52 protein-coding genes and 2 pseudogenes (2 of these 54 running past the window's edge) are annotated in these 55,577 nt (G+C 65.2%); 23 read left to right on the top strand and 31 right to left on the bottom strand.

The annotated features are described in order from the left end of the window. Positions 1-540 carry the 5' portion of a GNAT family N-acetyltransferase gene (locus tag AC10QF_RS05865; RefSeq protein WP_494541919.1) on the bottom strand. It extends 585 nt beyond the left edge of the window, so only the first 540 of its 1,125 coding nucleotides appear in the window; the start codon lies at positions 538-540; the stop codon falls past the left edge of the window. A gap of 192 nt (positions 541-732) precedes the next feature. Between AC10QF_RS05865 and AC10QF_RS05860 the strand changes: the two genes are divergently transcribed. Then, positions 733-2,211, top strand: coding sequence for an N-acetylmuramoyl-L-alanine amidase family protein (locus tag AC10QF_RS05860; RefSeq protein ID WP_111178552.1), 1,479 nt, complete (start codon positions 733-735; stop codon positions 2,209-2,211). Between the two features lie 93 nt (positions 2,212-2,304). On the opposite strand, the gene trxB is transcribed toward AC10QF_RS05860, so the two are convergent. Further along, positions 2,305-3,276, bottom strand: coding sequence for a thioredoxin-disulfide reductase (gene trxB / locus AC10QF_RS05855; RefSeq protein WP_111178554.1), 972 nt, complete (start codon positions 3,274-3,276; stop codon positions 2,305-2,307). A 233-nt stretch (positions 3,277-3,509) separates the two neighbouring features. On the opposite strand from trxB, the gene AC10QF_RS05850 reads away from it, so the two are divergent. From AC10QF_RS05850 to AC10QF_RS05835, 4 genes are all read left to right on the top strand, one after another. Then, complete coding sequence (locus tag AC10QF_RS05850; RefSeq protein ID WP_005416487.1) at positions 3,510-5,870, top strand: DNA translocase FtsK; 2,361 nt, start codon at positions 3,510-3,512, stop codon at positions 5,868-5,870. A gap of 39 nt (positions 5,871-5,909) precedes the next feature. Then, a complete protein-coding gene (locus AC10QF_RS05845) occupies positions 5,910-7,853 on the top strand; it encodes a DUF3857 domain-containing protein (RefSeq protein WP_111127701.1) in 1,944 nt (647 codons plus the stop codon). A gap of 111 nt (positions 7,854-7,964) precedes the next feature. Then, on the top strand, positions 7,965-8,603 hold the full coding sequence (lolA, locus tag AC10QF_RS05840) for an outer membrane lipoprotein periplasmic chaperone LolA (protein WP_005413289.1): 639 nt from the start codon (positions 7,965-7,967) through the stop codon (positions 8,601-8,603). 241 nt (positions 8,604-8,844) lie between these two features. After that, positions 8,845-10,122 carry a replication-associated recombination protein A gene (locus AC10QF_RS05835; protein WP_227836677.1) on the top strand — a complete coding sequence of 426 codons (1,278 nt, stop codon included), beginning with the start codon at positions 8,845-8,847 and terminating at the stop codon, positions 10,120-10,122. A gap of 135 nt (positions 10,123-10,257) precedes the next feature. On the opposite strand, the gene AC10QF_RS05830 is transcribed toward AC10QF_RS05835, so the two are convergent. Beyond that, positions 10,258-10,632, bottom strand: coding sequence for a hypothetical protein (locus tag AC10QF_RS05830; protein ID WP_049412844.1), 375 nt, complete (start codon positions 10,630-10,632; stop codon positions 10,258-10,260). 321 nt (positions 10,633-10,953) lie between these two features. Here AC10QF_RS05830 and AC10QF_RS05825 point away from each other — a divergent pair, with 321 nt between their 5' ends. The 9 genes from AC10QF_RS05825 (at position 10,954) to AC10QF_RS05785 (ending at position 20,987) form a co-directional block, all read left to right on the top strand. Beyond that, complete coding sequence (locus AC10QF_RS05825; protein WP_111096953.1) at positions 10,954-11,982, top strand: alpha/beta hydrolase; 1,029 nt, start codon at positions 10,954-10,956, stop codon at positions 11,980-11,982. Between the two features lie 122 nt (positions 11,983-12,104). Then, a complete protein-coding gene (locus AC10QF_RS05820; protein ID WP_447905910.1) occupies positions 12,105-13,481 on the top strand; it encodes a YncE family protein in 1,377 nt (458 codons plus the stop codon). A gap of 51 nt (positions 13,482-13,532) precedes the next feature. Then, positions 13,533-14,579, top strand: a complete 1,047-nt coding sequence (locus AC10QF_RS05815) for a heme/hemin ABC transporter substrate-binding protein (protein ID WP_494541918.1) — start codon at positions 13,533-13,535, stop codon at positions 14,577-14,579. Beyond that, positions 14,576-15,619, top strand: a complete 1,044-nt coding sequence (locus tag AC10QF_RS05810) for a FecCD family ABC transporter permease (protein WP_099485399.1) — start codon at positions 14,576-14,578, stop codon at positions 15,617-15,619. The genes AC10QF_RS05815 and AC10QF_RS05810 overlap by 4 nt, the downstream gene beginning before the upstream one ends. Beyond that, positions 15,616-16,377, top strand: coding sequence for a heme ABC transporter ATP-binding protein (locus tag AC10QF_RS05805; protein ID WP_164283646.1), 762 nt, complete (start codon positions 15,616-15,618; stop codon positions 16,375-16,377). The genes AC10QF_RS05810 and AC10QF_RS05805 overlap by 4 nt, the downstream gene beginning before the upstream one ends. Positions 16,378-16,441: 64 nt before the next feature. Next, complete coding sequence (locus tag AC10QF_RS05800; RefSeq protein ID WP_049412825.1) at positions 16,442-17,191, top strand: hypothetical protein; 750 nt, start codon at positions 16,442-16,444, stop codon at positions 17,189-17,191. Positions 17,192-17,608: 417 nt separating this feature from the next. Continuing rightward, positions 17,609-19,645, top strand: a complete 2,037-nt coding sequence (fusA, locus tag AC10QF_RS05795; protein ID WP_099495648.1) for an elongation factor G — start codon at positions 17,609-17,611, stop codon at positions 19,643-19,645. Between the two features lie 203 nt (positions 19,646-19,848). Continuing rightward, a complete protein-coding gene (locus AC10QF_RS05790; RefSeq protein ID WP_005409616.1) occupies positions 19,849-20,121 on the top strand; it encodes a hypothetical protein in 273 nt (90 codons plus the stop codon). A gap of 110 nt (positions 20,122-20,231) precedes the next feature. Then, positions 20,232-20,987 carry a SapC family protein gene (locus AC10QF_RS05785; RefSeq protein WP_099495647.1) on the top strand — a complete coding sequence of 252 codons (756 nt, stop codon included), beginning with the start codon at positions 20,232-20,234 and terminating at the stop codon, positions 20,985-20,987. On the opposite strand, the gene AC10QF_RS05780 is transcribed toward AC10QF_RS05785, so the two are convergent. The 11 genes from AC10QF_RS05780 to AC10QF_RS05730 form a co-directional block, all read right to left on the bottom strand. Continuing rightward, positions 20,944-23,148, bottom strand: coding sequence for an ATP-binding protein (locus AC10QF_RS05780; RefSeq protein ID WP_240458983.1), 2,205 nt, complete (start codon positions 23,146-23,148; stop codon positions 20,944-20,946). The genes AC10QF_RS05785 and AC10QF_RS05780 overlap by 44 nt on opposite strands. Positions 23,149-23,309: 161 nt before the next feature. Then, on the bottom strand, positions 23,310-23,960 hold the full coding sequence (locus AC10QF_RS05775; protein WP_240458981.1) for a response regulator transcription factor: 651 nt from the start codon (positions 23,958-23,960) through the stop codon (positions 23,310-23,312). A gap of 289 nt (positions 23,961-24,249) precedes the next feature. After that, positions 24,250-24,783, bottom strand: coding sequence for a lipocalin family protein (locus AC10QF_RS05770; protein WP_049439632.1), 534 nt, complete (start codon positions 24,781-24,783; stop codon positions 24,250-24,252). Between the two features lie 8 nt (positions 24,784-24,791). Continuing rightward, complete coding sequence (locus AC10QF_RS05765; protein ID WP_111096948.1) at positions 24,792-25,865, bottom strand: SAM-dependent methyltransferase; 1,074 nt, start codon at positions 25,863-25,865, stop codon at positions 24,792-24,794. Further along, a complete protein-coding gene (locus AC10QF_RS05760) occupies positions 25,862-26,647 on the bottom strand; it encodes a DUF1295 domain-containing protein (protein WP_049439628.1) in 786 nt (261 codons plus the stop codon). Before AC10QF_RS05760 ends, AC10QF_RS05765 begins: the two co-directional genes overlap by 4 nt. Then, positions 26,644-27,189 (bottom strand): DUF2878 domain-containing protein, encoded by a 546-nt coding sequence (locus tag AC10QF_RS05755; RefSeq protein WP_049435456.1) that lies wholly within the window; start codon positions 27,187-27,189, stop codon positions 26,644-26,646. The genes AC10QF_RS05760 and AC10QF_RS05755 overlap by 4 nt, the downstream gene beginning before the upstream one ends. A 1-nt stretch (position 27,190) precedes the next feature. Then, positions 27,191-28,450, bottom strand: coding sequence for an SAM-dependent methyltransferase (locus AC10QF_RS05750; RefSeq protein WP_049439626.1), 1,260 nt, complete (start codon positions 28,448-28,450; stop codon positions 27,191-27,193). Next, positions 28,447-29,214 carry a DUF1365 domain-containing protein gene (locus tag AC10QF_RS05745; RefSeq protein WP_111096947.1) on the bottom strand — a complete coding sequence of 256 codons (768 nt, stop codon included), beginning with the start codon at positions 29,212-29,214 and terminating at the stop codon, positions 28,447-28,449. The genes AC10QF_RS05750 and AC10QF_RS05745 overlap by 4 nt, the downstream gene beginning before the upstream one ends. Further along, a complete protein-coding gene (locus tag AC10QF_RS05740) occupies positions 29,211-30,488 on the bottom strand; it encodes an NAD(P)/FAD-dependent oxidoreductase (protein WP_111096946.1) in 1,278 nt (425 codons plus the stop codon). The genes AC10QF_RS05745 and AC10QF_RS05740 overlap by 4 nt, the downstream gene beginning before the upstream one ends. Position 30,489: 1 nt before the next feature. After that, positions 30,490-31,440, bottom strand: a complete 951-nt coding sequence (locus AC10QF_RS05735; protein ID WP_049414754.1) for an acyl-CoA desaturase — start codon at positions 31,438-31,440, stop codon at positions 30,490-30,492. An 81-nt stretch (positions 31,441-31,521) separates the two neighbouring features. Further along, complete coding sequence (locus tag AC10QF_RS05730) at positions 31,522-32,289, bottom strand: hypothetical protein (protein WP_049414803.1); 768 nt, start codon at positions 32,287-32,289, stop codon at positions 31,522-31,524. Between the two features lie 131 nt (positions 32,290-32,420). Between AC10QF_RS05730 and AC10QF_RS05725 the strand changes: the two genes are divergently transcribed. Genes AC10QF_RS05725 through AC10QF_RS05715 form a run of 3 tightly spaced genes read left to right on the top strand, consistent with a single transcriptional unit; the run spans position 32,421 to position 34,421 of the window. Next, a complete protein-coding gene (locus AC10QF_RS05725) occupies positions 32,421-33,044 on the top strand; it encodes a sigma-70 family RNA polymerase sigma factor (RefSeq protein WP_111096945.1) in 624 nt (207 codons plus the stop codon). Continuing rightward, positions 33,041-33,715: a ChrR family anti-sigma-E factor gene (locus tag AC10QF_RS05720; protein WP_049414758.1), complete on the top strand. Its 675-nt coding sequence runs from the start codon at positions 33,041-33,043 to the stop codon at positions 33,713-33,715. The genes AC10QF_RS05725 and AC10QF_RS05720 overlap by 4 nt, the downstream gene beginning before the upstream one ends. Before the next feature lie 13 nt (positions 33,716-33,728). Further along, positions 33,729-34,421: a Rossmann-fold NAD(P)-binding domain-containing protein gene (locus AC10QF_RS05715; RefSeq protein ID WP_111096974.1), complete on the top strand. Its 693-nt coding sequence runs from the start codon at positions 33,729-33,731 to the stop codon at positions 34,419-34,421. A 2-nt stretch (positions 34,422-34,423) separates the two neighbouring features. Here the strand turns inward: AC10QF_RS05715 and AC10QF_RS05710 are convergent, their stop codons facing one another. The 4 genes from AC10QF_RS05710 to AC10QF_RS05695 all read right to left on the bottom strand — a co-directional run bounded on the left by AC10QF_RS05710 (position 34,424) and on the right by AC10QF_RS05695 (position 40,218). Continuing rightward, positions 34,424-36,823, bottom strand: a complete 2,400-nt coding sequence (locus tag AC10QF_RS05710; RefSeq protein ID WP_049439614.1) for a hybrid sensor histidine kinase/response regulator — start codon at positions 36,821-36,823, stop codon at positions 34,424-34,426. Continuing rightward, complete coding sequence (locus AC10QF_RS05705) at positions 36,816-37,283, bottom strand: response regulator (protein ID WP_049414761.1); 468 nt, start codon at positions 37,281-37,283, stop codon at positions 36,816-36,818. The genes AC10QF_RS05710 and AC10QF_RS05705 overlap by 8 nt, the downstream gene beginning before the upstream one ends. Then, positions 37,280-39,517, bottom strand: coding sequence for an ATP-binding protein (locus tag AC10QF_RS05700; protein ID WP_111096944.1), 2,238 nt, complete (start codon positions 39,515-39,517; stop codon positions 37,280-37,282). The genes AC10QF_RS05705 and AC10QF_RS05700 overlap by 4 nt, the downstream gene beginning before the upstream one ends. A 113-nt stretch (positions 39,518-39,630) precedes the next feature. Next, positions 39,631-40,218, bottom strand: a complete 588-nt coding sequence (locus AC10QF_RS05695; protein ID WP_164283942.1) for a biliverdin-producing heme oxygenase — start codon at positions 40,216-40,218, stop codon at positions 39,631-39,633. Positions 40,219-40,381: 163 nt separating this feature from the next. On the opposite strand from AC10QF_RS05695, the gene AC10QF_RS05690 reads away from it, so the two are divergent. Next, entirely contained in the window at positions 40,382-40,639 is a 258-nt protein-coding gene (locus AC10QF_RS05690) for a hypothetical protein (RefSeq protein WP_194430490.1), read from the top strand. A gap of 16 nt (positions 40,640-40,655) precedes the next feature. Here AC10QF_RS05690 and AC10QF_RS05685 read toward each other — a convergent pair whose 3' ends face one another. Continuing rightward, entirely contained in the window at positions 40,656-41,141 is a 486-nt protein-coding gene (locus tag AC10QF_RS05685; RefSeq protein ID WP_164283940.1) for a TspO/MBR family protein, read from the bottom strand. A 73-nt stretch (positions 41,142-41,214) separates the two neighbouring features. Next, positions 41,215-43,410, bottom strand: a complete 2,196-nt coding sequence (locus AC10QF_RS05680; RefSeq protein ID WP_164283938.1) for a translocation/assembly module TamB domain-containing protein — start codon at positions 43,408-43,410, stop codon at positions 41,215-41,217. Between the two features lie 133 nt (positions 43,411-43,543). On the opposite strand from AC10QF_RS05680, the gene AC10QF_RS05675 reads away from it, so the two are divergent. After that, complete coding sequence (locus AC10QF_RS05675) at positions 43,544-44,023, top strand: GNAT family N-acetyltransferase (protein ID WP_164283936.1); 480 nt, start codon at positions 43,544-43,546, stop codon at positions 44,021-44,023. A gap of 407 nt (positions 44,024-44,430) precedes the next feature. Here AC10QF_RS05675 and AC10QF_RS05670 read toward each other — a convergent pair whose 3' ends face one another. Then, entirely contained in the window at positions 44,431-44,670 is a 240-nt protein-coding gene (locus AC10QF_RS05670; protein ID WP_494541917.1) for a hypothetical protein, read from the bottom strand. 133 nt (positions 44,671-44,803) lie between these two features. On the opposite strand from AC10QF_RS05670, the pseudogene AC10QF_RS05665 reads away from it, so the two are divergent. After that, positions 44,804-45,250: pseudogene (locus AC10QF_RS05665) on the top strand (tyrosine-type recombinase/integrase); the annotation flags it as partial. A 113-nt stretch (positions 45,251-45,363) separates the two neighbouring features. Here AC10QF_RS05665 and AC10QF_RS05660 read toward each other — a convergent pair. The 7 genes from AC10QF_RS05660 to AC10QF_RS05630 form a co-directional block, all read right to left on the bottom strand. Beyond that, complete coding sequence (locus AC10QF_RS05660) at positions 45,364-45,927, bottom strand: Pycsar system effector family protein (RefSeq protein ID WP_494541916.1); 564 nt, start codon at positions 45,925-45,927, stop codon at positions 45,364-45,366. Continuing rightward, positions 45,915-46,673 carry an adenylate/guanylate cyclase domain-containing protein gene (locus AC10QF_RS05655; protein ID WP_494541915.1) on the bottom strand — a complete coding sequence of 253 codons (759 nt, stop codon included), beginning with the start codon at positions 46,671-46,673 and terminating at the stop codon, positions 45,915-45,917. The genes AC10QF_RS05660 and AC10QF_RS05655 overlap by 13 nt, the downstream gene beginning before the upstream one ends. Then, positions 46,673-47,617: a hypothetical protein gene (locus AC10QF_RS05650; RefSeq protein WP_494541914.1), complete on the bottom strand. Its 945-nt coding sequence runs from the start codon at positions 47,615-47,617 to the stop codon at positions 46,673-46,675. The genes AC10QF_RS05655 and AC10QF_RS05650 overlap by 1 nt, the downstream gene beginning before the upstream one ends. 563 nt (positions 47,618-48,180) lie before the next feature. Then, a complete protein-coding gene (locus AC10QF_RS05645; protein WP_494541913.1) occupies positions 48,181-48,669 on the bottom strand; it encodes a hypothetical protein in 489 nt (162 codons plus the stop codon). Between the two features lie 71 nt (positions 48,670-48,740). Continuing rightward, on the bottom strand, positions 48,741-49,007 hold the full coding sequence (locus tag AC10QF_RS05640; protein ID WP_494541912.1) for a hypothetical protein: 267 nt from the start codon (positions 49,005-49,007) through the stop codon (positions 48,741-48,743). 69 nt (positions 49,008-49,076) lie between these two features. After that, the gene (locus AC10QF_RS05635; protein ID WP_494541911.1) at positions 49,077-49,301 is read right to left on the bottom strand and encodes a hypothetical protein; all 225 of its coding nucleotides are present in this window, start codon (positions 49,299-49,301) and stop codon (positions 49,077-49,079) included. A gap of 337 nt (positions 49,302-49,638) precedes the next feature. After that, on the bottom strand, positions 49,639-50,349 hold the full coding sequence (locus tag AC10QF_RS05630; protein ID WP_494541910.1) for a hypothetical protein: 711 nt from the start codon (positions 50,347-50,349) through the stop codon (positions 49,639-49,641). Between the two features lie 147 nt (positions 50,350-50,496). Between AC10QF_RS05630 and AC10QF_RS05625 the strand changes: the two are divergent. The 3 genes and pseudogenes from AC10QF_RS05625 to AC10QF_RS05615 form a co-directional block, all read left to right on the top strand. Then, positions 50,497-50,697 (top strand): annotated as a pseudogene (locus AC10QF_RS05625) (hypothetical protein); the annotation flags it as partial. 511 nt (positions 50,698-51,208) lie between these two features. Then, positions 51,209-51,565, top strand: coding sequence for a hypothetical protein (locus AC10QF_RS05620; RefSeq protein ID WP_053496619.1), 357 nt, complete (start codon positions 51,209-51,211; stop codon positions 51,563-51,565). Continuing rightward, the gene (locus AC10QF_RS05615; RefSeq protein ID WP_494541909.1) at positions 51,566-52,036 is read left to right on the top strand and encodes a hypothetical protein; all 471 of its coding nucleotides are present in this window, start codon (positions 51,566-51,568) and stop codon (positions 52,034-52,036) included. Between the two features lie 104 nt (positions 52,037-52,140). Here AC10QF_RS05615 and AC10QF_RS05610 read toward each other — a convergent pair whose 3' ends face one another. The 3 genes in view from AC10QF_RS05610 to paoC are tightly spaced (at most 9 nt apart) and all read right to left on the bottom strand, a layout consistent with a single transcriptional unit that may run on beyond the window. After that, the gene (locus AC10QF_RS05610) at positions 52,141-52,767 is read right to left on the bottom strand and encodes a nucleotidyltransferase family protein (RefSeq protein WP_494541908.1); all 627 of its coding nucleotides are present in this window, start codon (positions 52,765-52,767) and stop codon (positions 52,141-52,143) included. Further along, entirely contained in the window at positions 52,743-53,804 is a 1,062-nt protein-coding gene (locus tag AC10QF_RS05605; RefSeq protein ID WP_494541907.1) for an XdhC family protein, read from the bottom strand. The genes AC10QF_RS05610 and AC10QF_RS05605 overlap by 25 nt, the downstream gene beginning before the upstream one ends. Before the next feature lie 9 nt (positions 53,805-53,813). Next, positions 53,814-55,577: the 3' portion of an aldehyde oxidoreductase molybdenum-binding subunit PaoC gene (gene paoC / locus AC10QF_RS05600; protein ID WP_494541906.1), read on the bottom strand. The gene runs 441 nt beyond the window's last position; 1,764 of the gene's 2,205 nt are visible here — the last part of the coding sequence; its start codon lies off the right edge, out of view — the gene reads right to left on this strand; it ends in the stop codon at positions 53,814-53,816.

Genomic DNA, 55,577 nt, shown 5'->3' with positions numbered 1-55,577 from the left:
GAGGAACTGCTCGAACGTTGCCCAGTCACCCGGGTTCTGCCACTGGAACTGCACGTCCTCGCGCAGCAGCCAGTCCTCGCCGAACAGCGCTTCGTCCGCTGCGGTGTGGAAGTTGATATGGGCCGATGACACGGCCAGTGCCGGCAATGCATCGCGCAACGCCGACAGCAGCATAGTGCGCTCTGAATCGTGACGGGCCAGCAGGCGCGGCCCGGTGACCGGCGAGTACGGCACCGCGCCCAGCCACTTCGGGTAGTAGTCGCGGCCATGCCGGGCGTAGGCGTTCGCCCAGGCATGGTCAAACACGAATTCGCCGTGGGGGTTGGTCTTCAGGTAGCCCGGAATTGCGCCGATCAGGCGCTCGCCCTCCCACAGCGTGAAGTGCCGGGGCTGCCAGCCCCAGTCCTCGCGCAGGCAACCGTGCTCTTCCAGGCCTGAGAGGAAGGCGTGGCTGACGAAGGGGTTCTGGCCGTCGTGCAGGGCATCCCAGTCGGTGGCGGGAATGGACTGCAGGGAGTCGAGGAAGCGGGCGGAGGGCATGGTTGGCAAGGATAGGCCAGGTGGATCGCGAACGGTGCTGGCGGGGCTGGGTTGGTTTGTTCCGATTGGGGATGAGGGAAGTTTGAAATCTCCATCCGTGTGCGCTGGGTGCGGAATCGCGGGCGCATGGGTCGGCAGGGTGGCGGGGCGCTGCATGACTGGCGCGCATCCAACCACTTGGAGAAATGAACAATGAAGGGATTGAAGCTTGCAACTGCCGTGGTCGCGTGCGGCCTGATCTTTGCGTTTCCTGTTTTGGCTTTTGGAGATCAGCCAGCAGAAGTGCTTGAGGATCCGGGTGCCTACGCGGAGGTGGTTGCGCTGTTGGAGCGTGAAGTTGGGAGCCAGTTGACGCGTCATTTGCAGGAGAGGGGTGAGCTGCGACACGTCAGCGTCAGCATCCGTCTCAATGCGAAGGCAAGATCAATGGTGATCAGCTTTGGGCCTGGATATCTTCCTGGCCCCGATCGGGGTTATGACGAGCTCTTCCTGATTCCGATGGCGTCCTCGTTGAGGTTCTATGCCGAAAAGTCAGGACTGATTGTGAACGACATTGATTTCCTATTCGACGGAAAAACTCTTGAGGAGTACTACCCGGAGGATCTCGCCGTTCCGCCGCAGGCGCGGGCGAGATCGACGCATACCTCAGCTTTGGTATCAGCAAGCCATGGCTACATCAGCTTGCATCCCAGTAGAGAATGGAAGTTTCAGCGGCCGGCGCCTCTGGGCATTCAGGAAGACACGCTGAGTCCACTGTTTGGCGACGAACTGCAAGGATTGATCGAACAACGTAGCGGCTTGACGGTGCACCGGGCACGGAGCCGCTCCACGGAACTCCATCCGGAGTCCGGGAAGCCATGGGAGCACATGTCATCCCGCTACCACCTGAAGGCTCTTTTCCCCGAACGCACCGACATGTGGAATGAGTTTCCGAACAGCCCAGAGTCTGCTCGCGAAAAGGAAGAGGACATACGGGCTCGCCCCAACTACGCAAACCATCTGGGTGTGGATGTGATGCTGAGCCTGCACACCAATGGCAGCGATTCAGCCAGTCTGCGTGGAACCGAGGTCTACTATCATCAGGACAAACCGCAGGACAAGGCGCTAGCGGATAGCATCCTCTGTGGGATGCGTGAAATCATCCGAGCGCAACCGGGCTATCGGGATTTCCCGATTCGCGAGAGTTCGACCTCGGCCAGGCACGGCGAGAACCGCATTGGGAAGATGCCCTCGGTGATCATCGAAACCGCCTACCACTCCAATCCTGACGATGTGGCTGCCTTGCAGGACCCCGTCTTCCGCTCGGCGTCCATGAAAGGGGTGGAGAAGGGCTATCGCCTGTGGGCACAGGGCAAGGCTTGTGAGCCTTTGATGCTCCACCCCATTCCCGATGTCGAGGTTCCGCTGCAGGCGATGCACGAGCTGACAGTGGGTTTTGCGGGCAATCCCCAGTACCCCCTGGAACTTGAAGTGGTCGTGGCAGATTGTGACCGGCCCGGATACTGCACGCCGTGGAAGGGCCGCTTTGAGGATCCGGATGCGCCGGTGAAGTTCGGAGTGAGCTGCTCCTCTACGGAACCCGGCTCAGTCCGCTGGAATGTCCTGATGCGCGATGCGGACGATGTCGTCGCGGCGCCGGTGGCGTTCACCCAGTCCTGTGTCCGGGCCTGAGTGGTGCCTGGAGCGGGTAGTGGGGTTGCGAAAACGGGCGCTTGCGCGCCCGTTTTCCTCAGTCGAGCATGGCTCGACTCTACAAACCGCCGGTCAGCTGGCCTTCCCCTGCGCGTCCAGGTAGCGCTCGGCGTCCAGCGCGGCCATGCAGCCGAAGCCGGCCGAGGTGATCGCCTGGCGGTAGTGCTGGTCGGCTACGTCGCCGGCGGCGAACACGCCTTCCACCGAGGTCTGGGTGGCGTTGCCGCCCAGGCCCGAGCGGATTTCCAGGTAGCCGTTGTTCATCGCCAGCTGGCCGTCGAACAGGGTCGTGTTCGGATGGTGGCCGATGGCCACGAAGAAGCCGTGGGCGTTGATGTCGCGGGTGCTGCCGTCCAAGGTGGACTTTACGCGCACGCCAGTCACGCCGGCATCGTTGCCCAGCACTTCCTCCACCTGGTGGTGCCAGACGGTCTCGATCTTGCCTTCGGCGACCTTCCTGAACAGCTTGTCCTGCATGATCTTCTCCGCCTTCAGGGTGTCGCGGCGGTGGACCAGGTAGACCTTGCGGGCGATGTTGGACAGGTACAGCGCCTCTTCGACGGCGGTGTTGCCGCCGCCGACCACGACCACGTCCTGGTCGCGGTAGAAGAAGCCGTCACAGGTGGCGCAGGCGGAGACGCCGCGGCCCTTGAAGGTCTCTTCGGTCGGGATGCCCAGGTACTTGGCGGTGGCGCCAGTGGCGATGATCAGCGCGTCGCAGGTGTACTCGTGGCTGTCGCCGATCAGCTTGAAAGGGCGCTGCGACAGGTCGGCGGTGTGGATATGGTCGAAGATGACCTCGGTCTCGAAGCGCTCGGCGTGCGCCTGCATGCGCGCCATCAGGTCCGGGCCCATCAGGCCGTGGGCGTCACCCGGCCAGTTGTCCACCTCGGTGGTGGTCATCAGCTGGCCACCCTGCTGCAGGCCGGTGATGACGACCGGCTTCAGGTTGGCACGGGCGGCGTAGACGGCGGCGGTCCAACCGGCCGGGCCGGAACCGAGGATGACGAGGCGCTGGTGGCGGGAGGGCAGGCTGGTGCTCATGTAAACTCGCGAAAAGGTAGATGGGGCAAGGCGCTGGCGATGTTTGCGCAGCATCCATGGCTGCTCATAGAGTGGCGGCTGGGGCAGGGCGATTCAAGCCGATGAACAGAACGCCGTCATCCAGCGGTGGTTCCGGGCCCCGGATTGCCTTGCCCGACGTCGCATAACTGAAAACTGACGCCGTCTCATTTATTATCAATCACTAACAGCGCATTCCAAAGGTATGGTCTAAGGTGGCGAAGCAGGTCCCTGAACGCTCCAAGTCGGACGACAGCAAGGCGTCACGTCGCACGGCCGCGGCGGCGACGACCGACAATCCACGCCGCCAGCGCCTCTGGCGCGATCTGGGCCTGATCGCCATCGCGCCGGCCCTGCTGTACCTGGCGGCCAGTCTGTTCACCTATTCAGCCACGGATCCGGGCTGGTCGCATACCGGCAGCGTGGTCGCGCCGGTGCATAACCTCGGCGGCCGCGCCGGGGCCTGGATTGCCGACGTGCTGCTGCAGCTGTTCGGCTACATCGCTTTCCTGTTGCCGGTGGTGCTCGGCGCACTGGCGTGGATCGCCATGTTCGGCCTCAAGCGCGAGAGCAAGGGCGAGAACGATCTGGACCCGGCGCTGCGCCTGGTCGGTCTGGTCGGTTTCCTGATCGCCGGCACCGGCTTCCTGCACGTGCGCCTGTTCAGTGGCGATGTCGCCAGTGCCGGCGGCATTCTCGGCAAGCTGGTGGGCAATTCGCTCACGGTGGGCTTCGGTGCGCTGGGGGCGAACCTGTTCGTGCTGGTATTGCTGCTGGCCTCGATCACCCTGGCCACCGGGCTGTCCTGGTTCACGGTGATGGAGAAGATCGGCCGTGGCGTAATGTCGCTGGCACCGCTGCTGGAGCGCAAGAAGGAAGAAGTCAGCGAGTGGAAGCAGACCAGGGTGATGCGCGAGGAGCGCCAGGAAGTGCGCAAGGCCGACGCCGAGGTGCGCGCCAAGCGCGAGCCGGTAAAGATCGAACCGCGCCCTGAGCCGGTGATCGAGAAGAGTGATCGCGCCAAGCGCGATACCCAGATTCCGATGTTCCGTGGCGTCAACGGCGATGGTTCCGACCTGCCGCCGCTGGCGCTGCTGGATGATCCCAAGCCGCAGCCGAAGGGCTACGACGAAGAAACGCTGGAAACGCTGTCGCGGCAGATCGAGTTCAAGCTGAAGGACTTCCGCATCGATGCGCAGGTGGTCGGCGCCAACCCAGGCCCGGTCATCACCCGCTTCGAGATCGAGCCGGCACCGGGCATCAAGGTCAGCCAGATCAGTTCGCTGGACAAGGATATCGCGCGCGGCCTGTCGGTGAAGTCGGTGCGCGTGGTCGACGTCATCCCGGGCAAGTCGGTGATCGGCCTGGAAATTCCCAACGTCACCCGCGAGATGATCTTCCTGTCCGAGCTGCTGCGCTCGAAGGAATATGACAAATCGGCCAGCGTGCTGACCCTGGCGCTGGGCAAGGACATCGCCGGCCGCCCGACCGTGGCCGACCTGGCGCGCATGCCGCACCTGCTGGTGGCCGGTACGACCGGTTCGGGCAAGTCGGTGGCGGTCAACGCGATGGTGTTGAGCCTGTTGTTCAAGGCGTCGCCGAAAGACCTGCGGATGCTGATGATCGACCCGAAGATGCTCGAGCTGAGCGTCTACCAAGGCATTCCGCACCTGCTGGCGCCGGTGGTTACCGACATGAAGGAGGCCGCCAACGGCCTGCGCTGGTGCGTGGCCGAGATGGAGCGCCGCTACAAGCTGATGAGCGCGGTGGGTGTGCGCAACCTGGCTGGCTTCAACAAGAAGGTGAAGGAAGCCCAGGACGCCGGCCAGCCGCTGATGGATCCGCTGTTCAAGCCGAACCCGGAGCTGGGCGAGGCGCCGCGTCCGCTGGAAACGCTGCCGTTCATCGTCATCTTCATCGACGAATTCGCCGACATGATGATGATCGTCGGCAAGAAGGTGGAAGAGCTGATCGCGCGCCTGGCACAGAAGGCGCGTGCGGCTGGCATCCACCTGATCCTGGCCACGCAGCGCCCGTCGGTGGATGTGATCACCGGCCTGATCAAGGCCAACATCCCGACCCGCATCGCCTTCCAGGTCAGCTCCAAGATCGACTCGCGCACCATTCTCGACCAGTCTGGCGCGGAGACCCTGCTGGGCCACGGCGACATGCTGTACCTGCCGCCGGGCACCGCGCTGCCCGAGCGCGTGCATGGTGCGTTCGTGTCCGACGACGAAGTACATCGCGTGGTCGAGCACCTCAAGGCGATGGGCCCGGCCGACTATGTCGACGGCGTGCTGGACGAAGTGCAGACGATGGGCGACGGCGTGGTCGTCGGCGCCACTGGCCTGCCCGAGACCAGTGCGGCCGGCGACGAGTCCGACCCGCTGTATGACGAAGCGCTGCGGGTGGTCACCGAGACCCGCCGTGCCTCGATTTCCGGCGTGCAGCGCCGGCTGAAGATCGGCTACAACCGTGCAGCGCGACTGATCGAGGCCATGGAAGCGGCCGGCGTGGTCAGCCCGCCCGAGCACAACGGCGACCGCACGGTGCTGGCACCGCCGCCGCCGAAGTAAGACCCGACGTATCCCCCACGACGTCCAAGGAACCGACGCATGCTTCACCCCGTACCAAGCGCGCTGGCGCTGGCGCTGGCTGCCCTGATGGCTGCCGGCCCGGCACTGGCAGAAACCGCCACCTCCGCGCCCGCCACGGCGCCGCCTTCCACCAGCGGCGATACCGAAGCCAGCAATAATTTCAGCATTGTCCGTTACCGCGCCGACTACCAGGTCCGGCCGGATGCGGGCAATGTGCAGACCGAAACCTACGAGGTCCTGCTCAAGACCAAGGCCTCGGTCGAGCAGTTCAGCCAGGTGCGGCTGAGCTACAGCGAGAAGATGGAAACGCTGGAGGTGCTTGGCGCCTACACCATCACCGCCGACGGCCAGCGCCGCGACGTGCCGGCCGACCGCATCTACACCCAGGAAAGCTACTCCAGCGCCTCGGCGGCGATGTATGCCGACCGCAAGGTGCGGGTGATCGTGTTCCCGAACCTGGCCCCGGGCACGCGCCTGTACTACCAGGTGCGTCGCACCCAGGCTACGCCGTACTTCCCGGGCTATTTCGGCCTGTGGGAGACCTTCAACGTCTTCACCGAGTACGAGGACGCCGAGGTCACCCTGAGTGCGCCGGCCAACCTGCCGATGTTCGTGGACAGCCGCGGCGTGCAGGGCAGTGACCGGCCGACAGTGAAGAATGGCCAGGCGCAATGGCGCTGGCGCTACCAGCGCCGCGAGGCGATGCCGGCGCAGAACTGGTCGGCGGCGGGCTGGGAGTTCGGCCCGAACATCATGGCCAGCACGTATCGTGACTGGTCGCAGATGGGGCGCGCCTACCAGCTCAAGGCGGGCCCGGCGGCCCAGGTGACCCCGGCGCTGCAGGCGCTCGCTGATGAGATCACCGCCGGCATCAGCGACCGCCGCGAACAGGCTGATGCGCTGTATCGCTGGGTCGCGCAGAACATCCGCTATGTGGCGGTGTACCTGGGCAACGGCGGCCTGGAGCCGAACAGCGCGCAGAGCATCCTCGACAATCACTATGGTGACTGCAAGGACCACGTGACGATCCTCGAGGCTCTGCTGGCGGCCAAGGGTATCGCCAGCTCGCCGGTGCTGATCGGTGCGGGGGGCGGCCCGACGCTGCCGAAGATTCCGGTGCTGGGCCGCTTCAACCACGCCATCACCTATATCCCCGAGTTTGATCTTTACCTGGATTCGACCACCGCGTGGGCACGCTTTGGGCAGCTGCCGGAAGGTGACCTGGGTGCGCCGGTGATGCGTACCCGGGACGCTACGCTGGCGCGTACCCCGGCCAATACGCCGGAGCGCAATGCGACGTCGATGGAAGTGCGTTTTACGTTTGATGCCAACGGCAACCTGCGCGGCGAAACGATTCCGAAGCTGGGGGAGAACGCCGAGATCGGCATGCGCGCGCAGTTCTCACAGCTCAACGCGCAGAACCGTGCGCGCGCTGAGGAGCAGATCATGGCCGCCTCAGGTTTCGATGGGCGAGGGCAGCTGCAGATCCAGGGCGTACCGGTCGACCTGACCCGGCCGTTCGGCTACCGCATGGCCTTCCAGGCCGAGGACTACGCCGACTTCAGCGTGGCCGGCGGCATGGCCGTGCCGGACCCGCCGGGTGGCGAGTCGGTGCGTGGCTTGTACGCCACCGCCTCGGCGCCGGCCAACGAGACGCCGTTCTACTGCAATGCCAGCCTGCGCGAGGAAACCTATCGCCTGCAGTTCCCGGCCAATGCGCCGATCATCGCCATTCCGGCCAGCCAGCGCTTTACCAATGCCGCTGGCGAATACCGGGTGGACTGGAGCCGCGAGGGCCAGGAGGTGATCGTGCACCACCGCTTGCAGCAGAACGCGGTGCGTGGCCCCGAGGCGCTGTGCCAGCCGCAGGACTATCCGGCGTTCCGCGCGCTGTACCGCGAAGTGCGTCGCGGCTTCCGCGGCCAGGTGCTGTACGGCAAGCTGCCGGCATCTGGCGGCTGAATCGCCGATGGACGTTCAGGGCGGCATAATGTCGCCCTGATCGCCCATTCATCTTCCCCCGGGCACACTGGCAACCACCTTTCCTGGCGCCCGCGCCCACAGGATTTCCGCATGAACTTCCGCTTCCGCCGTTTCCTTGCCACGACTACCCTGGCCGTCGCCTGTGCCGCTGCCGGCAGTGCCTGGGCCGGTGCCCGCGATGACCTGAAGACTTTCACCAGTGGCCTGAAGGGCCTGGATGGCCAGTTCAGCCAGCAGGTGTTCGACAGCCGCGGCAAGGTGAAGGAATCGACCAGTGGCCGCGTGGCGCTGTCGGCGCCGCGCCTGTTCCGCTGGGAATACGTGCGCCCGCACGAACAGCTGATCGTGGCCGACGGTAAAAAAGTCTGGATGTACGAGCCGGACCTGGAGCAGGCCACCGTGCGCGAGCAGGGCAAGGAAGAGCAGAACAGCCCGCTGACCGCGCTGATCAACCCGGCGCTGCTGGAACAGCAGTACGACGTCAGCGAAGAGGCTGCGCAGCGTGATGGCCTGCAATGGCTGTCGCTGTCGCCGAAGCGCGAGACCGAAGCCAGCTTCCAGTACGCCGCGCTGGGCTTCAATGCCCAGGGCCTGGCCAAGATGGAGATCACCGACGCGGTCGGACAGCGCACCGTGATCAGCTTCAGTGGCTGGAAGCGCAATCCAGGCTTTGCTGCCGGCACCTTCAGCTTCACCCCGCCGAAGGGCACGGACGTCATCGGTAATTGACCGAGGATGCCGGGCATGACCCGGCGCTACCTGCTCCGGTGGGTCTCAACCGGCACCGCCTTGGTGGGTGTCAACCTTGGTTGACGCAATTTTGATCTGCCGGCCAGCGGCCGGCACTACCGGAATCGTCGTCACCCTGTCGCGGTACAATGAGCGGGTGGCAAGACATCGTTCAACTTCCTTCCCCGGCCCCGATCTGCTGAGCGTTGATCGGGAACATCTGCGCCCGCTGGCCGAGCGCATGCGCCCGCGCACCCTCGACGAAATGGTCGGGCAGAAGCGCCTGCTGGCGCCGGACAGCGCGCTGCGTCGCGCGGTCGAATCCGGGCGCGTGCATTCGATGATCCTGTGGGGCCCGCCGGGCTGCGGCAAGACCACGCTGTCACTGCTGCTGGCCGAGTACTCCGATGCCGAGTTCCGTGCCATCTCCGCCGTCCTGTCCGGCTTGCCGGAGGTGCGCCAGGTGCTGGCCGAGGCTGCGCAACGGTTCGCCGAGGGCCGGCGCACCGTGCTGTTCGTGGACGAGGTGCATCGCTTCAACAAGGCGCAGCAGGATGCCTTCCTGCCGCACATCGAGCGCGGCACGATCCTGTTCGTCGGTGCCACCACCGAGAATCCGTCGTTCGAGCTGAACTCGGCGCTGCTGTCGCGTTGCCGCGTGCATGTGCTGGAAGCGGTATCGCCAACCGATATCGTCGAAGCGCTGGAACGCGCACTGGGCGACCGCGAACGCGGCCTGGGCGAAGAAGGCATCGAGGTCGCTCCCGAACTGCTGCTGGAAATCGCCACCGCTGCCGATGGTGACGTGCGCCGTGCGCTGACCCTGTTGGAAATCGCCGCAGAACTGGCGGGCGGGGAGGGTGGTCGCATCACGCCGCAGACCCTGACCCAGGTGCTGGCCGACCGTACCCGCCGCTTCGACAAGGGGGGCGAGCAGTTCTACGACCAGATTTCGGCGCTGCACAAGTCCGTGCGCAGCTCCAACCCCGATGCTGCGCTGTACTGGCTGACCCGCATGCTGGACGGCGGTTGCGATCCGTCCTATCTCGCGCGCCGGCTGACCCGCATGGCCATCGAGGACATCGGCCTGGCCGATCCGCGCGCACAAAGCATGGCGCTGGAAGCCTGGGACATCTACGAGCGGCTGGGCAGCCCGGAAGGCGAGCTCGCCTTCGCCCAGCTGGTGCTGTACCTGGCCAGCACCGCCAAGTCGAACGCTGGCTACGCCGCGTTCAACCAGGCCAAGGCCGACGTGCGCCAGAGCGGTACCGAAGAAGTGCCGCTGCACCTGCGCAATGCGCCGACCAAGCTGATGAAGGAGCTAGGCTATGGCGCCGAATACCAGTACGACCATGATGCTGAAGGTGGCATCGCGCTGGACCAGACCGGTTTCCCTGATGCGATGGGCGAACGGGTGTACTACAACCCGGTGCCGCGTGGCCTGGAGATCAAGCTGAAGGAAAAGCTTGATCGCCTGCGTGCCGAGCGTGAAGCGGCGAGGGCCGCGAAGGGCCGTTGAGCTGGCTTATGTAGCATCGAGCGATGCTCGACTCCGCTCTGGACCGACCCAGCAGCACCTGCGGAAGCGACAGCCGAGCATGGCTCGACTTCTACAGGGCGGGACAACGAAGCCGGCGTTTCGCCGGCTTCTTTCTTACTTGATGCTGCAGTCGCCGAAGGACAGGTAATCCGTTCCCGAGCTGAACTGCAGCGTGCAGCTGGCGGTGAAGGTTGCGCCTTCTTCCAGTGCGCCCAGCTTGGCCGCCTGCTGTTCGTCGCCGCTGGTCAGCCGGGCCAGGACATTGCCCTGATCGTCGCCTGCCTCGATCAGCGGCTCGCCCGCCAGGTTGCTGGAGACGCCCAGGGCCACGGCGGTGAATGTCACCGTCTGATTGAGTTCTTCCATGCCCAGTGACGAATTGCCGGCCTCTTCAAAGGCCTGGTAGAGCGTTGGCAGGTCCTGTGCGGCATGGGCGGCCAGGGGTGCAATCAGGCCGAGGGAAAGGGCGATCAGGGCGGTGCGCTTCAAGGTGTTCTCGCAGTCACGGGATTCATTCCCGTGGATGGTGGTCAGTAGATCCATGCCATGCATGGATGGGTTTGGTAAAGGACAGGGCGCGGCCGGCGGCTCGATTGCCCATCCATCCGCAGCCCTGCGAGGGAAGGGCGCTCCTGCGCCCCGCTGACCGGCAAAATAGTGGATTCGGTGTTTCCGGCGCAACCGGGAAAATGAACGCATCGCGCGCGTGATACACAGCGTGACGTTTGATCGATGTGATAATCATTCGCGTTTAAGGTAGACTGCGGTCCCCTGAGAACCGGCGGCCATCGGCCGCTCCTGCCGCCACTGATGAAGCATTTCGTCCTGCCTTCGCGCCGTGGTCCATTGGCCCGCGGCCTGGCTGCCTTGATGATGGGTCTGCTCCTGGCCACTCCGTACGCCAATGCGCAGCAGCGCAATCCGCTGCAGAAGATCGGCCACACCGTGCTGGACGAGCCGGCGGCCAGCTATCGCTTTGAACGTTTCGTGGTGGACAGCCCGGACCAGCAGCGCCGTTGGCGGGTGAACCTGGCGATTCCAGCCAGGGCCGGCAAGACCCCATCCCCGGTGCTGTACGCGCTGGATGGCAACGCCGTGGCCATGGTGCTGGACCAGCCGCTGCTGGCCGAGCTGGCCGCGCGCAAGGCGCCGCCGGTACTGGTGCTGATCGGCTACGACAACGACCTGCGCATCGATTCCAAGGCGCGTACCCGCGACTACACCGCGTGGATCGACCGTGCCGACGACGAGAGCGGCACGACCCAGGCAGTCGGCGGCGGCGCTGCGGCTTTCCTTGACGTGATCGAGCGCCGCATCAAGCCGGAAGTCGAGCGTCGCGCACGCATCGATACGCGGCAGCAGGCGCTGTGGGGCCATTCGCTGGGCGGGTTGTTCGTGCTCAATGCGCTGTACACGCGACCTGCCGCGTTCCAGTCCTATCTGGCCGCCAGCCCGTCGCTGTGGTGGAGCCAGGGCGCGGCGCTGGGTGATCCGGAGCAGCAGTTCGTGCAGAACGTGCACGGCCAGCCGGCAAAGCTCTGGCTGATGCTGGGCGGCGCCGAGCGCGTCGGTGATCGCGGCAAGCGCGATATGAGCAACCCGCGCGTGGTTGCGCATCTGCGCCGGATCAGTGGCGCCACCCCGGATGCGGCGATGCAGTTGTCCGAGCGGCTGGGCAAGGTGCCGGGCCTGAGCGTGCAGTACCGCGAGTTCGATGGCCTCGGCCACGGCCCGATGCTGCCGGCATCGTTCCACGCTGCGCTGCATGAACTGTATGGCGTGTCCGACCGCAGCGCCGGCGATGGTGCGCCCAGTGGCGGGGACAACACCGGCGAATGAATGCCTTCGCACGCGATGCCGTGCGACCCCACTACCCAGGCGAGGCTGCCGGCGTGCAGCGGCCCAGGCAACCGATGACTCCCGCGCCACGTGGCGCGGCCTACGTGTGCAAGGAGCCTGCCATGTCGTTCCGTCCGTCTTTCCGCCTTACCTCTCTCGCCGCCGGCCTGCTGCTGGCGGTGACCGCCACCGCCCAGCCGGTGTTCGATCAGCCGGTCAACGCCACCTTCAAGGGTGAGGTTGTCTCGCGCGGTGAGAACGTGGTTCCCGGCAGCACTGCCGACGTGGTTGGTCGTGGCTTTGTGCCGGGCCAGAAGGTCAGCCTGCTGCGTGGCGACAGCGTGCTCAACACGCAGCCGCTGGTGGTCGATGCCGACGGCAACTTCAGGACCCAGCTGAGCATTCCGGCCGATGCGGTGCCGGGCACCCACCCGGTGGTGGTGCGCGCCAGCCAGCCGGCTGCAGCCACGGTGCTGAAGCTGCGCGTGTCGCCGCAGCTGCCGCTGTCCGGCCAGGCGCAGTTCGCCACCCAGTCCAACAAGCTGGTGCCGGGCCTGTACCAGTCCGCCTACAGTGCTGCCAGCAATGCAGTATTCGTGACCTCGGCGGTGGGTCGCCCGCCGGTGACCCAGTCGCAGCTGCTGAAGCTGGACCCGACGTCGCTGAAGGTGACCAGGGCGATCACCCCGGCGCAGGTGCCGGGCAGCACCAACGGCGCGGTGTACGCGGTCTACGGCGTCGGCGTGGATGACACCAACGGTAATGTCTGGGTCACCAATACCCGGCAGAACTCGATCGCGGTCTACCGCCAGAAGGACCTCTCGCTGGTCCACCAGTTCCCCGTCGACACCGTGCCACATGCGCGCGACGTGGTGGTCGACGGCGCCCGTGGCAAGGTGTTCGCGTCGGCCACTGGCGAGGACCACCTGTCGGTGTTTGACGCCCGGACCTTCGAGGAACTGCCGCCGGTGACGCTGGAGTCCGGCGTGGATGACGGCAAGTTCACCCCTATGAGCCTGGTGCTGGACGAAAAGGCTGGCAAGCTGTTCACCGTCAGCATCGGCACCCCGGAAGCGGCGGTGATCGATGTGGCCAGCGGCAAGGTCGAGAAGGTCATCGACCTGGGCAACGCGATCAGCGCCTCGGGCGTGGCCTTCGACGCGGCGCGCAACCGCCTGTACGTGGCCTCGCAGGGCACCGACAACCTGCTGATCGTCGATGTGGCCGCCGGCAAGGTGCTGCACGACGTGCCGGTCGGCGCCGGTGCGCTGAACGTCGCCTTCGATGATGCCTCCGGCCTGGCCTACGTCAGCAACCGTGGCGCTGGCACGGTCACCGTGGTGAATGGTGACGGCAAGGTGGTCGCCAATCTTGATGGCGGCACGCTGCCGAACCACGTCCGCGCCGATGGCAAGGGCAACGTGTTCGCGGTGAACAAGTCGCGCGGCGCCGAGGATCCGAAGGGTGACCGCATCACCCGCATCACCCCGAAGCAGTAAGTCACACGGTGGGGCGGCGTGCGCGTCGCCCTGCCAGCAAGGAGAACGAGCATGAACATCGCGTCCCGTCTGCGCCTGTGTGCGCTTCCGTTGGCTGTTTCGCTGGCGCTGTCTGCCTGCAGTGGCTCGTCAACGCCGTCGGATGGCCACAAGGCCGCCGAGCCGCCCGCCGCAACGGCCGCTGCGGAAACGGCGTTGCCGGAAGGGTGGCAGCGCGTGGCAGGTGCCGAAATGCCGACCGTGCACGGCCAGAAGGCGGTGCTCCCGGCCAAGGTGCATTCCGACGATGGCGCTGACATTGAAGTGTCCGACACCAGCCGGATCATTGCCGGTGGTGACGACGTCATCGCGGTGATCGAGGCGCTGGGACTGGGCAAGCAGGTATTCGCTGCGCCAACCAACACCACCACCCAGGCCGGCCTGGCTGCCCCGCACCAGTTCCTGTTCAACCGGACCACGGGCGTGGAGGGTGTGCTGAGCCTGCAGGGCTCGCTGTTCCTCGGCAACAGCCTGCGTCGCCACACCGAGCTGGCAAAGAAGCTGCGCGAAGTCGGTGAGCCGGCGGTGGTCATTGATGACCTGCAGCCGGCACCTGACAAGGTGCGCAAGGTCGCTGCTTCACTAGGGCTGGCCGAAGCAGGGCAGGTACTTGCCACGCAGGTGCAGCGTCAGCTCGACGAGGCTGCAGCGATTGGCAAGGGCCTGGGCCATGCACCACGAGTGATCCACGTCTCGGCCACCGGTGCCGGTGGCTCTCCGACCGTCGCCGGTGCCGACAGTGCGTCGGCGCAGCTGATCGCACTGGCGGGCGGCATCAACATCGGCACCGAGGCGGGGGTGAAGAACTACTCGCAGCTGAGCAATGAAGGCGTGGTCGCCGCGGCACCGGAAGTGATCCTGGTGACTGAGCACGACCTGCAGCTGTTCGGCGGCGCCGAAGGCCTGTGGAAGGCGTACCCGACGCTGAAGCAGACCCCGGCCGGGCAGGCCAATCGGGTCTGGGTGATGCCGGATGTGCAGCTGAAGTACACCAGCGTGGGCTCCGGTGCGGGTGCACTGGCCCTTGCCGAGGCTTTCGCCGCGATGCCGAAGGCATGAGTCCAGCGGATCGGCGCCGCCGTCGTGGGCGGACGATGTTGATGGTGGCGTTGCTGGCCCTGCTGGGGGCCGTGCTGGCGTCGTTCGCCGTAGGTCCGTTGCGGTTGCCGCCGCTGGAGGTGATGCAGGCGCTGGCGGTGAAGCTGGGCCTGCTTGATCCGCAGGCGGTCAGCAACCGCGATCTGGCGGTGGTCTGGCAGCTGCGCATTCCGCGTGCCCTGTTGGGCGCGATGGTCGGTGCGTCGCTGGCGATGGCCGGTGCCAGTCTGCAGGGCCTGTTCGGCAATCCGCTGGCCGACCCCGGCATCGTCGGTGTCAGCCAGGGTGCTGCGCTGGGTGCAGTGGCTGCCATTGTTCTCGGCGCTGCAGGTGCCGCCGGTTGGCTGGTGCCGGTTGCCGCCTTCGTCGGTGGTGCCCTGGCCATCGGCCTGACCTATGCGCTGGCGCGGCCGGGCAAGGGCAGTGGCAATGCGACGCTGCTGCTGGTCGGCATCGCGATGGCCGCGTTCTGCTCGGCGCTGATTGGTTTCCTCACTTACATTGCCAGCGAAAGCGAGCTGCAGTCGCTGGTGTTCTGGCAGATGGGCTCGCTGGCCCGTGCCAACTGGGCCGACGTGGCCGCCGTGGCACCGCTGTTTGCCATCGGTGTGCTGGCACTGCAACGGTTGGCAACGCCGCTGGACATGCTGGCGCTGGGCGAGCGCCAGGCCCAGCATCTGGGACTGGATGTGACCCGCACGCGCCGTCGACTGGTGGCGTTCAGCGCGCTGCTGGTCGGGGCGGCGGTGGCGTTTGCGGGCTCGATCAGCTTCGTCGGCCTGGTGGTGCCGCACGTGGCGCGCCTGCTGGTGGGCCCCGGCCATCGCTGGTTGCTGCCGTTGTCCGGCCTGCTGGGTGCACTGCTGATCGTGGTGGCGGATACCGCCGCACGCACGCTGGATCCGCCGGCGGAGATTCCGCTGGGCCTGTTCTCGGCCGCGCTGGGTGCGCCGTTCTTCCTCTGGCTGGTGCTGCAGCAGCGCCGCAAGGCGGTGCCATGAGTGTGCTGTTGAAGCTGCACGATGTGGTGGTGCGCCGCCAGCAACGCGAGATCCTGTACGGCATTTCGCTGGCGTTCGAACCGGGTACGGTGACCGCACTGGTGGGCCCGAACGGTGCGGGCAAGTCCACGCTGTTGGCGGTCGCGGCCGGCGACCTGCGCGCCGATGCGGGCGAGGTGAGCCTGTTGGGCAGGCCGCTGGCCAGCTACAAGGCGGGGCCGCTGGCGCGCGAGCGCGCGGTGATGCCGCAGGAGCACGGCGTGCGTTTTGCCTTCAGCGTCGAAGAGGTGGTGGCGATGGGGCGATTGCCGCATCCGCCGGACCCGGTCACGGACGATGCCCGGGTGGAGGCGGCCATCGATGCCGCTGAACTGCAGGCGTTGCGCCTGCGCGAGGTGCAGCAGCTGTCTGGTGGTGAGGCCGCCCGGACCACGTTCGCGCGCGTGCTGGCGCAGGACACGCCGCTTCTGTTGCTTGATGAACCGACCGCGGCGCTGGATCTGCGCCATCAGGAGCGCACGCTGCGCAGTGTGCGTGCGTGTGCCGAAGCCGGTGCGTGCGTGATCGTGGTCCTGCACGACCTCAATCTGGCCGCGGGCTATGCCGACCGCATCGTGCTGCTGGAGCAGGGCAGGGTGGCGGCCGATGGCACGCCGCTGCAGGTGCTCACCGAAGACAACCTGCGGCGGGTCTACCAGCAGGATGTGGTGGTGCTGGAGCATCCGCGGCGCGGGGTTCCGCTGGTGGTGGTGACCTGAGCGAAGGTCCGCCAGGTTGCTCCGGGTATCATGGCGGCTTCGTTTTCTTCAATGGACTGATGCCATGTTCCGCACCGTTACCCGCAGCGTGCTGCTTGCCGCGATGATTGCTTCGGTGTGCGCTGCCAATGCAGCCTCGACCTCCCAGGTTTCGCTGACCAACGCGGCCGAGAATGCCTCGCTGATCGAAACCCGGCATTCCAGTGGCGAGGGGGCCGCTGTGGCCTCGATGAAAACGCAGTACTTCGCCAACGAGGAAATGTCCGTGAGTTGGGATGACCAGCAGGTGCTGGTGCTTTGCAAGGAGGCCGCATACCTGCAGATTCCTGCCGCCAAGCTCAAGGCCGGAGCGCTGGCCACCGAGCAGCGGCAGATGATCGTCTATCAGGCACTGATGTCCGGCTTGGGGGCTGTCGCGGGTGTTGTCGGGCCGGCAGGCGAGGTGGTGACCGTGGCGGATGACGGCAGCGAGACCCGCAGGGTTGGCGAGAACAGCTGGGCATACGGTATCGAGCGCTACGACGTGATCAGTCAGCGGCTGCCGGATGGTGCACTTCGGGTCCGAACCCGCAAGACGGAAACCGTGAACACCACGCCGCCGGCGGGTCCGGACGACACATTCAGCACCGAGGAGGATCAGGCGGCGCGCCTGGCTGAGTTGGCGCCGGTGGGGAGCTGGATCGAGGTTGTGATTCATGGCGGCCCCCGACAGGCACAGGTGGATCCGGCGATGTCGTTGCAGGGGTGGATGTCGATGGGGGATGACCAGGCCGCAACGGTGGCCGAGGCGCGCAGGCTGCACGGCTGCAAGTAGAGGCTGAGAGGGGTCAGATCGCTTTGCCCAGGGGCAAAGGGATCTGACCCCGATCATTGTCGGCTTCATCGTTCCATTTATGTTTGCAATATTCACTTGCGCGCCAGATTGGCAGGTCTAGAATGCGCCCCATGAACCGGATGCCGCTCCTGAAGTTTTTCACCCTGACCCGCGCAAGCGCGGAACGGGCGTGTCTGCCTGGAGCCCCACGGAGCCGCTGAAGCGGCTATCGCTGGATGATCCACAGAGCGCCCTTCGGGGCGCTCTTTTCGTTTCTGCAGTTCCATTTCCCCTGACCCGACGTACCGCAAGGAGAACGTGCCATGCACCAGATCGCCGAGACCGAACGCTAGCCGCGCACCCTGTCGCCAACCGGGGTGCGCGGCCCCCGAAGTTGGCTTTGCAGGAACCTTTCTCATGAACACCCAAGTCCTTTCCCGCCGTCGCAACCTTGGCATCATTGCCCACATCGACGCCGGCAAGACCACGCTGACCGAACGACTGCTGTGGAAAAGCGGCGAAATCCATCGCGTCGGCGAAGTGCACGATGGCAATGCGACGACCGACTTCTCGGCGATCGAGCGCGAACGTGGCATCACCATTGGCGCGGCTGCCGTGCAGGCGCAGTGGGCGCCGCGCGACCTGCCGCCGCATCGGCTGACCCTGATCGACACCCCCGGCCACATCGACTTCGCGATCGAAGTCGAGCGTTCACTGCGCGTGCTTGACGGTGCTGTGGCCGTGTTCTCGGCCGTGGATGGCGTGCAGCCGCAGTCCGAAACCGTGTGGCGCCAGGCGCGTCGCCACCGCGTGCCGTTGATCGCTTTCGTCAACAAGATGGACCGCGTCGGCGCTTCATTCGAGCGCGTGCTGGAGCAGCTGCAGGACAAGCTGCGCGCGCGGCCGTGGGCGCTGGGCGTGCCGTTGGGCAGCGAAAGCGGCTTCCACGGCTGGGTCGATCTGGTCGATGAGCGCGTGCTGCAGTGGCAGGAGGGCGCCGCAACCACGGTGATCCCTTGGGACGAAGCGGCACGGGCCCAGTGGCAAGCCCAGCGCGATGCGCTGGTCGAGGCCGTGGCCGATCACGATGAGCAACTGGCCGATGCCTGGCTGGAAGGTCGCGTGATCGATGCCGGGCAGCTGCGCGCGGCGATCCGCCGGGCGACGCTGGCGGGTGCGGGCGTGCCCGTGCTGGCCGGTGCTGCGTTCAAGGACAAGGGCATCGAAACGCTGCTCGACGCGGTGGTCGATTACCTGCCGTCGCCGCTGGATCGCCCGGCTGTCAGTGCCGAAAGCGATGAGGGCGAGGTGGTGCTGCCGCCGGATCCGGACGGTCCGCTGGCCGGTCTGCTGTTCAAGATCACCCACCAGCAGCACGGCGCGCTGAGCTTCGTGCGGCTGTATTCGGGCACCTTGAAGGTGGGTGATGCGGTGGCCAGTTCGCAGCATCCGCAGGGTCGGCGTGTCAGTCGTCTGGTGCGGGTGCAGGCCGACCAGACCCATGACATCGAGCAGGCCGTGGCCGGTGACATCGTCGCGGTACTGGGCTGGAAGGATGCGGTCAGTGGTGAAACGCTGAGCGGTCGTGAGCAGCCGCTGCGCCTGGAGAACATCCAGGCACAGGCACCGGTGCTGGCGTGGCGGTTGGAACCGGCGCGTGCGGCCGACCTGATCCGGATGGCACAGGGTTTGGCCAGCCTGGCCCAGGAGGATCCGTCGTTCCGCGTCGAGACCGATCGCGACACGGCGGAGACCCTGGTCTGGGGCATGGGCGAGCTGCACCTGGAGGTGATGGTCGAGCGCCTGCGCAGCGAATGGAAGGTCGACGTGGCCGTAGGTGCGCCGCGCGTGGCCTACCAGGAGACGCCGATGCGCGCGATGACGGGCGTCGTCGGGCGGCTGGTCAAGCAGACCGGAGGCCAGGGCCAGTTCGCGCACGTGGTGCTGGATGTGGCGCCGCGCGACGACGACCTTGTCGTGTTCAACGACCGCATCGTCGGTGGCGTGGTGCCGCGCAGCTTCATCGCGGCGGTGGAAAAGGGCGTGCGTGCTGCACTGTCGGAAGGTCCGCAGGGTCATCCGGTGGTCGGCATCGAGGTCAGTCTTGTCGATGGCCAGACCCATGCCAAGGACTCTTCGGAGATGGCGTTCCATCGCGCAGGCGCCGAGGCGATCAAGGCGGCGCTGGCCGAGGGTGGCACGCAGCTGCTGGAGCCGGTGATGGCGGTGACGGTGCATTCGCCTTCGGCGTCGGTGGGTGATGTGGTCGGCGACCTCAACCGGCGCCATGGCCGCATCGCCCGCATCGAGGACCAGGACGGTCGTGCCGAGGTCAGTGGCTTCGCGCCACTGGCGCAGCTGGTGGGTTACACCACCTCGCTGCGTTCGCTCAGCCAGGGGCGGGCCAGCAGTGAGGCGCACCTGCACGGCTATGAGCCAGTACGCGCGGCATAGGCAATGTGAGGGGAGCCCGTTCGCGGGCTCCCTTTTTTCGCATTGCCGTGGGTCCCGTATCCACGCCATGCGTGGATGACACCGCGTTCGTGCGCGAACGTTTGCATTGCGCCGCAACAAATCTGTAGAAAAAGCTGGATTAAAGTGATGCCTCACGATAAATTGCGCACCCCCCGTTGCTCGCCGCCGCCCGCACCCCTCTCATGCGTGATGACAAAGACCCCGGAACCCTGGAGCTGACCCTGCCGCGCAAGCGCGGTCGTCCGCCCAAGTTCGGGTACGCGATGAGCGATGCGCAGCGGGCGGCGCGCTATCGTGCGCGCAGGGCGGGGCAGGCCAACCATGCCGACGTGCGTTCCTGCAGCGACATGGTGCTGCTGGACAAGATCCGTGCGGCGGTCAGTGCCCGCGATACCGAGCTGGCCGGTTTCCTGGTCCACGTACTCTGGCAGCGCTACCCCCTGCAGCTGAAATAGTTCGCCGGTGGGGTGGCCGTTGTCATCGAGCTTGTTGATAATGCGGGATTCAGGTTGTTCCCGCTGGCGTGCCCGGGATGGCAGGCGCGCATGATCGAACGGTTCCCAACATGACCACCACCAGCGACACCACCACCGAAGCGGCGCCGAGCGGCGCCCCCCTGTTCTATACCCGCCCGGTGCCGCTGCAGGCCGATGTGCATGCCGATCTGCGCATCCTGCCGGGCAGGCTGGAGTTCGCCGCCGGCAACAATGCCATTCCGCTGGTGCTGGGCGAGTTCTCGCTGGCCCTGCACCACTTCCCGATCCTGTTTGCCGGCCCGAGCGCGGTTCCGATGGCTGCCGTGGGCGTGTCCGACCAGAACCTGTTCATCAAGGATGGCCTGTGGGAAGACGAGGCCTACATTCCCGCCTACCTGCGCCGCCACCCCTTCATCTTCATCGACACCGGCGCGGAGAATGATTTCCTGCTGGGCATCGACGAAGAGAGCCCGCGCGTGGTCAAGGGGGGCGAGGAAGGCCAGCCGCTGTTCGTTGACGGCAAGGCCACCGAGATGGTGCAGCAGGCCCTGGAATTCTGCGGCCAGTACACCCGCGAACACGAACAGACCCAGGCCTTCTCCAAGGCCCTGGTCGACAACGGCCTGCTGGTCGAGCGCAATGCCACCGTGCGCACCCCGGATGGCCGGGAGTTCAACCTCAACGGCTTCCTGGTCGTGGACGTCGAGAAGTTCGTCGCGCTGCCGGAAGCAACCGTGGTCGAGTGGCACCGCAGTGGCTGGCTGGCACTGATCCACCAGCACCTGATGTCGCTGGGTCGCTTCAATGACCTGACCCGTCGCCAGGTCGAGCGTCTGGCCGCGTGATCAAGGGGTTGGGCAGGGTTCCCGCAGCGCGGGCGCCCTGTCCGGCCTGCAGTACACCCAGCAGGCGACGTGCGTCGGCCCAGTCCGGCGTGGCGTCCTGCGCCAGATCGACCAGCTCGGCCGCGATGGCGGCGTGCTCGCGTTGACCCAGCATCTGTAGCGCGCCCTGCAATCGGTGCGCGTGATGACCGAGCGCCGATGCGTCTGCGTGATCGACGATCCGCTCGATCCTGCTGAGTTCATCGCAGATGTCGGCGCTGTAGGCCGCGTCCATTTCAGTCGCCTGCTCAAGCGCGTCCGGGCTCTGCGGCGCCGGAATGCCCAGCGCGGCGAGCAGTTCGGCGGCGCGCAGCGGCTTGGCCAGCACCGCGTCGAAACCCGAGCGGCGGCAACGCGCGTGGTGACGTCGCCCGGTGCGGGCAGACAAGGCGATCAGGCGGGCCGGATGCCCGCCACGGGCGCGCAGTTCGCGTGCCAGTGCGTAGCCATCGATGCCACGCAGCCCAATGTCGATCAGCACGGCAGGGCGGGGGTGGCGTATCTGTTCGGCCAGCGCGCTGGCCGCGTCTTCCAGGGCACATACCTCGGCGCCCCAGCGCCGCAACTGTTCGGCAATGACGTGGCGACTGAGTGCGTGGTCCTCCACCAGCAGCAGTTGCAGCCCGGCCAGCGGCGTGCCCTCCACGGGCATGTCCCGGACACTCTCGGCAGAGTCAGCTGCGCACACCGGCAGGCGCAGGATGAAGCGGCTGCCGCGACCGAGGACGCTGTGCACGGTCAGATCGCCCCCCATCGCACGTGCCAGCTCGCGTGCGATGGAAAGCCCGAGGCCACTACCGCCACGCTGATGCCCACCGCTGCCTTGACGGAAAGGCTGGAACAGTTCGGCTACCTGTGCTGGCGCGATCCCGATCCCGCTGTCGATCACCTCCAGCAGCAGCTCTTGCGGCCGCGCTGCTGGAAGCAGCCGCAGGCGCAGCTCGATGCCGCCGATATCACTGAACTTCACCGCATTGGCCAGCAGATTGCTGGCAATCTGGCGCAGCGCATCAATGTCCACCAGAATGATCGGAGAAGGTTCGGTCGGGGCGTCAAGATGCAGCTGCAGGCCTTTCTGTTGCGCCTGTGGCCGAATGGCCTCCAGTGCCTGCCGGCAAAGCCGGGTCGCATCACAGGCTTGTGCATGCGGCCTGAAAGCGCCGCTGGCGAGGCGCGAAAAGTCCAGTGCACGATTCAACAGGCCGCGCAGGGATTGGCTGGCGCTGCTGGCAGCGGCGAGCAGATCGCGCTCGCCTTTCGGCAGTGTCGATTGTCCAAGCAGCTCGATCGAGGCCAGTACGGCCTGTGCCGAATTGCGCATCTCGTGACTGATCATCCCGATGGCCTGCGCGCTGCGACGGTCGCCCCGTACCCGCAGGTGACGGGTCAGGGGCCACAGCAGCAGGGCGACCAGCAGAGGGGCCAGTAGCAGCCAGCCGCGCGGGGGCGAGGCCTGCATCCAGTCCAGTGCGTTTCCCGCCGCCGCCGGCAGGGTCTGGCCTGCCCACAGGTGGAGCAGGCTTGCATGCTCCTCCAGCGTGATCTCCCGCAACGCCTGTCCGATGCGTTCAAGCAGCTGCTGGTCTTCCCGGCGGACGAGCAGGTAGAGGTCGGTGGAGAAGTCGCTGTCGAATGGCTGCAGGCGCAGGCTGCCGTTGAAATGGCGTCGAACCAGCGGGCGCAGCGTGGATTCCAGGCCAATCGCCACGTCGGCCACGCCGGATTGGACTGCCGCCAATGCGGCGTACCGATCAGGCAGCTGCTGCAGCCTGATCTGAGGATGATGCGCGCGCAGCCAGCCGGCGTAGGGCCCGCCTTCAACGACGGCCACGACCCGGCCGTCGAGCTCGCGTATCTCCCGTGGCAGCCATTCGCCGGCGCGCCCTGCCAGCAGGGTGGCGCCACCCCGGAATCGGCTGGACGCTGCAAGGTCGGGGCAGGGCAGCTTCTGGTGTCTCGCGCCGCCAAACACCATGACCAGGTCGGCCTCGTGATGGCACACAGCGAGGATTGATGCGACGGTCGTCGGGTAGGGCTGTTCCAGGAAGCTGAGTTGGGCGTGACGCGCCACCAGGTTGGCGTAGCCATGGGCGAGCGTCGGCGGTGATGACGGATCGGCCATCGCCGCGGGCACGGGGCGTAGGGACGGGGCGGTGGAGACCCGTACGCTGCTGCCCGGCGGCCAGCGTGGTGACCGGATATCTTCCGCCGACGCGGCGGGAAGGAGAAGCAGTACCAGCAACCCCAGGAGCAGCAGGCACGGGCGCAATGGCGCGTGGCGCCTCACGGCGACTCCAGCCGTTCACGCAGCGCATAGATCTCCACATCGCTGCGCAATCCCAGCTTGCGCAGCACCGCGCCCTTCTGTGTGCTGACGGTCTTGATGCTGCGGTGCCGGCGCAGCGCGATCTCCGATACGGTCAGGCCTTCCAGCAGCAGCTCCAGCACCTCCCGCTCGTTGCGGCTGAGCTCGCCACGATCACCGGCCAGCCTGACGTCCGGCGGAACCCGGATCAGGCCCTGGAAGACGCGCACGATGGCGTCGGACAATGCCGCAAGGGGTTCGGCCTTATTGACGAATCCACTGAGTCCGGCATCGATCAGGCTGTTGAGATTCGTGGTGGGAGAGAGTGTCGCGAAGGCCAGCATTGGCGTGCGAGGGAATTCGCGGCAGAGCAGCGTAACCAGCTCAATACCGCCCAGGTCGCCACGGGCGAGCGTGAGATCGATGATGGCCACATCCACGGGCATGCGGTGCAGGCTGTCGATCAGCGCACCGCTGCAACCATGGCTGGCGACGATGTCGAACCGGAGATCGCCTGACAGGTGCAGGGCGGTGCCGCGACGGACGACTTCATGATCGTCCAGGAGCGCCAGGCGAAGCCGGCGCGGTGCAGGAAATCCATTCATGCGCGGGAGGTGATCAGCGCCCATGGGCGTGGCCGCCATTCTGGCGCCGCTGTCGCGTCGAACATCGAATTTGTTGCGTTTTTACGACTATTCCTAAAGATCGATGGATGATCTCCATCGATAAGAGCTGATCCATGGGCTGGACGTATTGTCGGGTTGAAAGCCGCCGGGACGCAGTGTCCTGGCGCGCTCTCGCTGGGTACAGGTGGCCTGGGTTGCAGGGCTGCCGGCACCCTTCGAGAGGGGAGTAATGTAACGCGTCACGCCGAAGTGCCCGGTCACCCGCGAGCCGAGCAGCGGGCGGTTGCGCGATCTATCGCACCGACTGCGGTACGCGCCTCAGCTTTGCGGTGTCGTAGCCCATGGCCGCGATGCGCTGCACGGCGCCCTGGTAGTCGCTGTCGGATACGTGCGGGGTACGCGCCATGTACCAGACATAGTCGCGCTTGCTGCGTGCGACGATGGTCTGGCCATAGTCGTCGTCCAGCCAGGCAATCACATACTCGGCCTGGATCGGCCAGATGAACTGCATGCCCCAGATCGCGCCATTGCCGTTCTTCTCGACCCGTCCAACCGGGTGCATCGACTTCTGCGGGGCGTCGAAACTGCCCTTGCGATAGGTGAAGGTCGTCTGGATGCGCCCGTCCGGCCGCAGTGCATAGCTCTCCACCGCGTCGAAGGCCTCGCGCTCCGGCCACGAGGGGATGTGGGCGATCACATACCAGTCGCCCATGAAGCGCGGCACGTCCACCGAGGGCGGGCGGGGCAGGGGGCGGGTATCGCTGGAGCTGCAGCCGGAACCGAACAGGCTCAAGGCCAGCAGGGGAAGCAGGGAGCGCATGCGCATGTCACACCTCAACGGGGACGGAACAGGTAGTGGGCAACCAGCCATTGCTGGCCGTCGTCGTAGCCGAACAGCTCGGCACAGGCCATCCAGAACATCCGCCAGCGCTGCCACCAGATCTTCGCCGCCGCCTGACCGTAGGTTGCGACCAATACCGGCATCACCGCCTCGCGGGCCGCATCCTGGTTGGCCAGCCAATGGTCGGCGGTGCGCTGGTAGTGGGTGCCGTCCAGCAGCCAGCGCTGATCGAGTCGCAGGTCGCGCTGGAAATGCAGCAGGGTGTCAGCTGCCGGCATCAGCCCGCCGGTGAAGAAGTGGCGCCCCATCCAGTTGTCGCCGCCCTCGGTCTCGAACGGGTACATCAACGTGCGATGGGCGAAGATGTGCACGAACAGCGCACCGTCGGGCTTCAGCCACTGGCCGATGCGCGCCAGCAGGCGCTCGTAGTTGCGCACATGCTCGAGCATTTCCACCGAGACACAGCGATCGAAGCGTGCCGTGGGCAGCTCAAGCTGGTTGACGTCGCGGGTCAGCACCTCGACGTTGTGCAGGCCCCTGGCCTGGCATTGCGCCATGATGTGCTGGCGCTGGCTGTGCGAGTTGGACACCGCAGTGATGTTGGCCTGCCGATAGCGTTCGGCCATCCACAGCGTCAGCGAACCCCAGCCACAGCCCAGTTCAAGAATCTGCTGGCCGTCGGCAAGTCCGGCGCGCTGGCCATACAGTTCCAGCATCGCCTCCTCGGCCTGGTCCAGCGTTTCGCGCCCGGTGGGGTAGTAGCAGCTGCTGTACTTCAGCCGCTTGCCCAGGCAGGCCTGGAAGAATGCCGCGGGAACTTCGTAGTGCTGGCGGTTGGCTGCGTCGGTATGCAATGCGAGCGGACTGTCGGTCAGTTCTGCGATGCGACGGCTGAAGCGTGCGGACTGTGCCTCGATACCTCCCGCCGATTCCTCGTGCAGGCGTTGCGCGCACAGGCGCCGGATGCCGGCACGCAGCGCCGCATCGGGAACCAGCCCGCGCTCAGCCCAGGCGATCAGCCCGGTTTCCGCATCTTCGGCCATACTCAGTGACGGGATCGCGCTCATGCGGAATGCTCCTTGGAAGAACGGGGTAACCAGGGAAAGAACATCGGCGTGCTGCGCTGGTAGGCACGGTAGTCGTCGCCGCGGCTGCGCAACGCCTGCTTCTCGGTGAAGGGGATGCCGCTGAGATAGCGCAGGAACAGATACATCAGCAGCGGCCCGGCCCACGCCAGCCACCACAGGGGGGAACCGACGGCAAGCAGCACATAAGTGAACCAGTGCAGCCACTCGAAGAAGTAGTTGGGGTGGCGTGAATAACGCCAGAGTCCCTCGCGGCAAGTGCGGCCCTTGTTCGCCGGGTCGGCGCGGAAACGTGCGAGTTGGCGGTCGGCCAGGCTCTCGCCGCCGACGCTCAGCAGCCAGGCCAGTGCTGCGGCGACTGTCCACGGTGTCAGGCCAGCGTGGGAATTGGCTGCCACCGCAGCGAAGGGCAGGGCGAACAGCACGACCAGCAGCGCCTGCGCCATGAAGAAGCCGAAGATCTTGCCCTGGTGGCTCTGCCAGTGTTCGCGCAGATAACGGTAGCGCCCGTCTTCGGGTTCGCTACGGACCCGGCGCCACAGGTGCAGCGCCAACCGGCTGCCCCACAGGCCGCCGAGCAGGCCCAGCGCAACCCGGGGCAACATCGCGCCATCGCCAAGCAGCGCCAGCAGCAGGGCCGAGGCACCCACGCCCTTGGCCCAGAGCACGTCGACAACGCCGATGTTCTGGTGGCGGCGCTGCCAGGCCCAGCCCCAGCTCATCACCAGCACGGCATACAGCAGTACCCACAGCAGATTGATCATGATGATGCTCCGGCCAGGGAGGGCGGGGCGGTGCGAGAGCCGCGACGCGCGGTGACGCACAGCAGCGAAAGCGCGATGCTCCAGCCCGCGCCCAGCACCAGCAGGCCCTGCCACGTGGGTGCGGCGAAACCGACCGCATCGAAACCGCGCGCTGCGGAGAGATAGGCCAGCGGTGCCAACAGCAGGCCGAACAGGGCCGGCAAGGCAGGGTGGCGCAGCAGGAAACGCATCGAGGTGGTCAGCGTCATCGCGAACGCGGCCCACAGCGCCATGATCCAGGGTGGCGGCACCCAGCCCAGCGGGGCGGCGGCGTAGCGCACGGTGCCGCTGGCGGCGGCACTGGCATCGACCAGCCATGCGCAGGCCAGTGCCAACACCATCAACCGAAGGTCCAGCCGTGGTTGCGGCGACGTCAGCAGCTGGCTGCCGATGTAGAGGGAGGCAGCCAGCAACGCCGGCCACTGCCAGCCGCGCCCGGCACCGGCCACGGCGCACAGCCAGACGAGCTGGTTGCCAAGCAGATTGGACCAGAACCTGCGCATCTCAGCTGCCTTGGCCCGATGAGGCGCGCGGGCGATGCCCCGGGCGCGCCATCAGCAGATGGGAGACCCCGATCGAGCGCTCCAGGAAGCCGCCCTCGCAGTAGGCCAGGTAGAACTCCCACAGGCGGCAGAAGCGCGTATCGAAGCCCTGTGCCTGCACGTCGGGCAACCGGGCGAGGAAGCGCTGACGCCAGGCGCGCAGGGTCAGCGCGTAGGAGTGGCCGAAGTCCTGCTGGGCGATCAGCTGCAGGTCGCTGGACCGCGTCTTGGCGGCCATGATCGCGTTGATCGACGGAATGAAGCTGCCGGGGAACACATAGCGCTTGATGTAGTCGACGCTGCGCCGGGCCTGCTCGTAGCGATGGTCCTCGATGGTGATGGCCTGCAGCAGGGCAACGCCATCAGGCTTGAGCAGGCGCTGCAGCGTGGCCATGTAGGTGTCCAGGTATTCCGCGCCGATGGCTTCGATCATCTCGATCGACACCAGCTTGTCGAACCGGCCCTGCAGGTCGCGGTAGTCCTGCATCAGCAGCGTGACCTGGTCCTGCAGGCCGGCTGCCTGCACGCGCTGGGCAGCCAGCGCGTGCTGCTCGGCGGAGATGGTGGTGGTGGTGACGTGGCAGCCGTAGTGCTGCGCGGCGTGCAGCGCAAAACCACCCCAGCCGGTGCCGATCTCCACCACGCGATCGCCCGGCCTGAGCTGGAGCTGCTGGCAGATGCGGTCCAGCTTGCGCCGGGAGGCGGATTCCAGCGACTCGTCTTCTGTGTCGAACAGGGCTGAGGAATACATCAGGTCCGGCGACAGGAACAGGGCAAAGAAATCGTTGCCAAGGTCGTAGTGCGCGGCAATGTTGCGGCGACTGCCCTCGCGGCTGTTGCGGCGCAGGCGGTTCCAGCCCCTCAACAGCCAGCCGCCCACGCGGGCCGGGCCACGTTCCATGCCGTCGAGCAGGTCGCGATTGCGCACCAGCAGCCGGATCAGTGCCACCAGATCATCGCAGTGCCATTCGCCCTGTATGTAGCTTTCACCTGCGCCCACGCTGCCCTGCGCTGCAACCTTGCGGTAGAACGCCGGGTCATCGATGGTGACGGTCACATGCAGTTCGCCATGGGCTTCGCCCAGCCAGACCTCGCCGAGTGCATCACGCACGCACAGGCGGCCGTCGCGCATGGGGGCAAGCTGTTGCAGCAGGCGGCGGCGCAGGAAGGCATCCAAGGCGCCGGGACGCGGCAGGGCGACCAGGGGAGTCATCGAGTTCATCGCGGTTTCTCGGCAAGGGCAGGGTGGTCATGCACGGGGTTGCGTTTCAGCCACAGCCGCAGCGCGTGCCAGTGGATGGCGGCCATCACCTGCATGGTCATCAAGGGATAGCAGGCCAGGACCCGGGCCAGCCCGCGGCCATCCAGGGCGTGTCGCCGCATGGCCTGGGTGGCATCAAACTGGCGAACGCCTTGGCGCCAGACCTGCATGTGCACACGCAGATCATCATCTGGGCGGTTGAACCGCCAGTCGTAGTGGCAATCCATCGGCATGAACGGCGAGACATGGAAGCGCTTGTCGAACCGCCAGCGCAGCGAGGTGCCTTCGTGCGTGGCCGTGGCGACTGGCAGCACATAGGCGTGCCGTTCCTTCCAAGGCGTATTGGTGATCTCGGCGACGATGCAGTCCAGGGTGCTGCCATCGGACTGGTAGCAGTAGTAGAAGCTGACCGGGTTGAATACGTGCCCGGCGAAGCGAAGATGGGTGAGCAGGCGTACCGGGCCGGAAGGCCGATAGCCCAGGGTAGCCGCGGCATGGTCGCGCACCGCATCGGCCAGCGGTTGTGCGGGATTGCCGAAGTAGTCGCTGCGGCGGAACTCGGCCAGGTTGCGGCGATTGACCGACCACAGCCGGCGCCCGGCGAACACGGTCTCCAGCTCGTCCAGGTCGAGCAGCAGTTGCGCGATCGGATAGCGGAATGCGTGGGGCTGCGGATGATGCCGTCGGTGCATCACCTGCCCGAAGTAGAGTGCGCTGGCACTCACGCTGCCACCTCGCCGGGTGCAACGCTGTCACGGTGCGCGGTGCACTCGCGCATCGCGTCCACCACGCGGCGGGCGCTGCGGATGCCGTCTTCGTGGAAGCCCCAGCCCCAGTATGCGCCCGCGAACCAGGTGTGGCGGCGGCCCTGCAGCTCCGCCCAGCGCTGCTGGGCGCGGATGGCGGCATGATCGTGCACCGGGTGGGCATAGTGCAGCCTGCGCAGCACCTTGGCCGGATCGATCACCTCGCTGCGGTTGAGGGTCACGACCAGCGGGGTGTCACCGGGCAGGCCCTGCAGGAGGTTCATGCAATAGCTGACCGTACAGGGCGCGCCTGGATCCCTGGGCACGTGTGCATTCCATGCAGCCCATGCCTTGCGGTTGCGCGGCAGCAACGATGCATCCGTATGCAGTACTGCTTCGTTGGGCTGGTAGCGGATGGCGCCGAGCACTTCGCGTTCGACCGGATCGGCGTCACGCAGCAGGGCTAGTGCCTGGTCGCTGTGGCACGCCAGGATGACCTCGTCGAAACCCTCCACGCCGGCCGCGCTGTGCACGCGCGCGCCCCACGGCATGCGTTCGACCGAGTGAACCGGGCATTCCAGCCGCTCACGCACCCGCCAGCGGGCGCGAAGGGCATCGATATAGCGTGCCGAGCCACCGCTGACTACCCGCCAGGGTGCGCGCCCGGTCATCTGCAGCATCTGGTGGTTGGCCATGAACTGGGCCAGGTAGCGGGCCGGGAACTGCATGACCGTGGCGGTCGGCGACGACCATAGTGCCGAAGCCATCGGCAGCAGGTGCTCTTCGATGAAAGCGGTGCCGTAGCGCTGGCGGCGCAGGTACTGGCCCAGTGTCGGGCCTTCGTCTTCCGCCAGCAGCAGCGGCGCATCCCGGTAGAACCGGCGCAGGTCGGCCAGCATTCCCCAGAAGCGAGGCGAAACCAGGTTGCGACGTTGGCAGAACAGGCCATCCAGCGAAGTGGCGTTGTACTCGACGCCACTGCGCTCGCTGTGCACGGAGAAGCTCATGGTGGTCGGCTGCGAGGCCACACCCAGTTCTTCGAACAGTGCCGTCAGCAGCGGGTAGTGCAGGGGATTGAAGACGATGAAACCGGTATCCACCGCCATGCGCATGCCGCCCACCTGCACGTCATGGGTGTGGGTATGTCCGCCCAGGTAATCGTTGGCCTCGAACAGCGTCACTTCGTGTTCGCCGTCCAGCCACCAGGCGCTGGCCAGGCCGGCAATGCCGGAGCCGATGATCGCGATGCGCATGTCAGTACCTCGCTTTGGCCAGGACCCACTCGGGGATGGGCTTTAGCCCTCTCACCAGGCCCATGGCCGCCATTGCGCGCAGGCCGTACCAGGTCAGGTCGATCTCCCACCAGCGGAACCCCTGGCGGACGGTGCCAGGGAAGAAATGGTGGTTGTTGTGCCAACCCTCGCCGAAGGTGAGCAGCGCCAGCCAGAGGTTGTTGCGGCTGTCGTCACGGGTCTCGAAGCGCCGCCGGCCAAAACGATGGGCCAGCGAGTTGATGGTGACGGTGGCGTGGAACAGCACCACGGTGGAAATGAAGAAGCCCCACACCAGCAACTGCGGGCCAGAGGTGTGCAGTCCGGGCGCCCAGCGCTCCAGGCCGGCGCCGAGAGCGTACAGTACGGCAGCCAGCAGCACCGGCACCGCCGTATCAAAGCGGTCCAGCCAGCGCAGCTCCGGGAAGCGCGCCAGGTCAGGCACGCGCGATAGATCCGTGGCGAATGCCTCGCGGGTGAGGAACCAGCCCATGTGGCTGCGCCAGAAGCCGCCCTCGCGCGGCGAGTGCGGGTCCAGCGGTTGGTCGGCATGCCGATGGTGATGGCGATGGTGGGCGGCCCACCACAGCGGTCCACGTTGCACGCTGGACGCGCCGATCACCGCGAACACGAACTGCACCGTTCGCGATGCCTGGAACGTCCGGTGCGAGAAGTAGCGGTGGTAAAAGGCGGTGATCGCAAACATGCGCGCTGCGTAGAGGGCTGCGGCGACGATCACTGCCGTCCACGAGACACCTACCCAGATCACCGCGATGCAGGCCAGATGCATCAACACGAACGGTACGGCCCGCAGCCAGTCGATGCGTCCGGGCTCGCCAGCGGCGTGTTCTGCAGCGCTGCCGGTGTCGACCCAGCGCGTCAGGGTGCGCAGCAGGCGCCAGCGTCGGCGGGGGAGGGGCGCTACAGAGGCCATGGCGGATCTCGGCGGGTGTCGTGTCTTCCTCTACGCAGCAGTGCGCGCAATGGATGCGGCCGGCTGTGGAAAATTTCGGCCTCACTTGGGCATCACGCTGCAGCGCCCGACCAGCGGTTGCGTCCAGGCCTGTTGCCATTCGCTGGCCGACCGCTCGGCAACCGGCGAGCTGAAGCGCACCGTGACCTGTGGGTAGCTGCCGCGGGTATCGCGCAGGTTACTGGTTCCGCGGAATTCCAGCAGGCGGCGGTCGGCGCTGGCATAGACCAGCGACAGGCGCGGTGCGATGCCGCCGTACCAGGTGTCCAGACTGACCTCGATGGCCTGGGCGTCGATGCCCTGCCAGCGAACAGCGCCGGTGCGCCGCACCTGCACCGGGAAGAAGCGCTGCCGCCCCGGAACCAGGAAGGGCAGGCTGATGCGTTCACCCCGCAGCAGCGCTGGCCAATGCTGGCGCACCGCAGCGTCGAAGCCCGTGTCGATCACCGCATCCGGTGCCAGCTCAAGCCGACGCTGACGCAGCTCACTGGCGGCATCTTCTCTCCAGGCGATCGACACCGACTCGCCACTGGCGTCGACTTCAGCGGTTTGCCCGCTCCGGCTGTCCTGCAGCGAATAGCCCCGGGCCTGTGGGCGGGCACTGGCCGGCAGATGCTTGCGGGCGAAGGGGCGGCCATCCGGGCACTGGTAGAGCACCCAGCGCTCGGCACCCTCCGATGGGCCGCGCCGCCAGTGCACTTCACGATAGAGCAGGTCGCCCTGCGCCGAGGTGGCCACGCCCTCGTTGCGCAGCCAGGGCGCCGCCAGCGCGGCATGGGGCAGGCACAGCAGCAGCCAGGCAGTGCGCATGGTGTTCATCCGGTAGGGAGGCTCAGGTCATACGGCGGGCGCGGCTGCTTGGATGCGCAGCGCCTGCTGCATCCAATGTCCGCCCCTGCGCGTAGAGAGGACAGACCTTCACCTGCCCGCCGCTCACGCAGATGTACCCTGACGCCGCCAGCACCCTCCTCAACTTCGATACCGCACGCACCGTGTCCAGTTCCCAGCAGCCGAGCAGCGAGCCGACGAACTGGGCCGATGACATGGACAGTGTGGCGCGGCTGCGCGACCGCGACTGTTTCATGCGGATCTATGACCACTTCATGCCGCGGCTGTGCGTGTATCTGCGTGGCCTGGGCGCACCCGACGCCGTGGCCGAGGAAATGGCGCAGGAGTGCCTGCTGCGCCTGTGGTTGCGGGCGGCCGAGTATGATGCGGCCCAAGGCGCGCTGAGTACCTGGCTGTACCGGATCGCGCGCAACCTGCATATCGACCGCATCCGTCGCGAGCGCAGCTGGATGCAGGTGCAGGCAGCGGTGGAAGACGCCGCGGCCGTGGACATGATCGAGCGCAGCAGCGCCGAGCAGTTCGCCGACCAGGCGCGCCTTCGCCAGCGCATCAACGAGCTGCCCGCCGTGCAGGCGAGGCTGGTGCGGATGTCCTATTTCGAGGCGAAGAGCCACAGCGAGATTGCCCAGGCGCTGGGCATGCCACTGGGAACGGTAAAGTCACACCTGCGACGTGCGTTCCTGCAACTGCAGGCCAAGGTGGGAGGTGCGCTGTGAATCCGCACCACCACCTGCACGAATCCACGCTGATGAGCTATGCCGCCGGCGCGATGCCGGCGCCGTTGAGCATCGTGGCCGGTGCCCACCTTGAGCAGTGCCCCCACTGCCGCCAACGCCTGCGTGATGCCGAGGCGATCGGCTCGGTGCTGCTGGAGCAGACCCAACCGCCCGCGGCCGACGCGCGTCGCGAGCAGTTGCGCGAGGCCATGCTGATGCAGCTGGTCTCGGACGCGCCGAGCGCTATCGCCGGAACCAGGCGCCCTGTGCCGAGGGAGCAGCCCGAGGCCGATCCGGATCATCTGCCTGCCTCGTTGCATCCTTACTTCGGCGATTCGCTCAGTGCCCTGCGCTGGCGCTGGATGGCGCCCGGCGTGCACTGCATCAGGGCTGAGCACATGCCCTCGCTGATCATGCTGAAGATCGCCCCGGGCAAGTGCCTGCCGATGCACAGCCATGGCCGCAGCGAACTGACCCAGATCCTGCGGGGCTCGTACAACGACGCGCTTGGGCTGTTCGCGCCGGGCGACGTGGCGGACCTGGACGAGGAGGTGGAGCATCAACCGGTAACTGCCCCCGGTGTTCCCTGCATCTGCGTGTCAGCGCTGGACGCGCCGTTGGTGTTCAGCGGTTGGCTGGCGCGGAAGATCCAGCGTTTCGTGAAACTCTAGCGTGGGTGCGACCATGGCCGGGAAAGGTGCGTTGAGGATTCTGTTGACCGGTGCCTCAGGCCTGGTCGGGCAGGGCGTGGCGTTGGCCTGCCAGCGCTCGCCGCAGGTCGGCCATCTGGCCGCGCTGGTGCGGCGCCCGGGCAGCCTCAGCGGAGCGGGCAGGGAGCTGGTTGTTGCGGACTTCCTGCATGTCCAGGCGCGTTCGGATGAACTGGCCGGGTTCGACGCATGCTTTTACTGTGCCGGTGCGCCACCGGTCGGCACGGCAGAGGCCGAATATCGACGCGTGACCCGGGACATCACGCTGGCGGTGGCCCGCGCCTGGGCAACTGCGAATCCCGAAGGGTGTTTCCTGTATGTATCCGGTGCCGGCGCGGATGCACAGAGCAGGTTGATGCCGTTGAGGATCAAGGGCGAGACCGAGGTGGCATTGCAGGCCCTGCCGATGCGCTCGGTGATGCTGCGCCCGGGGGGCGTCCGACCGGTGTCGGGAACCGGCACGCGTCACGGCTTGCTCAAGCCCCTGTACTGGGGTGGCGCGCCGTTGATGAAGCTGGCCGGTGCCGTTGCTCCGTCGTTGATGACCAGCAATCTGGCCCTGGGTCAGGCGATGATCGCACTGGCTGGAGAGGAGCATCCGCCGGGCACGGTGGAGTGTGCGGACATCAACCGGATCGCTTCTGGTGCGCGCGATCCGGCGTCCTGATCTCAGTGTGGCCCCGTCTCCAGCGCGGTGCGTACCGCAGTCGCCAGGTCATTGCGGGTAAACGGCTTCGGCAGCAGCGCAACGGCCCGTCCCTGGCTGCCCACCTGGTCGTGGTCGCGAGGATAGCCGGACGTGAACAGGACGGCGACTTCCGGCCATCGTTCACGGACTTCACGCACCAGCTCCCAGCCCGACATGCCGGGCATCACCACGTCAGAGAACAGCAGGTCCACCTTGGTATCAGGGCGTTCCAGCAGCCGCAGTGCGGAGGGACCGTCGTGGGCTTCCAATACCCGGTAGCCCAGCAGCCGCAGTGCATCCACCGTGTGGGCGCGGACATCGTCGTTGTCCTCGGTCACCAGGATGGTTTCCTCGCGCGGCGAGTAGCCGGCCAGGCCGGTCTGCGGGGTGCGCGCTTCGGAGGGCAGGGCCAGCGGTGAGCGCGGGAACATCATGGTGATACTGGTGCCGCCGCCTTCCACTGAATCGATCAGCACGTGGCCCCCGGACTGCTTGACGAAGCCATGCACCATCGACAGGCCCAGGCCGGTGCCACGGCCAACCTGCTTGGTAGTGAAGAAGGGTTCGAAGACCCGGGCAAGCGTGGCCGCATCCATGCCGTGGCCGTTGTCACGCACCCGCAGCATCACGTACTCGCCCGGCGTCGCATCCGGGAACAGTGCGGCGTAGTCGTGGTCGAGGTGGCTGTTGTCGACCTCGATCACCAGCCGGCCGCCGTGCGGCATCGCATCGCGGGCATTCACCGCCAGGTTCAGTACGGAGGCCTCCAGCTGGCTGACGTCGATCTCGACACACCAGATGTCCTTGGCGCTGCGGATCTCCAGCTGCACCAGCTCACCCAGTGCACGCTGCAGCATGTCGTGCATGTCCAGCAGGCGCTCATGGAGGTTGGCGGCCTGGCTGTGCAGCGGCTGGCGGCGGGCAAACGCCAGCAGGCGCTGGGTCAGGCTGGCAGCACGGCCAACACCCTTCAGTGCATTGTCCAGCGCACGGCTCACCATCGCTCCGGGTTCGCCCGCGCGCTCGCTGAGCAGCATGGCGTGCTCGACGTTGCCGGAGATGACCGTCAGGATGTTGTTGAAATCATGTGCGATGCCGCCGGTGAGCTGGCCGACCGCCTCGATTTTCTGTGACTGGCGCAGGGCATGCTCAGCCTGCACGCGCGCGGTGGTTTCCACGGCCTCGGAGACCACCGCGGTGACCACGCCTTCCGTATCGAGCAGTGGACGGAACGAGAAATCAAAGCTGCGCCGCCCGGTCGGGAGTTCCAGCTCCAGTGCATGCAGTGAACTGCGGCCCTGTACGGCTGCGGCCACGGCCCGATCGATCAGCGCGCCGATGCCCTCGGTGTTGCCGAACCAGACCGATTCGGCGAAGCGTTGGCCAACGACGTCCTTCTTGTCTGCCAGGACCGCGGCCAGTGACGCGTCATTGGCATCGACCACGCGTCCGGACAGATCCAGCAGCACCTGGTGCTGGAAACTGGATTCGAAGATCGCCTGCAGCCGCCGCTTGCTGGCGCGCAACTCGGCCGTGCGTGCCTGTACCTGCTGCTCGAGCAGCTGGTTGTCTTCGCGCAGGGCCAGCTCGGCCTGTTTCAGCAGCGAGACGTCACTGCCCAGGCAGATATACCCGGCCACGCTGCCATCGGCGGCATGCTCAGGCACGCAGTCCATCTGCACGAACCGTGATTCGCCGCTGCGATGGATCAGTTCGACCTGGAAGCGGGTGCGCTCGCCCTGCAGTACCCGTTCCAGGCTGGGCAGGGCGTGCTCGAAGGCGGAAATGCCGCTGACATCCCGTGCCGGTCGACCCAGCAGTTCTGCAAGGCTGAATCCATGCCAGTCGAGGAACGCCTTGTTGGCAAACCGGTAGCGATGGTCCTTGTCCAACTGGGCGATCAGCGCCGGGACGGCATCGGTGACCCTCTGCAGCTGGGCCTGGCTTTCGTTCAGCGCGGCCTGCGCATTGGCCAGCTGGGTACGCTCGTGCGCCTCCTGGCGGGCGCGTCGGATCGCATCGGGCAAGCGTTGCAGGCGTTGCTTCACCACGTAGTCGCGGGCACCGCGCGTGAGTGCCTGCACCGCCAATTCCTCGGTCAGGGTGCCGGAAACAAAGATGAAAGGCGTCTGCGGAACGCGCTCGCGCGCCAGGGCCAGTGCTGCGTCACCATCGAAGCCTGGCAGGACATGATCGGCGAGGATCACGTCGAACGGGCGGTTGTCGATGGCTTCGATGAACGCGTTGCGGGTCCACACGCGCTCAGCCTCGAAATCGAGGCCGGCACGCTGCAGCTGGGCGCTGATCAGCTCCGCATCAAGCGCGCTGTCCTCCAGCATGAGGATGCGCAGGCGCTCGCTGCGGCGCGATCCATCACGCATTGCGCTGCCCCGAACCGTTGGGCCGGTGGGGTGGTGGCTGGTTGGTGATGCCCCAGAACATGCCCAGGCCCTGGATTGCGTCGAAGAACTCCTTGAAGTCGACCGGCTTGACCACGAATGCGTTGACGCCCAGCTCGTAACTGCGCACCAGGTCCTGCTCTTCGCGCGAGGAGGTCAGCATCACCACCGGCGTGCTGCTCAGATTCGCATCGCCACGCACCTGTTCCAGTACTTCAAGGCCGTTGACCTTGGGCAGCTTGAGGTCCAGCAGCACCACCACCGGACCGCCGTGCATGGCGCCGGCAAATTTGCCTTCGCAGCGCAGGTAGTCCAGCGCTTCGGCGCCGTCGCGTACATGGATGACATCGTTGAGCAGCTGGCAGCGCGCAAGCGCGGCCATCGTCAGCTCTGCATCCTTGGGGCTGTCCTCCACCAGGAGGATCGGCCGCAGGTCCCTCATGGGTGTTCTCCTGTGAAGCGGGGTAGGGTGAAGTGAATGGTGGCGCCCTTGCCGGGCTCGCCCTCGGCCCAGGTACGGCCGCCATGGCGGCCGATGATGCGGCGCACGTTGGCCAGGCCGATGCCGGTGCCTTCGAATTCTTCGACGTGGTGCAGGCGCTGGAACACACCGAACAGCTTGTCGACGTAACGCATGTCGAAGCCGCAGCCGTTGTCGCGCACGAAGAAGTGATCTTCGCCGCCGCTGCGGTCATGCCCAATCTCGATCATCGCGTGCTCGCGCTCACGGGTGAACTTGATCGCATTGGCCAGCAGGTTCTGCCAGACCAGTCGAAGCATCGTCGGGTCGGCTTCCACCTCCGGTAGCGGCGCGAGCGTCCACTGCACGTCGCGGCCAGCGTAATCCAGCGCCAGGCTGCGGCGCACGTCCTCGGCCAGCGCAGCCATGTCCAGCCGCACCCGCCCCAGCGTGGAGCGTCCCATCTGCGAGAAGCTGAGCAGGTCGTCCACCAGTGTGCCGGCGGACTTTGCCGAATCGACGATCGTATCCAGGAAGCGGCGCTCGGTCTCGTTGAGGCGTTCACCCGCCGAACTTCCAAGCAGCTCCGAATAGCCCACGATGTGGCGGAAGGGGGCGCGCAGGTCGTGGCTGACCGAATAGGAAAAGGCCTCCAGTTCCTTGTTGCTGCGCAGGAGCTGTTCGTTCAGTTCCGCCATCTCCTCGGCCTTGCGCAGCACGATATCGACGATGGCCGTGCGCATCTCGTGCGCCGCATCGCAATCAGCGTCATTCCACGGCAGGCTGCGCTGCCGCACGGTCTCTTTCCAGGCATCGAAGGAGCTCCGCGGGGACAGTGCCACGCCGGGCGCTGCGGTCTTGCGGGGGTCTCCCCCCCAGCGCACGTTTCGCACCACCTCCGGCCGGAACCACATCAGGTAACTGTCATGCAGCTGCGAGATGGACACTGCCAGCAGCCCGCTGGCTACATCGGCCAGGTGCGCGGCAGGCGACCAGTCGGCGGCAAGGTGGTCGGTGCAGTAGGTTTCCTGCCCGGCCTGCCGGGTAGCCAGCCAATCGGCCAGGGCCAGCACGTCGCTGGCCGGTGGGCACTCACCCACGCGCATGCAGTCGCCCTTGTGCACGACGGCCGCACCGGCCGCGCCGGTCAGCGACAGCAGGCTGGCCTCGTCGTGGCGCAGTGCGGCCATGAAGTCCTCATCACCGGCCATGCGTGCCAAGAGCTTGACCAGCACCGAACGCCGGGCCACGCGCTCTTCGATCGCACGCGCGCGCTCCTTCAGAGCGATCTGCAGCGACAGGATCTGGCCCATGAACTCGCAGGCGGTACGCACGTGATAGGGCAGGCGGCGGGGCTGCACGGTGTGGCAGGACATCAGGCCCCACAACCGCCCCTCATGTACCAGTGACACCGACATCGACGCCCCGGTCCCCATGTTGCGCATGTACTGAAGATGCACGGGGGACACGCTGCGCAGCACAGCCAGGCTCAGGTCGGTCGGTGGCGCCTCGCGGTGGTCTTCGGCCCGCATCAGCGGGGCAGGGGTGTAGTTGTTGTCCGCGATCAGGCGTACCCGGTTCCGGCGGTAGAGTTCGCGGGCCTGTGCGGGAATGTCCGACTCGGGGAAGCGCAGGTCAAGGTAGGATGGCAACAGGCCATTGCCATCTTCGGCCACCACGATGCCATTCCAGCCGGCATCGAATTGATAGACCAGGGTGCGGTCAAAGCCGGTGAGCCGCCGCATGTGCGCGGCCGCAAGCCTGCACAGGTCTTCCACCGTCGCTGCCGATTCAATGCCGGTCATCAGCTCGCGGATGGCTGGATACAGTTCTTCCAGCGAGCCGGGCTGCCCGGGAACCGGTGCTTCCAGCTCAACCAGAAGGTCCGTGGCGGAGCGGTGCACCAGCAGCTGATGGCGGCCGTGCCCATCCAGGTGCACGGCACCGACATGCGCGCTGCTGCCCACCGTCGCCTGTTGCAACACGCCCTGGAACGGCGCCAGCACGCCGCCCAGCACCTCACTGACGTGCTGCATCAACGGTTCGCCGAACTGCTTCAGCAGCCCTGGATGGCTGATGGCGCGCTCGCGTACCTGCAGCGACTGCGGTTCAACGACCAGAAGCACACCGTAGGGTTGGATCGCGCCGGGGGTGTGGATCGGTTCGCGCGCGCAACTGGACAGGGCAGCGCCGGGCGCGGATTCGGCAGAAGGCATCAAGGGCGGGACTCAGGATTCGTGGATGGCTGGAAAGGCCCAGCACCCGGTGTGCATGAATGGTGAAGCAAAAGCGTGCCGCCGCATACCACCATGTGAATGTGAAGAACCTTTCATTCAAACCTGAATTCTTCATCTACGCAGCGACGGATGAACTGGAAGGCGTCTGTCGCGCCGATGCATGCCTGTGCGCGCTCCTCGGCACTTAGAACGAGGACATCCAGCTCCTCCCGCTCGCGTCTCCAGTATTCGGCCACACCGAGCTCGGAAGGGCGCAGGTGGCGCGCTCCGTACCCGGCATGAAGCTGCAACGCAGCGGCCATCTTCAACAGCACGGCCGCCCCCAGCGTCGAACCCTCCGCCACGTAGCGCCAGCCCAGAACGGTCGCTTTCGAGAATACCTGCGGCTGCGGTTGCCAGGCATGGGGTACCGGCATGGTCGCGCCCAGGTCGCGAAGATCCTCCTCGATCAGCGGCAAGCGGGTCGCGCGCGGATCCTGCATCCGGTACAGCGGCGCAACGGCGCTATGGAAGTGCCATTGCACGCGCAGGAAGCAGAGGTAACGCTGGCGCGACGCGAAAATGTGTTGCTGCAACAGGTGCTGGTCGAGGCGATCGTGGGCCGTCCGGGTGTGCGCTTTCAGGGCAGCGCTGAGGGCAATGGGCTGATCGGGCTGTGCTGGCAATGTGGATGTAGGCATCGGCGCGCACCCTAGCAGATTCCGATGCGGAGGCCGGTGCAGGTTTCGCGGCCAGCACATCTGCGCTGCACGCCGGCTAGACAGCGACTGCCCTACGGTGACTGCACCTCCAACCGATGCCACGCCCGTGAACCTGCAGACCGCATCCTCGCCCCAGTACCGCATGCTCCCTGACAGCTGCCAGTTTGAATTGCTGGATGTGGATGCACTGCAGGATCCTGCCAGTGGCCGGTTGCTGCACCTGTACTCGCTGGTGGCGCGCTGCCTTTCCTGCGAGACGATCTTCAAGGCAGAAGAAGGGCAGGGCCTGGTCAGCCATACTGCGGCGCGGGTGGTGCGATGCCCCACCGGTTGCGGGCAGCAGGCATTCAAGCCGGCCCTGCTGCGAACCTGGCGCCCGCAGGCCGTGGCCCAGGCCTGAGCGGCAGGGAACCTTGTCACAGCAGCCCGGGATTGGCCCGCCAGACGGCGAAGTTGAGCGCCGAGGCGAATGAAACCCAGGCAAGGTAAGGAAGCAGCAGGACCGCCGCAACCCGGCGGATGCGCGCGAACCTGACGATCGTCGCGCACACCAACACGATCAATACAAGAATGTCGGCGAAGGCAAGCGCGCCCAGCTTCCAGCCGAAGAACAGCCAGCTCCACAGCGCGTTGACGGCCAGCTGCACCAGATAGAGCAGCAGCGCGGGCCGAGCGTCGCGCCAACCGCGTTCGCGCCAGACCAGCCACGCGGCAACCGCCATCATGGCGTAGAGCATCGTCCACACCGGACCAAAGACGCTGGCCGGTGGCGCCCATGCCGGAAGCGTGAGGGTGGCATAGAAGCTTGCCGCGGACGTGGACGCCCACGCCCCCAGGGTGGCCGCAACGAAGGTGATTGCCACCCATCCCAGAAGCCCGGAAACCTGTGAACTCCGCTTCATACCGTGCAGCTCCTTGATACCTGTGCTGCCTGTCTACGCAGAGGGGCAGCGAATGGATGCAGGCTGCCGGCCTTCAGTCTGAAGAGCCGACGGCACCGGCTCCCTGGCTCGCTGGCAACAGGGAAGGTCGCTGGTCAAACCACTCCCTTGCCTTCGCCAGGTGCCATTGGCGCTGGTCACCGTCCAGCTCGATGCCCGCACCCAGCAGCCCCCAGCGCAGGTAGAGATCACCGCGCTTGCGCTGGTCGAGCAGATCCAGCCGCGCGCGTACCGAAAGGCGATCGTTCTCGGCCTGCAGTCCATCGATGACCAGATGGCCCGGGCGCCAGCGCAGCGTCGCCTGTGCCTGCACCTGGCCGGAATCCAGCAGCGACAGGGTCCAGCGCGGGTAGTCGGTACGCTCTGCGAACAGTGCAAGCAACGGTCGCGCATCGCTGAGATCGAGGTCCGTGGTGGCATCCACCTGGAACGGCGACTGCGCATCGATGCGCCCACGCTTGAAGGCCACGCGGCCTTTCCATGCCGTCGAGCCCTGCGTGCCCGCCACCTGCACGTTGCGCAGCTCGACCGTGGTGCCGGACAGATCGAAATGACGCTGGTTGAAGTCTCCCCGGCGCAGTGTTGCGTTCACGTCGATATCGCCGCCCATGTCCAGCCCTGCCACCTTTGCACTGGCGTTGCGCCCCAACAGCCGGGCAGTGCCATGGCCGACGCGCCCGTCGGTATCGAGGGTCGCATCACCACTTACGGTGCCGGTGCCACGGAGCAGTCGCACCTGGGGCGAGCCCAGGTAGCGGTTGTAGGCGGTCAGATCAGGGATGGTGGCTTCACTGAAGCGCAGCTGCGCGCGGACACCTTTGCGCAGTTCCTGCAGGCGGCCATCGCCGGTCAGGTCCAGGGCCAGATCCCGGCCGTCGAACAGGCGCACGTCCTTGGCATCGCTTGGCCGCGCGGTGAAGCGGGGCAACCGGACGGCCAGCCGCGCCTGGCTGGGCGTGCCGGCTTTCAGTTCGCCGTGGGCGCTGGCCGTGCCTGCCAAGCGCACACCCGCCACCTCGGCCACGGCTTCGGCCGCAGGAATGTCCACGGTGCTGCCTTCGATCAGTTCGCCGTTGCGAAGACGCAGGTCCGCCTTCAGCGAGCCGCCACCGTCCAGTTGCAGCCACGGCTTGCGCACGAACAGGGCAGGGATCCAGTTGAGCGAGGTGAACGCCCATTCGCCGCGCACGGTACCGGAGCTGCGCTCCAGCAGCTGGGCAGGTGCCTGGAACGGGATGTCGCGGCCGCGGATATGCAGGTCGGCATCCACTTCGCTGCCTGAGCCTGGCTTTGGCGGCAGGCGGGCCTGCAGGCGCAGGTCGTTGGACACATTGAGCTGCAGGGCCAACACGCCGCGATCGGGGGCGCCGTCACCCAGGTAGAGCGGCACCTGCCAGATGGCGCGGTCCCCGGGCTGCAGCTGGCCGTCGATCAGGTGCAGCGCCAGCTGCAGGCGTCCGGGCACGGGCGCGCTGGAGATCTTCGGCGTTGTGGCATCCGTGTCCATGCGCAGGCCCTGGCTGCGGGCGTCGACCTCGAGCTGGGCATGCAGCAACTTCAACTTGGCCAGACCGGGCGCCTGGTCCCGATAGTGGCGCGGATAGCTGAAGCGCGCGGTGAGATCCATGTCGCCCAACAGCTGCACGCCGTCAAAACTGGTGTCCGCATCGCTGAACGCCACCTCGGATTCGAAGAGCTCCGACGGTCCGCCGCGCAGCTGCTTGAGGAAGCCCACCGTGCCCTGGCCCTGGCCAATGATCAGCAGTTTGCCGAAGCGTGCGCTGCGAATGCTGTCGCTGTGGATGGCGTCGAAGCGCAGGGTCCAGCCGCGGTCGCTGCGCGGCGGTGGCGGGATGGCTTCGTCGACGCGGCTGATCTCGGCCGAAACCCCCGTCGCCTGCAAGCGCGGAACCCGCACCTCGCGCTGGAACAGGGGCAGCACCGCCAACCGGGCGCTGGCGCGCTCAGCATGCAGCACGTAGACCGTGTGATTCACGTGGCCGCGCATGTGCACGTTCCAGGCGATGACATGGCCGGGCAGCAGCGTGATGGCCGGGCCGGTGGTCATCACGAACTTGTGCGGCTTGCGGTTGGTGACCTGATCGAACAGTGGGGTATTGAGGAAGATGTTGCCGGCCAGCAGGTACAGCAGGTAGATGCCCAGCAGGACGCAGGCAGGGACGCGCCACCGTCGAAGCCGGTGCGGGATGTGCACGGAAACAGAAGGCATCTACTGCTCTGAGGGCCGGAATTCCCACAACTATTGCGGAGCCGATGGCGGTGGCGCGTGAAGCAGCTAAGGGGCAGTGGCCGGATTCTGGTAGTGTCCAGCCTGGTCACGACCACCGATCTGCAGGAGACGCATGGAGATCCGGCCCGCCCGTGCAGGCGATTTCGACGCGATGTGGGGCATGTTCAAGCAAGCCATTGCGACGCAGGATGCGCTGCCCTTTGCTGGCTCTTTCGCTGTCGAGACGTTTCGCGCGCATTGGTTCCAGGCCCAGGCACCTCATGTAGCTGTGCTGGAGGGCCGGGTTGTGGGCATGTACAAGATGGGCCCGAATTTCCCTGACCTCGGGGCGCATGTGGCCAGCGCCACGTATGTGGTGGATGCGCCGGCACAAGGGCAAGGTGTGGGCCGGGCTCTGGTGGAACACAGCCTGGAGCGGGCGAGGGCGGAAGGGTTCCTGGCCATGCAGTTCAATTACGTGGTCAGTATCAATGGCCCGGCCGTGGCGTTGTATCGGAAGCTGGGGTTTGCGGTAGTGGGAACGCTGCCACAGGCGTTCCGGCACCGGGAATTGGGGCTGGTGGACGTCTTTGTGATGCACCGGTTCCTGTGATGCGATGCGTTGGTCGCACGTGGCCGGCGATATCCAGCCGAGGCTGGCTGCACAGTTCCTGAGGATGTCCCTCATCCTCAGCGCATCGACGCGGGCCCGCGCCTAGATGGCATGGAGCTCGCCGGCATGGAACGAGCCGAATAGCGTGACGCGTCACGGCCAGTGAGCGGCTACGCCTGGGGTGCCAGAACGCGCTCCTGAGGCCTCGGTCGTTGGTGCCGAATCGGCGAAAGCGCTCTTGCCAGGCTGGCGTGCAGCCACGGCAAGATCAGCGGCAAAACTACGCCCGCAAAGCCGTCTTTACCGGCCACTGTCAGATCCGCAAGATCCTTTGCCATTCCTGCAGAGGTTGAGGGAAGCCCAAGGGAAGCCCAAAGGGCGGTTGGCAGTGATCGAATCACTGACAATCAGGCCGGCGCCTGGAGTGGATCAGGGGCGTGACTGGTGGAGCCTGGATCGGGCAGCGGCGTAATGAACATAATATACATTATGCGAAATTGCGTATCACATTTGCCGCGCAGGATATCGGCAGACTGACTGGCCGTGGCGGCCGCTGATTGGGCGGCCTGGATGTCCTGACGCAGCTGCTTCTCAAGGGCCCTGTGTTGTTCGGATGCCTTGCTTTGCTGCACCTGGAGTTCCTTCACCTCTTGGCGGGCTCGATCCACATCGCTGAGCGCTCGATTCTCGACAGATCTGACGTACTCGGTCCAGTCCTCCTGCTCAGATCTCGCCGTCTCTAGGGCCCCGTGAAGCCGGACGTCGAGTTGCTGTCTCGCTGTTCGCGACCTGCGTCGGATTGGCGAGGCGGGCTATATCTGCCGGCTGGAGCACAGCAAGACGCAGCAAGCCGGCGCCACGGTCACGTCGACACCGGATAAGCCGGTGCTCGATCGGGCCGCCCTCGCCCTGCAGGATTGGCTGGACGCAGCCGGGATGGCCGAAGGGGCGATCTTCCGGCGGCTGTGGAAACAGCGGGTGGGTCCTGCTCTCTCCCTGGCCGCGGTCGGCGAGATCGTGCAGCGGCGGGCCCGCCTGGCCGGGTTGGAGGGGGATTTTGGCGGGCACAGCCTGCGGTCCGGGTTCGTTGCCGAGGCGAGCCGACAAGGTGTTGCCCTGCCGGCGATCATGCAGTCGACCGAGCACCGGTCAGTGTCAAGCGTGGTGGGGTACTTTCAGGCGGGAGGCGCAGCAACCAATCCTGCCGCGAGACTGCTGGAGGATTAAGCTGTGACTCATTTTATGGGTATTCGCTTAGGCCTCTACGCTTGCTCATTCTGAGGCGCAAGGATTTATCCAATGTGCCCCGGAGATCCTGCTTAAGATCTTGGCGGCATGGGCTAACCACATTTATTCAACAGGAGCGCCAAGCCTAAGCATATGGCTCCAGCTATGCCGATCCAAAGTGACGCTTTGACAAAGAAGTACTTCCTAGTGCACACGCGAGCAATATCAAAGTTATGACGTAGCCGAATGGCGACAACGTCACTCAGGCTAAGGCTAGAAATCTGTTGGGCGAACTGCCCAGGAGATCCGTGACGTGCAACTGTGCCAAAGAAGAAGGGGTCCGTCGATCGCGATGATTTTAACCGAGGCGCTATCCCTAAGAATGCGTATGCTGCGGATGCAATCAGGAGCGCGAGCGAAATCAGACCCAAGCCACGCACGACTCCTGTTGCGCCATCTAGCAGCAATGGTGACGAACTGGAATTGGTAATAATGTAAGCTGCCAGGGCGGCAGACGCGGCGAACGACCATGCACACTTCGTGTCTGCAAGCTGGATGTAGCTCGTAATGTACGCCTGTTGGGTATCGGCAAATTGGAGTTGAATTTGCAGTCCTGCTGCTTCGCTGTGGGCCCCAGGGGAGTTGGTAGAATCGCTTGGACGCGTCAAGATATCCACCTTCCGGTGTAGTACCAGTAGTAGTAAGGAAGTCCAGTAAGCGTATAGTGATACCCAGTCTCGTGATCGGAGCGCACGAGGTACTGCCTCCAGTCTTCCGGTAATGAGTTCGCCACGTTATTGCCTATCATTATTTCTCCAGCCTGTGCGACATTGAGCATTTTGCACGCAAGATTAGCTGTGGTTCCAATGGCGACAACCCCGTTGAATCGCTGCGCCGCTCCCATCTTTGCCACGGTCAGTGGGCCGCTATCAATGCAGATTCGGAAACGAAAGGGCTCAACTCCCAAGTTCCGCAGTTCGTTGCTCAATGGCGCGTCCGGACCACCGCTCATTGCATCGAACAACGTGATCGCTGCCGTCAGAGATCGAACTTCTTTTGAGGCGCCTTCATCCGCTTCTCTGACAAAATAAGCCATCAATCCGTCGCCAGTATTTTTCTCCACTACCCCGCCGAAGTCTTCCACAACCCTGATCGCTTCCGTAAAGAAAAGCGAAAGCCCTTGAAGAAGCTGCTCCTGCTGATCTCGAGTCTCCTGAGGCCTTCCAGTAAAGCCCGAAATGTCTAGAAAGAGTACGGCCGCATTGAGGAATCTGCCTTCGTGTATCGCGAGGTCGTCTGCATCTGGAATCACACGCCCTGGACGCAAATTGCTACGAGAGCTGATCTTCCCTGCGGTGGCAGCGACCCTATCTCGCTGAGTGGCGCGGTAGCTCTTTGACGTCAACTCTCTATATGTCGCCATTAGCTTATCTCATAAACAGAATAGCCGTTAAATGAAGACGGGAGATCCTCTGTCGGAATTAGGGTGGCTCGCTCAAGCCATTGCACGTGCAGCAGCCTATATAGCGAAGAGCCTATGCGGAGGCTATTCGCGCGAGCCGTTTGCTCGATCTTTACTGCAAGGTTGAGGGCGTCGCTATCAACGTGTTGCCACGTAAATCCAGTGACAGCATTCGTCTTCTGTTCAAATCTAGCCTCGCCGTAGTCTGCGCCGATGCGGATATCCAGGTGCGGAAGTCCACTGGCATGTAGCATGGGGCAGATGGAGTCTCGCGCCATCCTAATCATTGAAGTCCCAAGATCAACAATTAAGTCGCACTGTCGCGTGAAGGCGGGATGTGGTAGGTATGCGATGAAGCCATCACCCGTTGCCTTGAGGATCGTGGCCTCAAATTGACCGACAAGTATTTGCATTTCGCGCAAAAGTATCTCGGCCGCTCTATCAAATGACGTGGGTTCCCTCCTGCGCAATTCCGTCGACCTGCAGATATCCAGTGACAAAAATGGTGTACTGGTAATCGTTGTTCCACCTTCCATTTCTCTATGGCGCGCAGGCTCTACGCTCGGCCTCCTGAGGCTTTCGCCCGCTAGCTCATCCTCTACTGCTGAGGCGCGCTCCTGAGCGTAGTCAATGGTAGAGGCTATCCTCGGCCTCAGATCATAGAATGGCAGAGTCGAAATGCCGTCTTGAAAGAGCCGTATTGGGAACATGACCCGAGTGAACCTGTCAATGTAGCAAACTTCTCCATCGGCCTCTATTCGCTCGTATCTGCGAGGATCGGGTGTCACCTGGAACTCAACTTGGCCTTCGGAAGTTTTCACTTCCTCAATAATCAAGTCTAGACGACCCCGCCCCTCTGATCGAAGAGGAGGCGCGCCTTCTGAAGATTCGTTGGTATTGGACATCACCCCTCCCTCGCGCCAGCCTGCTCGCGCATAGCATATCGCTCTGTGCAAGACAGTGCGAGGCGAGCCAGTCATCGTGCACGGCGCCATACTGCAAGGATCTGGCCTTGCCCAATTTGGCGCACTGACGGCTTGACCGGGTGTCCGGCAGGGATCCTTCATCGGAGGCTGGGCGACAGAAACGAAACAAGTCGCGCCCTACCCCCGATAAATCTTCCTAATCCGTACCCCGCGACTGTCCGCTTCCGGCCAGAAGCGGGGATCGACCAGCGTCTGAAATACGCAGACCCGCAAAGCGAGTTCGGCCTGAATAAACTGTTAGCGCCCACTATCGCTTCTTGGCCGCCCGTTGAGTAAGGGCCGAGCCGGCCGCAGTCTTGGAACTTTTGCTGGTTGACGAGTCTCTCAGCGTTCTCGAAGCGGCTGAGGCTGCGCTTGCGGAAGTGACATTGCTTGATTTGAACTGTGACAGTGCAGATCCCGCAGCTGATTTAGATTTCTTGCTACTGGAACTGTCACTCAAGACTTTCGACGCAGCCGATGCCGCGCGCTTTGACGTCTTTTCAGTTGCCATTTGTTGCCTCCTGGGCCTGTTTGACCATTGCGACTGGCGATGGATCACGAAGAACAATCAATGCTAGCAGTACTAGGAGCAGTGAGAAGAGAAGCGTGCTTACGATCCCGGCGGCAACGTTAGCGCCAAACTGCGGCCAAAATTTGGTACTAGAGCGGATCTCCGAAACAATCACATCATTAAGAATGTCTTTCTTATAGTCCTCCTCTATCGTCGCAGCGATCTCCTCTGCATATACCTTCAATGCGTTCTCAGCGGTGCCACGAACTCGAAGAAGGACTGAGTCCGGTTGTTGCTGATACCAGTCTCGAATCTGTTGAGAGCTAGGTAGCGAGCCACTTCTTGATTCCATGTGGCGCATCCACTCTATTCGCTGTTCTTCAAGAACGGCGAAGGCCACAAGACCATACAACCAATTATCCTGAGACTGCTCGACCAGGAGTTTGTATGTGTCTTCGGGTCCCGATAACGTGCTCATGGACTCTCCTGTGTAGGCGCTAACATCAGAGTTAAGCCGATCCGCAGGACGGGTTCGGCTTGAATAAATTGTTAGACGGCATCTACGCCGAAGATATTCTTGTCCCAGAACTCGATCCGCTGATCTAACCTGAGGCCGTTATGCTCAATTGCATGACTTGGCTCAAACCCATAGATGGTTCCAGCGTAGTGATCGAGACCGATGATTTCTATGTCACGTACGAGCACGTTCTGATCTCCAGAGCGGAGGCTTAACCGATCACCCTCGGCGATGGCGTGTCGTACCAATGAGCCGCCAGTGTAGAAGATTGTTTCGTTCGGGACTCTCTCAGTAAGCATGTTTCCTCCTGTGCCGCCCAACGCCTGAACTAGTCCGCGCCGAGAAGCGGCGTCGGCTTCGATGAACTATTAGACAGCTGGCTCATACATGAAGTTGCCGTCAGCGCCAAGTTTCAACTCAAATGAGTTGTCGCTAAGAGCATCAGTGAGAAGTACTTTGGTGCCCGACTGGATCGCGCTACGCAGCATTTCTGGAATTTCCGCGTTAGCGATTGGGTTGCTCGTTCGCTCCGCCAGCAAATCCTGCAGCGCTTCAAACTCGATAGTGATCGTCGCTACTTTAGTGAAGTCCATTTTTTCTTTGAGTTGTAGAAGTGGGGATGCAGGGGTCCAACTACCTAGTAACCGGATTCTTGGGTCCGGCTATATAATTCATCCACAGCGCACCGTATGGCGAACGATGCCATTGGTATGGCCGATCTTAGGGCGACGGGGTCCGGTTAACAAGCCGATGCATCGCCGGGGCCACCGAGCTGAGCAGGACGCATTTCAGGAGCCGTGGAGAAGCACTGATGGCTGTCCGCTTTGGGTCCGTAGCTGCCATGCCCCACCCCCGATAAACATCCCTATCGCTACTCCCCGTACTGAAGTGCACTGCCACTCTCAGCTTGGCGCTTGCCGAGATCCAATCCTATTGGGGTGCCGGAACGGGAATCACACCCTTTCGCAGAATCTCCAACCTCCCAACATCGCCAACAGGCACAAGCACTGTAGCCTTCCGCGCCGCGTCCCACATTGCATAGCTGTCACCAAGACGACCAATCAGACTTAGGCCGCCCTGGACCTTTCCATCAACAGTCACAGCCGTCACGTGCTTGCCGCCGCCAGAGGAAATCTTCTCGGCACGCTGGGAGCCAAGCATGCTTGACGCTATCGAGACGTAGACCAGCATCACCAGGGCGTAGATCAGCCAAGGGGAATCTTTCACTGCGGCGGGCACCACCGGCGAAAGATGCACGATCAACGCACAGATGAGCGTCAGGAGTACCCCTATCAGAAGAGGCCACGTGTTCGACCACCAAAGCAGCAGCCCTAGGGCAGTGAAGATAAGCACTGGAAACAGCCATGCGAACAGCTTGCTTTTGGAGCTGCCGCTCGTGACCTTCATCTCCACCCAGCCGCCAAACAGCGAGGCCAGCAGCATGAGAAATAACACCATGCCGATCCCAGCAAGCCCTGCCAGCGCAAGCTCGCTTACGGCGACAAACTGAAAGGGATCCAGGCCGAAGTGGCCCCAATACGCCTTCAGATAGAAGGCCCCTTGAATCAATCCAAAGGTGACGAGCGCCGAACCCCATCCAGCAACATCGGCCATCGTCAGTGTCTTTTTCCTACGCTCCATGTATCCCCCTTCCATCGATGCAATCCCGCCACATAGTGGCATGCCGCGCTCCGCACTGCAGAACCCACCCCATTAACGTGACGCGTCACGCACGAACACCCCCACCCCCACTATAGTTCCACCCCTCACAAGGACGGGGCGGCGCACCTGCCCTATATCGGAATCGGACTCCACGTACTGGCGGCAATCTACTTCTCGGTGCACGCCATCCGCTCAGGGCACAGCCTCTACTGGCTCATCCTGCTGTTCTCGTTCCCGCTGCTTGGCAGCGTCGTCTACTTCCTGGCGATCTACTTTCCGGAAGTCCGCCATTCGCGCGGGGCCCGGCAGGTCGTCCGCCATGCCCGCAGCCACAATGCCGCAGGGTTGGAGCGGACCAAGGTCGCGTTGAAGGGCTACTGACGCTTGGCGGCCTTTGGCAACCCTGTCGCATCCGCCTCGTTCACGGCCTCGCCGGGCGGATGCCGACACTCGTCAGGCGTGCACCGCCGACATCGACAACAGCCTTGCGGCGCAAGGCTCCAGGCCCGTTGCGCCATATGCAACGATTCTGAAAATGTTGAATGTGGTGACGGCATCGGCCTTACTGCATTGGCATCGCGCACAACCGGGCGTATTCCTTGCTGTGCCACCTCGAACAGGTGGTCGGGCTTCGAAACCCCGGTTGTGCAATCGTAAAAAGCGCTTGCCAGTCGGCACCACCCTGCGTGGTGCCGACTGGCAATCCGTCAGCCGGCTATGGCGGGCGGTGCGTGGGGGCCTTGTGCCCGCCGGTCTGATTGCACACCGGGTTTCGAACCTCGCACCGTCCGCCACCTTTATTGGTGGCGGCTTCTGCCTGCACGCAAGGAGCCCAGCCATGACCCAGCCCCACTCCCCTGCCCCGCACCCCATCCACGACGCGCCCGCCAACGGCCCCGCGTTGGACCCGAACACCCTCATCGCCCTGCTGCACAGCATCGGCGCCGGCGCCGCCTCCGATGGTCAACCGTGGCCAGAGCGCCATCAGATGCCGGGCCGGCGCATCGCCTTGGCGGATACCGACTGCTCGCTGGCGGGTCTTCGGGTAGTGCTGGAGATCCTGCTGGCCGCGCAGCGCGCCCGCGAGAACGGCGAGCTGGAGCAATACGTCGGCCCGCGCGTGATGGAGGGACTGATCATGGCCGGAATCGGCCTTACCGCACACGCCAGTACCCGACTGCATCCGGAGGGCTGAGTGGCGTGGTGGCGCTGGGCGGCCAATGCGCTCTGTCTTGTGGTGGTGGTTGCGGCACAGGCGCTGTGGCCGGCGCCGCCGGTGCCCTCGCCTGTCGCGTTCCAACGCATCACCGACGATCAATTCTCACAACTGCGCCGCCACGCCGTGCAGTTCGTGGAGGTTCGGCCACGACAGGGCTTCCAGTTCGTCGAGCGGCATCAAAACGCCGGATTCCAGATTCACTGTGGAGGCGTTCCAGTGCTGTGGCTGGAGAGGCGCTCGCACCATCTCCTGTTGCAGGTCTCACTGGACGCGAAGCAGCGGGCGCCTGCTGTTGTGCGGTTGCGGGCGCTCCTCCAATGGCAGTTGGAGCCGTTGGATTACCTGGAGCAGGTACTGGCTGACGTGCCGGAGCCTGTTCTGTTGGATCGGGTGCTGCAGATTCTTGCTGGTGATATGCCTGATGGGGCGCGATGTGGCGTGCCGTAGTCGAGCATGGCTCGAATCTACACGGCTGCGGGCAGCGAGGGTTCGAGCTCCGGCCCTGCCGCTAGTCACCTGCGCGACAGGCATTGGCCCAGTGATCATGCGGGTCACCTCCCGTCATCGATCCAGCCCGCATCGCGCGCACGTGCAAGATCTTCTGGCGTATCGATATCCAGGCCCAGTGCCGGTGCCTTTAGGACATGCACCGTATCGGCAGGAAGTTGCCGCAGGCGCGCTCCAAAGCCGCGGTCACCGGTTGCACCCGCAGAGTTGAACCATGCACGCGGCACTACCGCAGGAACGCCAAGCACATTTCCGTGGCGGGTGCCCGCGCACGTTGACGCTGCGGCGCGGGCACCCGAAAGCAGCGCCTGCAGATGGGAGCGCTCGATTGCGGGCTGGTCGCATGCCACGACCATCACCGCGGTCACCGTGGGCAGCAGGTGTGCGCCGGCAACCTGCAGACTGCTCGCCAGGCCGCGTTCCCAGTGGTGGTTGGTTACCGGAGTGGCATCCAGCCCGGCAACGCTGGATGTCACGGCCTGTGCGTTCGCGCCCACCACGACCAGCACCTGCGCTGGCGCGAGCTCCAGTGCCAACCGCACCACGCGATGTACCAGGGTCTCGCCCTGCCGGGTCAGAAGCTGCTTGGGCTGGCCAAGTCGGGTGCTCCCGCCGGCAGCCAGCACGACGACCGCATGCGCGTCAGTCACCTGCCGGGCGCGCTTCGCCATTGCTGCAGCTGCGCGGCGATGCTGAGCGAAATCGCCTCTGGCCCTCGGCCGCCGATGTCCAGGCCGACCGGTGATCGAAGTCTCGGGGAAAGGCGGTGGCGCTGATCCGGTGTCAGCAGCTTGAACAGGTCCTCGCGCCTTCGCCGCGGACCCAGCAGTCCAATGAACGCGACGTTGGTATCAGCCAGGGCCACCAGCGCCTCCCGGTCCAGTTCGAAATCGTGATGCATCACCAGTGCCGCGTCGCACGGGTCGGCATGGAGGGCCTCGGCCGGGCTGGTCTGAAGATGCGCATCCGCGCACTGCCCGGCAGAGGCCCAGCGAGCTCGCCGTTCGGCCACGCTGACCCGCCACCCCAGGCCCCGCAGCAACGGAACCAGGGAGGGCGTTTCGGGACCGCCCCCCAACACCAGGGCCCGCGGAAGCCGGGGCAACGGCAAATGCCATGCGCCCTCGCCAAAGGATTGCGCCCCGTCCATCGGATGCAGCTGCCATGCCTGCTCGCGATGGCCGGCGCGGAAAACGACCTGCCCCGACGTGCGAAGGTCGCGCTGGAGTGACACGCCCTCGCGCAGCCAGACCTCGATGACGTCGTCGATGCCGACCATCGCACGCAACGGCAGGAGCGCAATCCGCAGTCGGCCGCGGCACCCGAGCGCGGACCCACTCAAAAGATCGTCGTCACTGCGGGTGTCGATCTCGATCCAGTCGACCCGGCCTGCAGCGCTCACCTGCTCCGCGCGTCGCGCGAGCTCGGGCTCCAGGCATCCGCCGCTCAGCCAGCCGACCTGGCTGCCGTTGCAGAACAGCACCATGTCGCCGGCACCGGCGTAGGTGGAGCCAGCGGTTTCCAGCACCAGCGCGAGCACGGCGTGCTGCCGTGCGCGCAGGTGCGTCACTGCCGCCTCGAGTACGCCGCGCGGGTTGCCTTCGGTGAGGAAGCCCGGCGCTGCCGACAGGTGCTCGGCAAGATCGCAGGGCTCCCCTTCGCCTGCGGCGGAGGCCTCCAGAGTGGGCGAGGCTGCGGGTCGGTCCATGCGCAAGGGTCAGCCCACGTCGGGCAAGCCGGGCAGCAGCTTGTCCAGGGTAATGGGATAGTTGCGCACGCGCACGCCGGTTGCGTTGTAGACCGCATTGGCGATCGCGGCGCCGACCCCGCAGATGCCCAGTTCGCCCACACCCTTGGCCTTCATCGGCGAGATCACCGGATCCAGCGTGTCGAGGAAGACCACCTCCTGATACGGGATGTCGGCGTGCACGGGAACCTCGTAGCCGGCCAGGTCGTGGTTGATGAACAAGCCAAGCCGTTTGTCGACCACCAGCTCCTCCATCAGGGTCGCGCCCGCACCCATCACCATCCCGCCGATGACCTGGCTGCGTGCAGACAGCGGATTGAGGATCCGGCCGCCATCGCATACGGCAAGCATGCGGCGAATGCGCGTCTCACCAGTGTAGGCATGCACGGCGACCTCGCAGAAATGCCCTGCATAGGTGCCGACGTCGTAGCCTTGCTTGAAGTCGCCGAAGGCAATGCCGTCCTCTGCCGACAGTGTCCCCGCCTCCGCCAGCTTGATGGTCCGCCCACCCGCCTGGATGCGGCCATTGGCGAAGTCTGCGGTGTCGCCGTCGAAGCCCAGTTTCTCGCCCACCTTGCGGCGCAGGCTGACGCACGCCGCGTACACGCCCGCGGTGGAGCTTGCCGCGCCCCACTGGCCGCCGGAACCGGCGGAGGCGGGATGACGGGAGTCGCCGAGGGTCACGTGGACCCGGTCCAGCGGCACGCCCATGGTCTCGGCTGCCGTCTGCGCGATGATCGTGTAGGAGCCGGTGCCGATGTCGGTCATGTCGGTCTCGACAATCACCCCGCCCTGGCCGTCAAGCCAGACCCGCGCCGCCGACTTCATCGTCGGTGCGCCACGATAGCCCGCGGACACGCCCATGCCGATCAGCCAGTGCCCTTCCCTGACCTGCGCCGGCCTGGCCTTGCGCTTGCTCCAGTTGAAGCGCTCCGCGCCTTCGCGCAGGCAGCGCACCAGGTTGCGGTCGGAGAACTTCTTGGACGGGTCGCCGGGCACGACCTCGGGCTCGTTGAGGATGCGGAACGCGATCGGATCGAGACCCAGCTTCTCGGCCATTTCGTCCATCGCCACTTCCAGCGCCATGTGGCCCGGTGCTTCGCCCGGTGCGCGCATCGCATTGCCTTCGGGCATGTCGAGCGTGGCGATGTAGTTGGCCACCAGGCGGTTGGCGCCTGCATAGAGCTTGGGCGTCTGCAGGGTGCCGTTTTCGCCGTCCTCGCCGTTGATGTTGCCCGACCAGTTCTCATGGGCGATGGCGGAGATCCGGCCATCCTTTCCGCAGCCGATCCGCACGCGCTGGAGGGTGGCGTGCCGGTGCGTGGTGTTGTTGGGCATCAACGGGCGTTGCAGCGCGATCTTCACCGGTCGCCCGACCTGCTTGGCCGCCAACGCGGCCAGCACCGCGTCGGCACGGATGAACAGCTTGCCGCCGAAGCCGCCGCCGATATAGGGCGAGTCCACGCGCACCTTGGCAGGATCGATGCCGAGGATCGCCGCCATGCCCTGCCTGGCCCAGTCGATCATCTGGTTCGCCGTCCACAGCGTGAGCGTGTCACCCTCCCAGGCGGCGATGGTGGCGTGCGGCTCCATCATCGAATGACTTTCGTCGGAGGTGTGATAGGTCTCGTCGAGCTTGACCGCGGCGCTCGCGTAGGCGGTGTCGAAATCGCCCAACGCCTGCCGGTCGGGCTTGCCGTCACGGCCCTTTGCCAGCGGTGCGGACGGTGCCAG

The sequence above is a fragment of the Stenotrophomonas maltophilia complex sp. Om-AH-Sm3 genome, from assembly GCF_059337855.1.
The sequence above is the reverse complement of the archived record's forward strand: the minus strand, read 5'-3'. Positions and strand labels throughout refer to the sequence as shown.

Excerpts from the sequence above, each read along its gene's own strand:
- AC10QF_RS05815 (WP_494541918.1), top strand. The coding sequence starts at position 13,533 with ATGAACATCGCGTCCCGTCTGCGCCTGTGTGCGCTTCCGTTGGCTGTT.
- AC10QF_RS05695 (WP_164283942.1), bottom strand. The coding sequence starts at position 40,218 with ATGCCTACATCCACATTGCCAGCACAGCCCGATCAGCCCATTGCCCTC.
- AC10QF_RS05800 (WP_049412825.1), top strand. The coding sequence starts at position 16,442 with ATGTTCCGCACCGTTACCCGCAGCGTGCTGCTTGCCGCGATGATTGCT.
- AC10QF_RS05680 (WP_164283938.1), bottom strand. The coding sequence starts at position 43,410 with ATGCCTTCTGTTTCCGTGCACATCCCGCACCGGCTTCGACGGTGGCGC.
- AC10QF_RS05740 (WP_111096946.1), bottom strand. The coding sequence starts at position 30,488 with ATGCGCATCGCGATCATCGGCTCCGGCATTGCCGGCCTGGCCAGCGCC.
- AC10QF_RS05835 (WP_227836677.1), top strand. The coding sequence starts at position 8,845 with ATGCGCCCGCGCACCCTCGACGAAATGGTCGGGCAGAAGCGCCTGCTG.
- AC10QF_RS05610 (WP_494541908.1), bottom strand. The coding sequence starts at position 52,767 with ATGGCGAAGCGCGCCCGGCAGGTGACTGACGCGCATGCGGTCGTCGTG.
- AC10QF_RS05715 (WP_111096974.1), top strand. The coding sequence starts at position 33,729 with ATGGCCGGGAAAGGTGCGTTGAGGATTCTGTTGACCGGTGCCTCAGGC.
- AC10QF_RS05675 (WP_164283936.1), top strand. The coding sequence starts at position 43,544 with ATGGAGATCCGGCCCGCCCGTGCAGGCGATTTCGACGCGATGTGGGGC.
- AC10QF_RS05650 (WP_494541914.1), bottom strand. The coding sequence starts at position 47,617 with ATGTCCAATACCAACGAATCTTCAGAAGGCGCGCCTCCTCTTCGATCA.
- AC10QF_RS05685 (WP_164283940.1), bottom strand. The coding sequence starts at position 41,141 with ATGAAGCGGAGTTCACAGGTTTCCGGGCTTCTGGGATGGGTGGCAATC.
- AC10QF_RS05780 (WP_240458983.1), bottom strand. The coding sequence starts at position 23,148 with ATGGCCGATCCGTCATCACCGCCGACGCTCGCCCATGGCTACGCCAAC.
- AC10QF_RS05810 (WP_099485399.1), top strand. The coding sequence starts at position 14,576 with ATGAGTCCAGCGGATCGGCGCCGCCGTCGTGGGCGGACGATGTTGATG.
- AC10QF_RS05805 (WP_164283646.1), top strand. The coding sequence starts at position 15,616 with ATGAGTGTGCTGTTGAAGCTGCACGATGTGGTGGTGCGCCGCCAGCAA.
- AC10QF_RS05605 (WP_494541907.1), bottom strand. The coding sequence starts at position 53,804 with ATGGACCGACCCGCAGCCTCGCCCACTCTGGAGGCCTCCGCCGCAGGC.
- AC10QF_RS05730 (WP_049414803.1), bottom strand. The coding sequence starts at position 32,289 with ATGCGCACTGCCTGGCTGCTGCTGTGCCTGCCCCATGCCGCGCTGGCG.
- AC10QF_RS05760 (WP_049439628.1), bottom strand. The coding sequence starts at position 26,647 with ATGATCAATCTGCTGTGGGTACTGCTGTATGCCGTGCTGGTGATGAGC.
- AC10QF_RS05705 (WP_049414761.1), bottom strand. The coding sequence starts at position 37,283 with ATGAGGGACCTGCGGCCGATCCTCCTGGTGGAGGACAGCCCCAAGGAT.
- AC10QF_RS05785 (WP_099495647.1), top strand. The coding sequence starts at position 20,232 with ATGACCACCACCAGCGACACCACCACCGAAGCGGCGCCGAGCGGCGCC.
- AC10QF_RS05630 (WP_494541910.1), bottom strand. The coding sequence starts at position 50,349 with ATGGAGCGTAGGAAAAAGACACTGACGATGGCCGATGTTGCTGGATGG.
- AC10QF_RS05825 (WP_111096953.1), top strand. The coding sequence starts at position 10,954 with ATGAAGCATTTCGTCCTGCCTTCGCGCCGTGGTCCATTGGCCCGCGGC.
- AC10QF_RS05725 (WP_111096945.1), top strand. The coding sequence starts at position 32,421 with ATGTACCCTGACGCCGCCAGCACCCTCCTCAACTTCGATACCGCACGC.
- AC10QF_RS05635 (WP_494541911.1), bottom strand. The coding sequence starts at position 49,301 with ATGGACTTCACTAAAGTAGCGACGATCACTATCGAGTTTGAAGCGCTG.
- AC10QF_RS05640 (WP_494541912.1), bottom strand. The coding sequence starts at position 49,007 with ATGCTTACTGAGAGAGTCCCGAACGAAACAATCTTCTACACTGGCGGC.
- AC10QF_RS05820 (WP_447905910.1), top strand. The coding sequence starts at position 12,105 with ATGTCGTTCCGTCCGTCTTTCCGCCTTACCTCTCTCGCCGCCGGCCTG.
- AC10QF_RS05770 (WP_049439632.1), bottom strand. The coding sequence starts at position 24,783 with ATGCGCATGCGCTCCCTGCTTCCCCTGCTGGCCTTGAGCCTGTTCGGT.
- fusA (WP_099495648.1), top strand. The coding sequence starts at position 17,609 with ATGAACACCCAAGTCCTTTCCCGCCGTCGCAACCTTGGCATCATTGCC.
- AC10QF_RS05690 (WP_194430490.1), top strand. The coding sequence starts at position 40,382 with ATGCTCCCTGACAGCTGCCAGTTTGAATTGCTGGATGTGGATGCACTG.
- AC10QF_RS05700 (WP_111096944.1), bottom strand. The coding sequence starts at position 39,517 with ATGCCTTCTGCCGAATCCGCGCCCGGCGCTGCCCTGTCCAGTTGCGCG.
- AC10QF_RS05710 (WP_049439614.1), bottom strand. The coding sequence starts at position 36,823 with ATGCGTGATGGATCGCGCCGCAGCGAGCGCCTGCGCATCCTCATGCTG.
- AC10QF_RS05790 (WP_005409616.1), top strand. The coding sequence starts at position 19,849 with ATGCGTGATGACAAAGACCCCGGAACCCTGGAGCTGACCCTGCCGCGC.
- AC10QF_RS05765 (WP_111096948.1), bottom strand. The coding sequence starts at position 25,865 with ATGAGCGCGATCCCGTCACTGAGTATGGCCGAAGATGCGGAAACCGGG.
- AC10QF_RS05645 (WP_494541913.1), bottom strand. The coding sequence starts at position 48,669 with ATGAGCACGTTATCGGGACCCGAAGACACATACAAACTCCTGGTCGAG.
- AC10QF_RS05845 (WP_111127701.1), top strand. The coding sequence starts at position 5,910 with ATGCTTCACCCCGTACCAAGCGCGCTGGCGCTGGCGCTGGCTGCCCTG.
- AC10QF_RS05860 (WP_111178552.1), top strand. The coding sequence starts at position 733 with ATGAAGGGATTGAAGCTTGCAACTGCCGTGGTCGCGTGCGGCCTGATC.
- lolA (WP_005413289.1), top strand. The coding sequence starts at position 7,965 with ATGAACTTCCGCTTCCGCCGTTTCCTTGCCACGACTACCCTGGCCGTC.
- AC10QF_RS05775 (WP_240458981.1), bottom strand. The coding sequence starts at position 23,960 with ATGGGCGCTGATCACCTCCCGCGCATGAATGGATTTCCTGCACCGCGC.
- AC10QF_RS05735 (WP_049414754.1), bottom strand. The coding sequence starts at position 31,440 with ATGGCCTCTGTAGCGCCCCTCCCCCGCCGACGCTGGCGCCTGCTGCGC.
- AC10QF_RS05620 (WP_053496619.1), top strand. The coding sequence starts at position 51,209 with ATGACCCAGCCCCACTCCCCTGCCCCGCACCCCATCCACGACGCGCCC.
- AC10QF_RS05655 (WP_494541915.1), bottom strand. The coding sequence starts at position 46,673 with ATGGCGACATATAGAGAGTTGACGTCAAAGAGCTACCGCGCCACTCAG.
- trxB (WP_111178554.1), bottom strand. The coding sequence starts at position 3,276 with ATGAGCACCAGCCTGCCCTCCCGCCACCAGCGCCTCGTCATCCTCGGT.
- AC10QF_RS05755 (WP_049435456.1), bottom strand. The coding sequence starts at position 27,189 with ATGCGCAGGTTCTGGTCCAATCTGCTTGGCAACCAGCTCGTCTGGCTG.
- AC10QF_RS05750 (WP_049439626.1), bottom strand. The coding sequence starts at position 28,450 with ATGAACTCGATGACTCCCCTGGTCGCCCTGCCGCGTCCCGGCGCCTTG.